General features: G+C 69.7%; 44 protein-coding genes and 2 pseudogenes (1 of these 46 only partly in view). 31 read left to right on the top strand and 15 right to left on the bottom strand.

Annotated features, from left to right (window positions below; translation table 11 throughout):
• Nucleotides 1–366, bottom strand: partial view of a transglutaminase-like domain-containing protein gene (locus LPU43_RS24530; protein WP_229402880.1) — the 5' end (the start) only. 576 nt of this gene lie to the left of the window's left edge; the window shows 366 of its 942 coding nt (coding positions 1–366); the start codon lies at nucleotides 364–366; its stop codon lies off the left edge, out of view.
• Nucleotides 367–460: 94 nt separating this feature from the next.
• On the opposite strand from LPU43_RS24530, the gene LPU43_RS24535 reads away from it, so the two are divergent.
• The 8 genes from LPU43_RS24535 to LPU43_RS24570 all read left to right on the top strand — a co-directional run bounded on the left by LPU43_RS24535 (nucleotide 461) and on the right by LPU43_RS24570 (nucleotide 8,917).
• Nucleotides 461–706 carry an acyl carrier protein gene (locus LPU43_RS24535; protein WP_229402881.1) on the top strand — a complete coding sequence of 82 codons (246 nt, stop codon included), beginning with the start codon at nucleotides 461–463 and terminating at the stop codon, nucleotides 704–706.
• A 26-nt stretch (nucleotides 707–732) separates the two neighbouring features.
• A complete protein-coding gene (locus LPU43_RS24540; protein ID WP_229402882.1) occupies nucleotides 733–1,536 on the top strand; it encodes an acyl-CoA reductase in 804 nt (267 codons plus the stop codon).
• A gap of 5 nt (nucleotides 1,537–1,541) precedes the next feature.
• The gene (locus LPU43_RS24545; RefSeq protein WP_229402942.1) at nucleotides 1,542–4,040 is read left to right on the top strand and encodes a penicillin acylase family protein; all 2,499 of its coding nucleotides are present in this window, start codon (nucleotides 1,542–1,544) and stop codon (nucleotides 4,038–4,040) included.
• A gap of 38 nt (nucleotides 4,041–4,078) precedes the next feature.
• Nucleotides 4,079–5,653, top strand: coding sequence for an acyl-CoA ligase (AMP-forming), exosortase A system-associated (locus LPU43_RS24550; protein WP_229402883.1), 1,575 nt, complete (start codon nucleotides 4,079–4,081; stop codon nucleotides 5,651–5,653).
• A 41-nt stretch (nucleotides 5,654–5,694) separates the two neighbouring features.
• Nucleotides 5,695–6,876: a pyridoxal-dependent decarboxylase, exosortase A system-associated gene (locus LPU43_RS24555; RefSeq protein WP_229402884.1), complete on the top strand. Its 1,182-nt coding sequence runs from the start codon at nucleotides 5,695–5,697 to the stop codon at nucleotides 6,874–6,876.
• Between the two features lie 24 nt (nucleotides 6,877–6,900).
• The gene (locus LPU43_RS24560; RefSeq protein WP_229402885.1) at nucleotides 6,901–7,170 is read left to right on the top strand and encodes an acyl carrier protein; all 270 of its coding nucleotides are present in this window, start codon (nucleotides 6,901–6,903) and stop codon (nucleotides 7,168–7,170) included.
• Between the two features lie 68 nt (nucleotides 7,171–7,238).
• On the top strand, nucleotides 7,239–7,853 hold the full coding sequence (locus LPU43_RS24565) for an adenosylcobinamide amidohydrolase (RefSeq protein WP_229402886.1): 615 nt from the start codon (nucleotides 7,239–7,241) through the stop codon (nucleotides 7,851–7,853).
• Between the two features lie 86 nt (nucleotides 7,854–7,939).
• Nucleotides 7,940–8,917: a cobalamin biosynthesis protein gene (locus LPU43_RS24570; protein WP_229402887.1), complete on the top strand. Its 978-nt coding sequence runs from the start codon at nucleotides 7,940–7,942 to the stop codon at nucleotides 8,915–8,917.
• Nucleotides 8,918–8,992: 75 nt separating this feature from the next.
• On the opposite strand, the gene LPU43_RS24575 is transcribed toward LPU43_RS24570, so the two are convergent.
• The 5 genes from LPU43_RS24575 to LPU43_RS29075 form a co-directional block, all read right to left on the bottom strand.
• Nucleotides 8,993–10,030 (bottom strand): MupA/Atu3671 family FMN-dependent luciferase-like monooxygenase, encoded by a 1,038-nt coding sequence (locus LPU43_RS24575; protein ID WP_229402888.1) that lies wholly within the window; start codon nucleotides 10,028–10,030, stop codon nucleotides 8,993–8,995.
• Nucleotides 10,031–10,116: 86 nt separating this feature from the next.
• Nucleotides 10,117–10,869 carry a precorrin 6A synthase gene (locus LPU43_RS24580; protein ID WP_229402889.1) on the bottom strand — a complete coding sequence of 251 codons (753 nt, stop codon included), beginning with the start codon at nucleotides 10,867–10,869 and terminating at the stop codon, nucleotides 10,117–10,119.
• 45 nt (nucleotides 10,870–10,914) lie between these two features.
• Nucleotides 10,915–11,628 (bottom strand): cobalt-precorrin-4/precorrin-4 C(11)-methyltransferase, encoded by a 714-nt coding sequence (locus tag LPU43_RS24585; protein ID WP_229402890.1) that lies wholly within the window; start codon nucleotides 11,626–11,628, stop codon nucleotides 10,915–10,917.
• Nucleotides 11,625–12,479, bottom strand: a complete 855-nt coding sequence (gene cbiT / locus LPU43_RS24590; protein ID WP_229402891.1) for a precorrin-6Y C5,15-methyltransferase (decarboxylating) subunit CbiT — start codon at nucleotides 12,477–12,479, stop codon at nucleotides 11,625–11,627. The genes LPU43_RS24585 and cbiT overlap by 4 nt, the downstream gene beginning before the upstream one ends.
• A 930-nt stretch (nucleotides 12,480–13,409) precedes the next feature.
• Complete coding sequence (locus tag LPU43_RS29075; protein WP_229402892.1) at nucleotides 13,410–13,622, bottom strand: hypothetical protein; 213 nt, start codon at nucleotides 13,620–13,622, stop codon at nucleotides 13,410–13,412.
• Between LPU43_RS29075 and LPU43_RS28820 the strand changes: the two genes are divergently transcribed.
• On the top strand, nucleotides 13,587–13,925 hold the full coding sequence (locus LPU43_RS28820; RefSeq protein WP_505846230.1) for an SCO2322-related protein: 339 nt from the start codon (nucleotides 13,587–13,589) through the stop codon (nucleotides 13,923–13,925). The genes LPU43_RS29075 and LPU43_RS28820 overlap by 36 nt on opposite strands.
• Nucleotides 13,926–14,148: 223 nt before the next feature.
• Here the strand turns inward: LPU43_RS28820 and LPU43_RS24605 are convergent, their stop codons facing one another.
• Nucleotides 14,149–14,631 carry a transposase gene (locus tag LPU43_RS24605; RefSeq protein WP_373321812.1) on the bottom strand — a complete coding sequence of 161 codons (483 nt, stop codon included), beginning with the start codon at nucleotides 14,629–14,631 and terminating at the stop codon, nucleotides 14,149–14,151.
• Nucleotides 14,632–14,700: 69 nt separating this feature from the next.
• Here LPU43_RS24605 and LPU43_RS24610 point away from each other — a divergent pair, with 69 nt between their 5' ends.
• A complete protein-coding gene (locus tag LPU43_RS24610; protein ID WP_013283497.1) occupies nucleotides 14,701–15,012 on the top strand; it encodes a transposase in 312 nt (103 codons plus the stop codon).
• Nucleotides 15,009–15,719, top strand: coding sequence for an IS3 family transposase (locus tag LPU43_RS24615; RefSeq protein WP_229402893.1), 711 nt, complete (start codon nucleotides 15,009–15,011; stop codon nucleotides 15,717–15,719). Before LPU43_RS24610 ends, LPU43_RS24615 begins: the two co-directional genes overlap by 4 nt.
• On the opposite strand, the gene LPU43_RS24620 is transcribed toward LPU43_RS24615, so the two are convergent.
• A complete protein-coding gene (locus tag LPU43_RS24620; RefSeq protein WP_444543575.1) occupies nucleotides 15,616–16,920 on the bottom strand; it encodes an IS30 family transposase in 1,305 nt (434 codons plus the stop codon). The two genes, LPU43_RS24615 and LPU43_RS24620, sit on opposite strands and share 104 nt — an antisense overlap.
• Here LPU43_RS24620 and LPU43_RS24625 point away from each other — a divergent pair.
• The 7 genes and pseudogenes from LPU43_RS24625 (at nucleotide 16,814) to LPU43_RS24655 (ending at nucleotide 20,578) form a co-directional block, all read left to right on the top strand.
• Nucleotides 16,814–17,389, top strand: coding sequence for an IS3 family transposase (locus tag LPU43_RS24625; RefSeq protein WP_229402895.1), 576 nt, complete (start codon nucleotides 16,814–16,816; stop codon nucleotides 17,387–17,389). The genes LPU43_RS24620 and LPU43_RS24625 overlap by 107 nt on opposite strands.
• A gap of 222 nt (nucleotides 17,390–17,611) precedes the next feature.
• Nucleotides 17,612–17,974, top strand: a pseudogene (locus LPU43_RS24630) (ATP-binding cassette domain-containing protein); the annotation flags it as partial.
• A 52-nt stretch (nucleotides 17,975–18,026) separates the two neighbouring features.
• Nucleotides 18,027–18,539 (top strand): sugar ABC transporter ATP-binding protein, encoded by a 513-nt coding sequence (locus LPU43_RS24635; RefSeq protein WP_229402896.1) that lies wholly within the window; start codon nucleotides 18,027–18,029, stop codon nucleotides 18,537–18,539.
• Between the two features lie 69 nt (nucleotides 18,540–18,608).
• Entirely contained in the window at nucleotides 18,609–18,962 is a 354-nt protein-coding gene (locus LPU43_RS24640; RefSeq protein WP_229402897.1) for an L-rhamnose mutarotase, read from the top strand.
• A gap of 133 nt (nucleotides 18,963–19,095) precedes the next feature.
• Nucleotides 19,096–19,281 carry a hypothetical protein gene (locus tag LPU43_RS24645; RefSeq protein WP_229402898.1) on the top strand — a complete coding sequence of 62 codons (186 nt, stop codon included), beginning with the start codon at nucleotides 19,096–19,098 and terminating at the stop codon, nucleotides 19,279–19,281.
• A gap of 37 nt (nucleotides 19,282–19,318) precedes the next feature.
• Nucleotides 19,319–19,555, top strand: a complete 237-nt coding sequence (locus LPU43_RS24650) for a class II aldolase/adducin family protein (RefSeq protein ID WP_229402899.1) — start codon at nucleotides 19,319–19,321, stop codon at nucleotides 19,553–19,555.
• A gap of 145 nt (nucleotides 19,556–19,700) precedes the next feature.
• A protein-coding gene (locus LPU43_RS24655) for an IS5 family transposase (RefSeq protein WP_229402943.1) occupies nucleotides 19,701–20,578 on the top strand; the annotation gives its coding sequence in 2 pieces (ribosomal slippage) (nucleotides 19,701–20,094 and nucleotides 20,094–20,578; 879 coding nt in all).
• A gap of 114 nt (nucleotides 20,579–20,692) precedes the next feature.
• Here the strand turns inward: LPU43_RS24655 and LPU43_RS24660 are convergent.
• Entirely contained in the window at nucleotides 20,693–21,679 is a 987-nt protein-coding gene (locus LPU43_RS24660; protein ID WP_229402900.1) for an N-acetylglucosamine kinase, read from the bottom strand.
• A gap of 97 nt (nucleotides 21,680–21,776) precedes the next feature.
• On the opposite strand from LPU43_RS24660, the gene LPU43_RS24665 reads away from it, so the two are divergent.
• The 6 genes from LPU43_RS24665 (at nucleotide 21,777) to LPU43_RS24690 (ending at nucleotide 30,507) form a co-directional block, all read left to right on the top strand.
• The gene (locus tag LPU43_RS24665; protein ID WP_255686619.1) at nucleotides 21,777–22,736 is read left to right on the top strand and encodes a MurR/RpiR family transcriptional regulator; all 960 of its coding nucleotides are present in this window, start codon (nucleotides 21,777–21,779) and stop codon (nucleotides 22,734–22,736) included.
• Nucleotides 22,733–23,491 carry a sugar isomerase domain-containing protein gene (locus LPU43_RS24670; protein ID WP_229402902.1) on the top strand — a complete coding sequence of 253 codons (759 nt, stop codon included), beginning with the start codon at nucleotides 22,733–22,735 and terminating at the stop codon, nucleotides 23,489–23,491. The genes LPU43_RS24665 and LPU43_RS24670 overlap by 4 nt, the downstream gene beginning before the upstream one ends.
• 91 nt (nucleotides 23,492–23,582) lie before the next feature.
• The gene (gene ngcE / locus LPU43_RS24675; RefSeq protein ID WP_229402903.1) at nucleotides 23,583–24,995 is read left to right on the top strand and encodes an N-acetylglucosamine/diacetylchitobiose ABC transporter substrate-binding protein; all 1,413 of its coding nucleotides are present in this window, start codon (nucleotides 23,583–23,585) and stop codon (nucleotides 24,993–24,995) included.
• 5 nt (nucleotides 24,996–25,000) lie between these two features.
• The gene (locus tag LPU43_RS24680) at nucleotides 25,001–25,984 is read left to right on the top strand and encodes a carbohydrate ABC transporter permease (protein ID WP_229402904.1); all 984 of its coding nucleotides are present in this window, start codon (nucleotides 25,001–25,003) and stop codon (nucleotides 25,982–25,984) included.
• Nucleotides 25,981–26,889: a carbohydrate ABC transporter permease gene (locus LPU43_RS24685; RefSeq protein WP_229402905.1), complete on the top strand. Its 909-nt coding sequence runs from the start codon at nucleotides 25,981–25,983 to the stop codon at nucleotides 26,887–26,889. The genes LPU43_RS24680 and LPU43_RS24685 overlap by 4 nt, the downstream gene beginning before the upstream one ends.
• 81 nt (nucleotides 26,890–26,970) lie before the next feature.
• The gene (locus tag LPU43_RS24690; protein ID WP_229402906.1) at nucleotides 26,971–30,507 is read left to right on the top strand and encodes a discoidin domain-containing protein; all 3,537 of its coding nucleotides are present in this window, start codon (nucleotides 26,971–26,973) and stop codon (nucleotides 30,505–30,507) included.
• A 257-nt stretch (nucleotides 30,508–30,764) separates the two neighbouring features.
• Here LPU43_RS24690 and LPU43_RS24695 read toward each other — a convergent pair whose 3' ends face one another.
• Complete coding sequence (locus LPU43_RS24695; protein WP_229402907.1) at nucleotides 30,765–31,799, bottom strand: LacI family DNA-binding transcriptional regulator; 1,035 nt, start codon at nucleotides 31,797–31,799, stop codon at nucleotides 30,765–30,767.
• 76 nt (nucleotides 31,800–31,875) lie between these two features.
• On the opposite strand from LPU43_RS24695, the gene rhaI reads away from it, so the two are divergent.
• From rhaI to LPU43_RS24725, 6 genes are all read left to right on the top strand, one after another.
• Entirely contained in the window at nucleotides 31,876–33,039 is a 1,164-nt protein-coding gene (gene rhaI, locus LPU43_RS24700) for an L-rhamnose isomerase (RefSeq protein ID WP_229402908.1), read from the top strand.
• A 1-nt stretch (nucleotide 33,040) separates the two neighbouring features.
• On the top strand, nucleotides 33,041–35,065 hold the full coding sequence (locus tag LPU43_RS24705) for a bifunctional aldolase/short-chain dehydrogenase (protein WP_229402909.1): 2,025 nt from the start codon (nucleotides 33,041–33,043) through the stop codon (nucleotides 35,063–35,065).
• Complete coding sequence (locus LPU43_RS24710; RefSeq protein ID WP_229402910.1) at nucleotides 35,062–36,471, top strand: rhamnulokinase; 1,410 nt, start codon at nucleotides 35,062–35,064, stop codon at nucleotides 36,469–36,471. Before LPU43_RS24705 ends, LPU43_RS24710 begins: the two co-directional genes overlap by 4 nt.
• 1 nt (nucleotide 36,472) lies before the next feature.
• Nucleotides 36,473–37,201, top strand: coding sequence for a (Fe-S)-binding protein (locus LPU43_RS24715; protein ID WP_229402911.1), 729 nt, complete (start codon nucleotides 36,473–36,475; stop codon nucleotides 37,199–37,201).
• 82 nt (nucleotides 37,202–37,283) lie between these two features.
• Nucleotides 37,284–38,711, top strand: coding sequence for a LutB/LldF family L-lactate oxidation iron-sulfur protein (locus LPU43_RS24720; protein ID WP_229402944.1), 1,428 nt, complete (start codon nucleotides 37,284–37,286; stop codon nucleotides 38,709–38,711).
• Nucleotides 38,693–39,364, top strand: a complete 672-nt coding sequence (locus LPU43_RS24725; protein WP_306416168.1) for a LutC/YkgG family protein — start codon at nucleotides 38,693–38,695, stop codon at nucleotides 39,362–39,364. The genes LPU43_RS24720 and LPU43_RS24725 overlap by 19 nt, the downstream gene beginning before the upstream one ends.
• On the opposite strand, the pseudogene LPU43_RS28825 reads toward LPU43_RS24725, so the two are convergent.
• The 3 genes and pseudogenes from LPU43_RS28825 to LPU43_RS24735 form a co-directional block, all read right to left on the bottom strand.
• Nucleotides 39,341–39,598: pseudogene (locus LPU43_RS28825) on the bottom strand (hypothetical protein); the annotation flags it as partial. The gene LPU43_RS24725 and the pseudogene LPU43_RS28825 overlap by 24 nt on opposite strands.
• 212 nt (nucleotides 39,599–39,810) lie before the next feature.
• Nucleotides 39,811–40,650 (bottom strand): alpha/beta fold hydrolase, encoded by an 840-nt coding sequence (locus tag LPU43_RS24730; RefSeq protein WP_229402912.1) that lies wholly within the window; start codon nucleotides 40,648–40,650, stop codon nucleotides 39,811–39,813.
• Nucleotides 40,651–41,332: 682 nt separating this feature from the next.
• Nucleotides 41,333–42,160: a M55 family metallopeptidase gene (locus tag LPU43_RS24735; RefSeq protein WP_229402913.1), complete on the bottom strand. Its 828-nt coding sequence runs from the start codon at nucleotides 42,158–42,160 to the stop codon at nucleotides 41,333–41,335.
• Between the two features lie 246 nt (nucleotides 42,161–42,406).
• Between LPU43_RS24735 and LPU43_RS28990 the strand changes: the two genes are divergently transcribed.
• The gene (locus LPU43_RS28990; RefSeq protein WP_373321810.1) at nucleotides 42,407–42,535 is read left to right on the top strand and encodes a hypothetical protein; all 129 of its coding nucleotides are present in this window, start codon (nucleotides 42,407–42,409) and stop codon (nucleotides 42,533–42,535) included.
• A 267-nt stretch (nucleotides 42,536–42,802) separates the two neighbouring features.
• Here LPU43_RS28990 and LPU43_RS24745 read toward each other — a convergent pair whose 3' ends face one another.
• The gene (locus tag LPU43_RS24745; RefSeq protein WP_229402914.1) at nucleotides 42,803–44,227 is read right to left on the bottom strand and encodes a hypothetical protein; all 1,425 of its coding nucleotides are present in this window, start codon (nucleotides 44,225–44,227) and stop codon (nucleotides 42,803–42,805) included.
• Between the two features lie 737 nt (nucleotides 44,228–44,964).
• The coding region (locus LPU43_RS24755; RefSeq protein ID WP_229402915.1) for a hypothetical protein at nucleotides 44,965–45,490 on the bottom strand (526 nt) is incomplete at its 5' end.

Consider the following 45,490-nt stretch of genomic DNA (forward strand, 5'->3'; position numbering starts at 1 on the left):
CGTCGGGCAGCTACCGGACAGGTTCAACCCGTAGCGGGTTTCACGCCCCGGCGCCAGCTTGGTCAGCGACTTGGCCCACCAGCGCATCGCCATCCGAGTGGGTGAACGCAGCGCGAACGTCAGCCCCACGTTGGCCAGATCCAGGTGGTCGAAGAGGATGTCGGCACCGGTCTTCCGGTGCGGCAGACCGTGGGCCAGCAGCTGGCCCAGGAACTTCGGCCCGATCCGGTGGATCCGTGCGGCCTCCGCTCGACCCTCCAGGTATCGCCGAGCATGCTCGGGCACGAGACGGATCCGGTCGACCGTCTCGCGCACGAGCTCCGACGGGTGTTCCGAGTCGAGAATGTGGGCCTCCATAGCCGGCATCGACTGTCGTACGATTGTACCGGCCGTCGGGTGACGGGCGGCGGATCGATCTCGGGTGCGCGGCCGGTGACTGACTCTGCGGGGGACGGGGGTGGTGGAGTTGCGGACCCGGGAACGCTTGACGTCGGTGTTCCGGTCGGCTCTGGATCTGGACGACAACGTGTCCGTGGAGTCGTTGCGGCACCGCGATCATCCGAACTGGAACTCCGTGGGTCACCTCGCGCTGGTCGTCGCGATCGAGGACGAGTTCGACGTCGAGTTCGACACCGATCAGCTGATCGGCATGGATACTTTCCACACCGCCCTGCGCACGCTTGCTGGGCTGGGAGTCGCGGACTGAACGGGCCCCTGTCCGACGTCATCGCGATGATCTCGTACGACCGCGACCGCGACCGCGACCGCGACCGCGACGGCACGGTGACGGCGGCCCTGAGCGAGGCCTGCGATCTCCGGCTGCTGTGGGGCGGTGACGACGCGGTCACCGAGCTGCGTGGGTTCCCGCTGCGTCCGGCGGCCCGTGATCTGACCTTCCCGCGCCGCTCGTCGCTGGCCGTGATCTCCGCCGCCGGATGGCTGGCGGCGTCGCCGACCGCCCGGCGAGCCGTCGCCGACGGCCTGTACGCCGACGCGTACCCCTTCGACCAGGCCGGGTGCGGCTCTCCGAGCACCATATTCTGGATCGGTGGGCCGGACGAGGTGGGTGCCGCCCGGGAGGAGCTGATCGCACTGCTGCGTTCGGTGCTGCAGGCTCGACCTCCCGTAGTGCCCCCCGAGATGGCCGTGCAGAGGCGTGTGGCCGCGTACGGCCTCGCGATCGAGGGAATCGCCACCCAGGTGACATTCGAGGGGAATGCGGCCGTCCCCATCGACCTGTGGTCCGATGCCGAGCCGCTGCGGCGGTGGCTCGGCGCCGGTAGCTTCGTCCACACCCGGCTGAACCGGCTGGCTGACCTGTTGCCGCTCGTCCGGCGCAGTGACCAGACCCTGACCGACCTCGGGTTCGACCCGGTCGAACTGCTCGACTTCGCCCGTCGGTGTGGTCGGCACGGTGTCGACCGCACCGTGCCGGTCGGCCGATCTCGTGATTTCGGGGCAACCTGGGACGGCTACGACCTGTTGCGGGAGTTCACCCGCGTGCTCTCCGTCGATCAGGGGGTGTCCGGAGCGTGACCCAGATGGGAAGGATCGCGCCGACCGGCGCGTCGCGGCCGGTACGGATTCCAAGGCGCCGGACCCTGGCCGGCGGCGGGCGGCGCACGACGACTGTGGTGCTCGCCGCCGTGCTGTTTGCCGTGACCGGTGTCGTCGCTCCGGAGGCCGGCGGGGGGCCGGTGTCCGACGGCGACTACCGGGCGACGGTGCGACGCACCGCGCACGGGGTGCCGCATGTGCTCGCTGCCGATCTGGGCGGAGCGGGGTTCGGGCAGGGTTGGGCGTACGCCGAGGATCGGTTCTGCGATCTGAACGACCAGGTGGTGAAAGTTCGCGGGGAACGCGCCCGGTGGTTCGGTCCGGGACACGAGGGCCTCAACATTGCCACGGACGTCGCGTACCGAACGTTGGGGCTGGTGGACCGCGCCCGGGAACAGCGGCGCCGGCTCACGGGGGACGCGGGGGAACTGCTGGCGGGCTACGTGGCCGGATACAACGCGTTCCTCGCTCAGACGGGCAGCGCCGGCCTGCCTGGCTGGTGCGCCGGGCAGCCGTGGGTGGGACCGGTGACCGAGACCGACATCCTGGCCTATCAACGGGACCTGGCGATTTCCGCCAGTGGGCAGGGACTGCTTGTACCGATCGCGGTCGCCCGGCCACCGGACGCAGCGGAGCAACCGCTGCCGGTCGGTTCCGCCGCGCTCGCCGGGCTGGTGCGGAACCTGCTCACCCAGCCGTGGGGCGACAGCAGCCGGGGCAGCAACGCCTGGGCCATCGGGGCGGACCGTTCCGCGTCCGGCGGCGGACTGATGATGATGAACCCGCACTTCCCGTGGGAGGGAGAGTTGCGGCTGTGGGAGTCGCACCTGACCGTGCCGGGGCGGTGGAACGTCTACGGCGCGAGCCTGGGCGGACTGCCGGGCGTGCAGCTCGGCTTCAACGAGCGGGTGTCCTGGGCGCACACCGTGGCCGCCGGCAGCCGCCACACGCTCTACTCGGTGGATCTCGTGCCCGGCGAACCCACCACCTACCTGATCGACGGCCGCCCGGAAAAGATGGCCGCGCGTTCGCTGCGGGTGGAGGTCGACTGGGGGGACGGCCGTCCGCGTCCGCTCTCGTACACCGCGTGGTCGACCCGGTACGGACCGGTACTCGATCTCAGCATGGTGGATCCGGCGTTGGCGTGGACCGGCACCCGGGCGGTGACGTACCGGGACGCCAACATCGACAACGACCGGCTCCTGGAGCAGTGGTTGGCGATCAGCCGGGCCACGGACGTGGCCGGCGTACGCGACGCGGTACGTCGTCACCAGGGCGTGCCCTGGTTGAACACGCTTGCGGCGGACCGCAACGGCGATGCGTGGTACGCCGATTCGTCGGCGACGCCGAACCTGTCGCCCGCCACGACGGCCGCATGGTCGCGCAGTCCGGTCGGGCTGCTCGATGGCAGCGTCTCCGCCAACGGCTGGTTGGTCCGGGAGGGTGCGCGGTCTCCCGGGCTGGTGCCGTTCGCGGCGCAGCCCCAGGCCACGTCGCGCGACTACCTGCTGAACGCCAACGACAGCCACTGGTTCGTCGCGCGGGACCGCCTGCTGACCGGCTTCTCGCCGCTGCAGGGCCCCGAGGGGCACCCGCTCAGTGCCCGTACCCGACAGAATCTGCGGCTGGTCGACGCCACCGACGCGCGCGGCCGGCCTCACCGGCTCGACGCCCCGGCCCTGGAACGGGCCGTCCTGTCGGGGTCGTCGCTCACCGCTGACGCGCTGGCCGACACCGTGATCACCGCCTGCCGGTCGCGGGGGAGCCGCCCGGTGCAGGTCGACGGCACCGCCGTCGACCTGCGAGTGGCCTGCGCCGCCCTCGGCCGGTGGGACCGTCGGTTCGATGTCGACAGCCGGGGCGCGGTGTTGTGGCGGGAGACAATTCGCTGCGTGCTCGCCGCTCATCCCACCGCATTGCACCGGACCGGTCCGCTGTTCCGTACCGACTTCGACCCCGCCGATCCCGGGCGAGCGCCGCGTGAGCCACCCAGCGACACTGCGCCGCTCCTAGCGGGGCTTGCCTGCGGGACGCTGCGGCTACAGCAGGCGGGGTTCGCCGCCGACGTCCCCCTCGGCCAGGCGCAGTACGTGGTAAAGGCGGGCCGACGGCTGCCGGTGCCGGGCGGCCCCGCCGAGGTCGGCATCGCGAACGTGGTAGGAAACAGCGCCCTGCCCGGCTCCACACTGGAGCCGGGCACCCCCGGCGGGCTGCGGATGGCCGGCAGTGACCTGACCTCGCGCGGCTACCCGGTGAACATCGGCACGAGCTTCGTCATGGTCGTCGCGTTCACCGATGACGGGCCACGTGCCCGTGCGCTGCTGACGTTCGGCCAGTCGGCGGATCCACGGTCCCCGTACTTCGCCGACCAGACTGCGCTCTTCGCGGAAGCCCGCCTGCGGGAGGTGCGGTTCACCGACGCCGACGTGGCCGCGGACCCGACGCTGCGATCCGTGACGGTGACCGGACCAAGGCCGCGTTGATCAGGCGGCAACGCTTCGCCCCACTAGGAGGAATCGCCATGCACCCGCCGCCCGTCCAACTGCACCACCTGGTGGCCGACATGGCGCGGCGCCAGCCGCACGCCCCGGCCGTCACGGCGGGTGGCACGAGCCTGCGGTACGCGGAGCTGTGGGACGAGGTCGTGACGGTGGCCCGTGGGCTGCGGGAGGCCGGGGTGTCGCGGGGCGACCGGGTGGCGGTCTACCTGGACAAACGGCTCGAAACGGTGGTCGGCAGCTTCGCCGTCCCGGCGGCTGCCGGCGTTCTCGTGCCGATCAATCCGCTCCTGCGGCCGGCCCAGGTAAGGCACATCCTGGCCGACTGCGGCGTTCGCGTCCTGATCACCTCAGCACAGCGGCTCGGGCAACTCGGTGAGGTCATGACGATGCTCGCTGCACCACCCGAGGTGGTGCTCGTCAACGATCCAGCCGCACCGGCCCCGGCGGCGGGCCCGTCGCGGCCTTGGCCGAAGGTAGCCCCGCAGGGAAATAGCGGCTTCGAGGATCCTGCGGTCGTGGAGCAGGACATGGCGGCGATCTTCTATACCTCGGGCAGCAGCGGTCAGCCCAAGGGTGTCGTCGTGTCCCACCGCAATTTGCTGGCCGGGGCCCAGAGTGTCAACGCCTACCTGGGCAACGGCCCGCAGGACACCCTCCTGGCCGTCCTGCCGCTCAGCTTCGACGCCGGCTTCAGCCAGCTGACCAGCGCGTTCGCCGTCGGCGCCCAGGTGGTGCTGCTTGACTATCACTTTCCGGCGGATGTGGTCAGCCTCTGCGTCCGGCACCGGGTCACCGGGATCACCGGCGTGCCACCGCTGTGGGTGCAACTCGCCCGGCACCGCTGGCCAGCCGGTGCCGGGCAGAGCCTGCGCTACTTCGCGACCACTGGCGGCCGGTTGAGTCAGTCGACCCTTGACCGGCTGCGGACCCTCTTCCCGGACGCCCGGCCCTTCCTGATGTACGGGCTTACCGAGGCGTTCCGGTCGACCTATCTCGAACCGTCCGAGGTGGGCCGCAGGCCCGACTCGATCGGTAAGGCCGTGCCCAACGCCGAAGTGATGGTCGTCCGGCCGGACGGCTCGCCGTGCCGGCCGGGGGAGGAGGGCGAACTGGTGCATCGGGGGGCGACGGTGGCGCTCGGCTACTGGAACGACCCGGTCGGCACCGCCCGGCGGTTCCGGCCCGCACCGGGTTCGCCGGGCGGCTTGTCCGCCGCACCGGCGGTCTGGTCCGGTGATCGCGTGGTCAGCGACGACGACGGCTTCCTCTACTTCGTGGGCCGCGCCGACGACATGATCAAGGTGTCTGGGTACCGGATCAGCCCGACCGAGGTCGAGGATGCGGTGCTGGCGACCGGCTTGGTGGGTGAGGCCGTGGCGCTCGGTGTCGACACACCCGACGGTGACCAGTCGATCGCGCTGGTCGTCACGACCGCGACCGGTTCGGCGGTGGACCGGGCGGCCCTGTTGGCGATGCTCCGGCGTCGGATGCCACGCTATATGCTGCCACGGCAGATCATCACGCGAGCCGAAATACCCCGCTCGCACAACGGCAAGTACGATCGGCGCACGCTGCGAAAGGAATTGGGCGGGTGATTCGGCATTCCGCCGCCGCCGCGTTCGGCCGTCACCGGGGCATGTTGGCGGTCGGTGGCGTCGACGTGGCACGCCTTGCAGAGCGGGTGGGGACGACTCCGTTCTTCGCCTACGACCGAAGTCTTCTCGACGCGCGGATCGCGCGGCTGCGCAGCAGCCTGCCGCCCGACGTCGAGCTCAGCTACGCGGTGAAGGCCAACCCCATGCCGGCCGTCGTCCAGCACCTGAGCCACCTCGTCGACTCGTTCGACGTCGCCTCGGTCGGGGAACTGCGGACCGCGCTGGACACGCCCCTGCGGCCCGATCGGATCACCTTCGCCGGGCCGGGCAAGACCGATCCTGCATTGACCCAGGCGGTTGCCGCCGACGTCACCGTCGTGCTGGAGTCAGAGAACGAGGTTCCGCGACTGGCCGCCATCGGTGACCGGCTCGGCCTCCGGCCGCGGGTCGCGGTCCGGGTCAACCCCGACTTCGAGGTGAAGGGAACGGGTGTCCGGCTGGGCGGCGGGTCCCAGCAGTTCGGGGTCGACGCGGAACGGGTGCCCGCACTGATCCGCCGAATTACCGAGACGGGAATCGAACTCCTGGGTCTGCACGTCTTCGCCGGCTCCCAGACGCTGCACAGCGAGCGGCTCTGCGAGGTGCAGCGCCGGACGGTGGACCTGCTGTTGCGTCTGGCCGACGATATCCCGGTGCCGGTTCGCTACCTCAACCTCGGTGGGGGATTCGGCATCCCGTACGTCGACCGCGACGCGCCGCTCGATCTCGACGCCGTGGCGGCCAACCTGTCGGAGTTACTGGCCACGCGGTTGCGATCCCGGCTGCCGGAGGCTCGGGTGGCGTTGGAGCTTGGGCGCTACATCGTGGGGGAGTGCGGCGTCTACGTGACGCGGGTGGTGGACCGCAAGGTGTCGCGGGGGACGACCCTGCTGGTGACCGACGGCGGGTTGCACCACCAGCTCGCCGCGTCGGGCAACTTCGGGCAGGTGATCCGCCGGAACTTTCCGCTGGCCGTGGCCAACCGCATCGACTCCGCACCGACCGAGACGGTCGATGTGGTCGGCTGCCTGTGTACGACGCTGGACGTGCTGGGCCGGGGTGTACGGCTGCCGCATACGGGCCCGGGCGACCTGATCGTGCTCTTTCAGGCCGGTGCGTACGGCCTGACCGCCAGCCCCACTGCCTTCCTCAGCCACCCGCCGCCCGCCGAGATTCTGCTGTAGCCGCCCCACCAACCGGAGGAATCCGTGGAAATCGCTGGCGTGCCGACCTTCGAGGCCGTGAAGGACGTGGTCGTCACCACCCTGGACCTGCAGGAGTCCGCTGAGCGGCTCGGTCCCGCCACCCGCCTGCTCGGTAGCCTGCCGGAGCTCGACTCGATGGCCGTCGTCGAGCTCATTTCGGCGTTGGAAAGTCGCTTCGACCTCGTCTTCGACGACGAGGAGATCACCGCGGAGGTCTTCCACACTCTGGGCGCCCTCGTCGAGTTTATGACTGTCAAGTGCGTCGGCCGATGAGCCGAGGGAATCGTCCGGAGGCGGTCTCCGAGGCCCCGCTGGCCGCACCGGCCGGTGTCGTATCGAGGGTGGAGCTGCTCGACCACCCGGTTTTGGCCTGGCGTTGCCGCCAGCCGTGGCTGAGTGTCTCCTCCGGTCCGCACGGCGGTGGCATCGGGCATCGCCGGTGGGTTCTGAACGCCACGGTGGAGCCCGGCTACGACCGCGAGGACCCGGACCATCATGTCAGCGAGCTGGCCGGTTTGCTGGGGCTGCCCGGCCAGGGAACAGGTCTGCTCACCGCCGTCGACGTGCGGCACGTGGTCACTGTGGTCGACGAGGACGTCCAGGTCAGCGTAACCACCGGCGTGGGCAGGCCAGTATGGGCGGCTGACCGGGCCGAGGCAGAGGAGTCATACGTACCAGGGACGATTAACGTGGTCTGCTGGTTGCCTTGGCGGCTGTCAGAGAGCACGCTGGTGCGTGGTGTGACGGTGGTCGCCGAGGCAAAAGCCGCAGCTCTGATGGGTGCGGGGATTGCCGGCACGGGCACCTGCACCGATGCCATGGTGCTCTCCTGCCGCCCGGACGGTCCGGCACCGCCGGATTTCGGGCGGTTGTGGACGGAAGCCCTTGCATGGGCGGTCCGGCGGGCGGTGGCGGCGGGGCTCCGGGTGCCCGACCCAACAAAGTGGCCGATGTGATCGCGGTCGTGGGTGTCGCGCCGGTGTAGCACCGGGCTGCGGCCGCCGGGCATTGCCGGTGACCAAGCTCGATATACAGTGTGCCGATGGTGATCAAAACAGGAGCCGTTGTCGATGCGGCCGGCATGCTGGCGGGCTACGCCATGGACGGCTTTCTCGGCGATCCACGGCGCTACCACCCGGTCGCGGGCTTCGGCACTGCGGTGAACGCGTGGGAACGTCTCGTCTACGCGCCGGACATCTACCGTGGCGCGATGTTCGCCGGCGTCGCGGTGGCCGCGCCGACGGTGCTGGCCGCGATGGCGGCCCGGGCCGTGGCCGGCCGACCGCTCTCCCGGTTCGTGCTGACAGCCGTCACGACGTGGACCGTGCTGGGCGGACGGTCGCTCCGACATGCGGGACGCCACATGGCTGGCGCCCTGGAGACGGGTGATCTGACGGCGGCCCGCGAGCGGTTGGGACACATCTGTCGGCGCGACCCGCGAGACTGCCTGCCGCCCGAGCTGGCGCGAGCGACGATCGAATCGGTGTCGGAGAACACCTCCGACGCGGTGGTCGCGCCGCTGTTCTGGGGCGCAACCGCAGGAGTGCCCGGCATGGTGGCCTATCGGGCGACCAACACGTTGGACGCCATGGTGGGGCACAGAACCGCCCGGTACCGGCGGTTCGGTACGGCCGCCGCCCGCCTCGATGACCTGGCGAACCTGTTGCCGTCCCGACTCACGGCGGTCCTCACCGCTGCCGGCGCCACCGCGGTCGGCGGGAACGTCGTCCGGACCTGGCGGGTGTGGCGCGAGTACGGCGATCGGCACCCGTCGCCCAACTCCGGGCAGTGCGAGGCGGCCTTCGCCGGTGCGCTGGACATCCGTCTGGGAGGTAAGGACGTCGACCTGGGTGCGCGGATCGTGCGCCCCGCGCTGGGCGACGGCAGGGAGCCGGAGGCGACGGACGTCCGGCGCGCGGCCCGCTTGAACGCCGTGGTGGGTGCCAGTGCGCTCGGACTGGTCATCGGCCTGCGTCTGGTTTTCGCGCGACGGTCGGATGCCCGTCCGCGGGGGCGGTAGGCCGCCCGTCGGCCCGGCCGCATCGACGACAGCGTTCGGTCAGCGCGCCGGGTGGGCGCAGCCGGGCCCGCTGGTTCACGGCGCCGCCGGCCTCCTGCCCTGCACCTCCCGGCGCACCGTGTCGAGGTACGGCAGAGCGGCCAGCACCGTGGCGTCGTCCACGCCGAAGTCGGTGAGCGAGGCGATCTCGGTAACTCCGATGTCGGCGAGCCGTTCGACGAAGTCGACGCACTTCTGCACCGAGCCGAACAGCGCCGCCGTCCCGAAGTATCGTTCGAACGCGAAGACGGACAGGCGGTCCAGGTCGATCGAGGCGAGTTCGGGCCACTGGCCGCGCCACAGGTTGACAGAGGAGCGCAGGTACCTGAGGAACGGCTCCCGGATGACAGCCCGAGCGGCCTGGTCGGACGCCTCCACGAACGTGTGCAGCATCAGGGTGACCGTCCCGCCTCGCGGGTCGTGCCCATGTGCTTGGCGGGCCTGCCTGTACGCTTCGATCCTGACTGCCAGCTCGTCCACCCGCTGTACCAACAGCGCGGTGAGCACGTTCAACCCGTGCGCGCCGGCCAACCGGAAGGTCTCCACCGAGGATGTGCAGGTCAACCACAGCTTGAGCTCCGGCTGCACGGGTCGAGGATAGGTGCGGAACTCGACCTCCTGCCCGTCACCGTTGCGGCGCACCAAAGCGGTGCCGGCCCAGAGGTCGCGGAGTACGGGAACGTTGTCGATCACAAATTGTCGGCGTTCGGCGAAGCGGTCGGGCGCGAGTACGAAGTCGTCGGCGTTCCAACCGGTCGCGAGCGCCATGTCCACCCGTCCGCGGGACAGGTTGTCCACGAAGGCCCAGTCCTCCACGACGGTGACCGGATCCCGCAGCGGCAGGACGACGCTGCCCGCGCGGAGGCGGATGCGGCGGGTGGCGACCGCCAGCGCCGCTGCGGCCAGGGCCGGATTCGGGTATGAGCCACCGAATGGGTGGAAGTGCCGCTCCGGCACCCACAACGCGGTGAAGTCGTGCTCGTCGGCGAAGCGCGCCGTCTGGAGGAGCAGGTCGTACTCCCGCGGCGGGTCGGTGGCCTCCCGGTTGGCGAAGTACAACAGGCTGAAGTCCATCTCACCCTCGTTCCCAGTACGCGGCTGGTCGTCCGACGGCGAACGGACGCTGTGGCCCGACGCGTCTCGCGGCGGAGGCGAGCGTCTCACCCGGCGCGGCGCCGTAGCAGGTAGGTGTCCATGATCCAACCCTTGCGATCCCGGGCCGCCTGTCGTTCGTGCACGATCTGTGGCGCGACCTCGGCCAGCGGCCCGGAGACGAGGATCTCGTCCGGCCTACCGAGGTAGGCGCCCCAGAAGATGTCCAGGTCCTGATCGGTTTGCCGGGTGAACCTACAGTGCGCGTCTAGCATCACTACGATGTCGTCGATGTCGTGCGGCAGGCCGGTGGCGATGCGTCGAGCGGTGGTGACCAGGAAGGGCCGGCCCACCCGGTTTAGGCCGATCCGGTGTCGAGCGGCCAGCGTGGCGATGCTGCTGACACCGGGGATTACCCGGTAATCGATGGCGCCCCCCGGGAGCGGATCTCCTCGACGACGGCGATCGTGCTGTCGTGCGCGGGGTCGCCCCACATCAGGAACGCCCCGCATCCGCCGTTGGCGAGGTGCTCGGCGATGGCGGACTCCAACAGGTCGGCGCGTTCCCGCCGCCAGTCGTTTTACGGCTGTCACGTGTCCGTCGGTGGTGCGGTCGTGCTCTGGGTCCCGGATCTCCACCAGCCGGTGGTCGGCGCGGTCGAACCGGGCCAGCAGATCCTGTCGCAGCGCGAGGAGATCGTGCTTCTCGGTGCCCTTGTCGAGCAGGAAGAACACGTCCGCCTGCCGGAGCGCGTCGGTGGCGGCGAGGGTCAGCTGGCCGGGGTCACCCGCTCCGATGCCGATGACGAGGATGGTCCGCACAGGGAGTCAGTCTGCCTCACCTCCGGGATGCTTCGCAGTCCGGTCCTAGCGTGGGGAGTAGAGGTAACTGTCAGGAAAGGAGTCGGCGGCCAGCACCGCACCCACGATGATGACCGCGGTGCGGCGTACATCCGCCGCTGCCACCTGATCGGCGATGTCGGCCAGGCCGCGCAGCACGACCTCGTCGGCTCGGCTGGCGTTGGCGGCCACCGCGACCGAGCAGTCCGCCCCGTAGTGCTCGGCCAACGTCGCCGCCAACTGCCGGTTCGGGCCACCGCCAGGTGCAGCACCGGGGCGGCGCGGCTGCGTCCGAGCACCGCGAGATCCTCGCCGGGGGGGCATCGGTGTGGAGCGCGCCTGGGCGCGGGTGAGGATCACCGGCTGGCCGATCGTCGGTGCGATCAGCTCCCGGCCCAACGTCGCGGCGGCGGCGTACGCGGGTACCCCGGGCACGATCTTGTACGGCACGCTTGCCATGTCCAGCCGCCGGGTCTGTTCGGCGACGGCGCTGAACAAGGCCGGGTCACCGGAACAGAGCCGGGCGACATCGTGCCCGTCGGCGCGTGCGGCGACGATCTCGTCCAGGGTGAGGTCGGCGGTGTCGACCCGTCGTGCGTCGTCCAGGCAGCAGGCGAGCAGTTCCGCGGGGACCAGGCTGCCGGCGTAGAGACAGGCCTGTGCCCGGCTGAGGATGCGCTGTCCGCGCACGGTGATGAGATCTGCCGCGCCCGGGCCGGCACCGATGAAGTACACGGTCATGGCCGGGTCACCGCCCACTGCACCAGTGGTCGGGCCGGCTGCCAGCCGGTGAAGGCACCCAGCGGCGCCGCCCGGTCGACGGCCAGACGGGTCAGGTCACCACCGTGACGGGCGGCCTGGTCGACCAGTTCCTGTTCGCCCTCCGGCGTGACGGCGTGGGCGACGGGCCGGCCACCGGGACGGAGCGCGCCCCACACGGCGGCGAAGAGGTCCGGGGCGGTCAGGCCACCACCGACGAAGACCGCATCCGGTGCGGGCAGCCCGGCGAGGGCGTCCGGTGCGGCGCCGCGCACGATCCGGAGCTGCGGCACGCCAAGGGTGCGGGCGTTCCGGTCGACGCGGCCGGGTCGGCCCTCGATCGCGATCGCGGAGGTTATCGGATCGGCACGTAGCCATTCGATGCCGACGCTGCGGCAGCCGGCGCCGACGTCCCACAGCCGCTCGCCGCGGATTGGGGCCAGCCGGGACAGGGCCATCGCTCGCGTCTCCCGTTTGGTCAGGGCGCCGTCGTGGTCGTACGCGTCGTCGGGCAGCCCGGGCATCGGCGACAGCACCCGGCTGTCGGGCGCCGCGACGACCCGGACCGCGACCACGTTGAGCGGCCAGCCCGGCTGGGCACTCCACTTCTGCGCGATGCCGCCGGTCCGTCGTTCGCTCGTCCCGCCGAGCGAGGTGAGGACGGTCACCTCGCTGGGGCCGTACCCGGCGGCGGTGAGCGTCCGGGCCAGCTCGGCGGGGTGTCCGCGTCGATGCACCAGCAGCAGCCGGCCCGGGGCCAGGTCGCGTCGGATGCGGTCGAGGTCCCGGGCGACCGTGCTGTGCACGGTGACCTGTTCGACCGGCCAGCCCATGCGGGCGCAGGCCAGTACGATCGATGACGGGTGACTCACTGCGCCGCCATTGCACGTGGCTCCGCTCGAACGATCTGGGCACCGACATGCGACGGCACGCCCGTCCCGACCCGGGTTTACCACCTGGCCGTTCCGAGTAAGAACCATCGATGCAGCACGGGCCTGCAGGTTGCCATCGACGCCCACACTCGCCTCGTGGTGGCCCTTGGCGATCCGCAACTGGCATTTGCAACGACACCATCGTCTACCGAACCAGCGGCATCGACCAGAAGTTGGCCAGACGGCCGGTTATGGCCTGCGGCACCTACCGCGGCAATCCTGAGGTGATCATCCCGTACCGCAAGCCCGCCGACAACAGTGAGCTGCCCGGGTGGAAGGCCAGCTCAAATACAGCGTACCATCTGAGCTCAGGCGAACGCACCCTGGGTGGGTCGAGTTCTTCAAAATCCTCCGCGACCATCGCCAGGCTGCCAGCGCATTGACCGACGCGACTTCCTGCATCGCGCATCTCCGTAACATCTTCCTCGCTGGCCGAAACCGCCAGCCCAGTGGGGCAGCACCTTCAGGGAGTCGCGAGACCTCCTCTAGTCGGCGAGTGGCGCACGGCGCTGCGGGCCAACAGGAAATGGCGCGCCGCCGGCTCTAAAAACCGACCCTAGGCGGGCATTATGGCAAGGAACCGTATTGACATCCGTCGTCGCAATCAATCAGACTGTCACGGCGATGGCACAGTGCGTACGCGTAAGGAGGGGCGCGGTCGCGGTAAGCCGTCAGGGTGCACACCAGAACCGACGGCAAGCCCGGAATCCGTCGTGCGCGCGAGACCCACTCCATTTCATCGTGGCCCGACCGGGTCGGAGCCCCGACCGCGTGAATATGTGGCCGGGCCCTCATCACTGCGGGCCAGAAAGGCGCCTCCTCGTGGCCATGTTACCTATCCGCCTTCAAAAAACCGGAGAGCTCATGTCCCGTCACGCGTTCCACGCGCGTCGCCGCGTCGCCGGCTTGCTCGCTGCGGTTGTCGCCGCCGTCGTCGTCACCGCTGCCGAACCCGCCCCGCAGGCCGCGCACGCCGCCGCGTGTACCGGCACGTCCGGAGTCACCGTCGTGGTTGACTTCGCCGCTCTCGGTGGCGGGGTCCAAGTCGCCTGCGCTCTCGGCGACCCCACTAGCGGAATCGCGGCCCTGCAGTCTGCCGATTTCACCGTCACCGGCACTGCAGAGTGGGGGCTGGATTTCATCTGCCGGATCAACGGCGAGCCCACTGCCGCGACCGAGTCGTGCGTCAACCCGCCGGCTACGGCCTACTGGTCATACTGGCAGGCGACCAGCGGTGGATCCTGGTCCTACAGTTCGTCTGGGCCTAACAGCCACGACCCGGCACCGGGCACCGTCGAAGGGTGGTCCTTCGGCGCCAGCGCCCCACCCAGCATTACCGCACCGTAATCCTGCATGTGTCCGCGGTCCATCGGGTGTCGCCGACCGCTCTGGCGTCGACCGACAGGGCGGGGCGGTGCCGAGGGGTGCAGGGCTGCGCCACCGATCGCAAGGCCAAAACGTGGAGAGGCGCCGGCTTGCGATATCTCCAGCGCCTCTCCACGGTGTCTCACAGCCGTCTCACGGACGACCCGGGAAGGCCCGATAGGGGCCGACGTTCCCTGGATCGCCACTAGGTTCTGTCTTGCGGATCTTGGTTGTCGGGGATGGCGCGTAGCCAGTCGAGGGTTTCGACCAGGTCGAGGGTGGCTCGGAAGTTGGCGGCCAACTTGTCGTATCGGGTGGCGAGTCCGCGCCAGTGTTTGCGCCGGTTGAAGCCGCGTTCGACCTGGTTACGGCGCCGGTAGGCGACCGGGTCGAATGTCGGGGGTCTGCCGCCGCGTCGTCCTTTCCGCTTCCGGTTGGCGATCTGGTCGTTGGGCTCGGGGATGACCGTGGTGATGCCCTTGTCCCGCAGGGCGGTCCGGTTCGCGCGAGAGGAGTACGCCTTGTCACCGGTGAGCGAGTCCGGTCGCTGGCGGGGCCGGCCCACACCACCGGGTCGGGGCACCCGGACCTGGCCCAGTAGCGGAATCAACTGGCGGGTGTCGGCTGCCTGACCAGGGGTGATCAGGGTGGCCAGGGAACGACCATGCCCATCGGCCAGAGTGTGGATCTTGAGCTACCCCCGCTTTTATGGAGCTTCTTGACCATGGTCTGATGGCCGTGGGGGAGGAAGTCGTTCGTGGCAGCACCGAAGAAGTACCCCGATGAGCTGCGTCAGCGCGCTGTGCGTTTGTATCGCGAGTCGGACCCGAAGCCGGTGATCCGGCGTCTGGCCGAGCAGCTTGGTGTGCATCACGAGGCGCTCAGGAACTGGATCCGCCAGGCCGAGGCAGACGCCGACGAGCGTCACGACCGGCCGACCAGCGAGATGGCGGAGGAGAACCGGCGGCTGCGTAGGGAGGTCGCCGAGTTGCGGCGGGCGAACGAGATCCTGAAAGCGGCGAGTGCGTATTTCGCGGCGGAGCTCGACCCGACCCGGCGACGGTCATGAGGTTCATCCATGAACACCGTGACCAGTTCGCGGTCGCGCTCCTGCTACGGGTCCTCAACATCGGCGCGTCGACCTACTACGCCTGGGTGAAGCAGGCCGAGCAGCCCTGCGACCGTGACGTGGTCGACCTGGGTCTGATCTCCAACATTCACGAGATCTGGGAGACCTCCGGGCGCACCTACGGCGCGGACCGGGTCCACCGGCAGCTGCGCCGCGACGGCATCGGTGTGGGCCGTAAGCGGGTCGAGCGGTTGATGGCGGCCCAGGGCTGGCAGGGTGCGTTCCTGCGTCGAGGCTGGCGCGGCGGCTCCACGAAGCAGGATCCCCGGCACACGCCGGCGCCGGATCTGGTCAACCGGCAGTTCACCGCGTCCGGGCCGAACCGGTTGTGGGTCGCCGACGCCACCCGCATTCCCTGCGGCGAGGGCGTGTTCTGGCTCGCCGCGGTCCGCGACGTGTTCTCCCGCCGGATCGTCGGGTGGAAGACGTCTGACCGCTGCGACACCGACCTGATTCTTGCCGCCCTCGAATACGGCATCTGGTCCCGCGACGTCCGCGACGGCCAACTGATCCACCACTCGGACAGGGGGTCGAACCCCGGACTCAACCGGTCGAAGCAACACCGACTTGTTCGATCAAGGTTAGCTGCTCGTTCAGCGCTTCAGCGGGCGTCTTCCAGCCAAGGGTCTTGCGTGGCCTGCTGTTGAGAGTGGCAGCGACAGCTTCGATCTCGTCCGCGCTCCACCGCGATAGGTCAGTGCCCTTGGGGAAGTACTGGCGTAACAGCCCGTTCGTGTTCTCGTTCGTGCCGCGCTGCCATGGGCTGTGGGGATCGGCGAAGTAGACGGCAATGCCAGTGTCGATCTTCAACTGGACGTGCTGGGCGAGTTCCTTGCCGCGATCCCAGGTCAGCGAACGGCGCAACTGGTCGGGAATCGTGGTCATCCGGGCGGTAAGGGCTTCCCGCATGGCCTCGGCGCCGCAGCCGGCCAGCGCAGGGCCGTTCTTCACGCGTGGCTCGACGCCGTAGCCGTCCATCCGCGGCAGGTGCAGCAGCATCGTGAACCGCGTCGTCCGTTCCACGAGCGTGCCGATCGCGGATCGGTCCGTTCCGATGATCAGGTCACCCTCCCAGTGCCCCGGGATTGCCCGGTCGGCGGCTTCGGCGGGCCGCTGGCTGATCATCACCTCGGGCGTCACATGCCCGCCTGGACGCTGCCGGGCACGGGACCTGGGAACCCGCAGCGCTCGCCCGGTGCGCAGGCAGGCGACCAGCTCGCGCTTGAGCGCACCGCGGCTCTGAACGTAGAGCGCCTGGTAGATCGCCTCGTGCGAGATGCGCATGGACTCATCTTCCGGGAAGTCAAGCGTCAGCCGATGAGAGATCTGCTCCGGGCTCCACGCCGTCGCCCACCGCCGGTCCTGACGCCGTGGCTTGTTGCGCCCCTTCCACCGTGGCGCGGCCGGCCCCTGTGCCAGGACACCGTCCGGACGTCGGATCTCTCCCGCGAGCCGTTCCTGCACGTACTCGCGCAGCCTCTCGTTGACCACGAGCTTTGCCGCCTTCGGCCTCCTGGCCATCAGCTCGGCCTTCCACTGCGCGATCGACGCCCGGTAGTCGAGCTTTCCGCCACGGGTGGCCGCGTTGCGCCGCAGCTCCCGGGAGATCGTCGCCGGGTCACGCCCCAGCGTGCGCGCGATCTCCCGAACCCCAGCACCCCGCGCCCTCAGCAGCGCGATCTCCTCCCGCTCGACGAATGACAGGTACCTGCCTGACGGCGGGGCGAGACTGATCGAGGGCATGCCGCCACGTTCCCGGAACCAGCGAGACCCGACGGGGCCCGACACGCCGCACGCGACAGCAGCATCCTCGCTCGTCAACCCCTCAGCAATTCGCGCCCAGAACACCCGCTCGACATCCCGCCGGATCGGCGGCCTGCCCGGCGACCTCATCGCCGGGCGGCCCGTCAACGTCGTCATCCACCCCGCTGGCCTGCCCATCAACACCTCCACAATCGAGGCGTTGCGACGACCAGTTGAATCCGCCAACTACACGTCCTTCCGCTTCGCCGAACGCTTACAGGACAACGGGATCCTGCCGTCGATGGGCTCCGTCGGCGACAGCTACGACAACGCCCTGATGGAGAACTTCTGGTCCACCCTGAAGATCGAACTCGTCTACCGCACGAGCTGGCGGACCCGCGACGAGGCCGAGAACGCGATCTTCGCCTACATCGACGGCTGGTACAACACCCGCCGCATCCAGAAGGAACTGGGCGACCTCAGCCCGAACGAGTACGAGACCGCCTGGCACAGCCGCCAGACCGAGCCAGCCGAACCACCTATCGCCGCCCCTGCACCAGCCGGCAGCAGGTAACCACCGCTCCATCAAAGCGGGGGGAACTCACAAAGCGCTACTAAACGTTCCTCCAGGCGGGCGGTACCGCGCGGGCCGAGTCGCACGGTCGTCGGAGCGGTGCCGGACCCGCCTCGCGGGTCTGCTCAAGCGGCGGGCGAGAAATCACCGCGAACCTCTTGACGGTCGCGAATGTCTGCCCCTACGGTCCATGCACGAGAATGAAACGATTCAGGAGGTCGGATGGACCCCGGCGCACCGGGCGCGGAGGGCGCTCCGCTGCTGGTGCTGGACGGCGTGACGAGGTTCTTCGGGGCCGTCGCCGCGCTGCGCGGGGTGCGCCTGGCGCTGCACTCCGGTGAGGCCCACGCCCTCGTCGGGGAGAACGGGGCGGGCAAGTCGACCCTGGTGAAGGTCCTGGCCGGGGCGCACGCCCCGCACTCCGGACGGATGACCCTCGACGGCCGCCCGCTGGAGCTGCGCGGCCCCGCCGACGCTCGGGCCGCCGGTATCGCCGCCCTCTACCAGGAGCCGACCCTGTTCCCGGACCTCTCGGTCGCGGAGAACATCTTCATGGGCCGGCAACCCCTGCGCGGCCTGCGCCGCGTCGACACGTGGGCGATGAACCGCAACGCAGAGCAGCTGTTCCAGCGGCTGGGTGTCCGGATCGGCCCGCGTCGGCCCGCCCCGCGGGCTCTCGATCGCCGACCAGCAGCTCGTCGAGATCGCCAAGGCGCTCTCCTTCGACGCCCGCGTCCTGATCATGGACGAGCCGACCGCCGCGCTCTCCGGGGGCGAGGTGGAGCGGCTCTTCGGCGTCGCCCGGTCGCTCTGCGAACGCGGCGCGGCGATGCTGTTCATCTCGCACCGCTTCGACGAGGTGTTCGACCTCTGCCAGCGCATCACCGTGCTGCGCGACGGGGCCTGGGTCTCCAGCGACAGCGCCGCCGCCCTCACCGTCGACGACGTGGTGCGGCGGATGGTCGGCCGGGACGTCTCCTCGCTCTATCCGAAACAGGACGCACCCCTGCGCGACACCCTGCTGGAGGTACGGGGGGCTCAGCCGGGCCGGCGTCTTCTCCGACGTGTCCTTCTCGGCAAGGACGGCGTGGTCGTCCTCGGCCCGCCCACCGTCTTCGCCAAGAGCAACATCGACCAGTTCCAGTTCTGACCGCCCCACCCGGCGGTGTCGGCGCCCGTCGCGCCGGCGCCGCCCGGGAGTGACATCGACAGGAGAAACATGCCCCGCGTCTGCTTCACCCTGCAGGTCGATCCCGCCCGTCTCGACGAGTACCGGGCCCGGCACGCGCGCGTCTGGCCGGAGATGCTCGCCGCCCTGGCCGAGAGCGGATGGCGCGACTACTCACTCTTCCTCCGTGCGGACGGCCTGCTCGTGGGGTTCCTGGTGACCGACGACTTCGCGGCGGCACAGGCCGCCATGCAGGATCGCGACGTCAACGCCCGCTGGCAGGCGGAGATGGCGCCGTTCTTCCTCGACCTCGACCAAGGCGCGGCCGACCGTGCCATGCGGCCACTGGACGAGGTCTTCAACCTCGAGGCGCAGCTCGCCGCCCAGGAGGGAGAAACACCATGACCCAGCCCGACGCGCCGAGGAACGAGGGAGTGCAGCAGGCGCTGCGCGGGTTAGGACGACAGCCGGGCCCGCGCAGGACCGCCTCGCCGCCGCACTGCGGGAGGTGCACGGCCGACTCGGTCCGAATCAGCGGATGCTGCTGGAGTACAAGCCCTTCGAGCCCGCCTTCTATACCACGGACGTGCGGCCGCTCCCCGCCGAGCTGCGCGAGGAGTCGGGCCTGGACCCCGACCCGATCGCCGCGTACGCCCGATCCGGCTACTTCGAGCGCATCCGCGCCGGACGCGCCGGCGGGCAGCAGACCGGCTGGGGCGCCTGAGCGCCACCCGAGAACGCACCCAGGAGACGTGAGGACGATGCATCCCGAGGTACAGGAACTCATCGCGCGCAGCAACCGGCTCGGCGCCGACACGAGCACCACCAACTATGCCGGCGGCCACACCTCCGCCAGGGGCGAGGCCACCGATCCGGTGACCGGTGGCCCCGTCGAGCTGCTCTGGGTCAAGGGCTCGGGCGGCGACCTGGGCGCGCTGACCGAGGCCGGCCTGGCCGTGCTCCGGCTCGACCGCCTCCGGGCCCTCGTCGACGTCTAGGGCGTGTGTCGAAGTCGGTGCCAGGGCTTGAGCTGTTGGGTGAGGATCTTGGCGTGTCGGTGTTCGGGATGTAGCGAGGTCTCCGGTATCTGGTTCAGCGACCAAGCAGAACCCGAACACCGGAGACCTCGTGGACACCCTAGCGGTGACGAGGCGGCACGACCTGACCGACGCACAGTGGGTGGCGCTGGAGCCGCTACTGCCTGCGGGGCGTAGGCCGGGTCGGCCGTTGACATGGACGAAACGGCAGCTCATTGATGGGATCCGGTGGCGGACACGGGTTGGTGCACCGTGGCGGGACGTTCCGGATTGCTACGGATCCTGGGCTGCGGTCTACGGGTTGTTTCGGCGTTGGCAGCGTGATGGGACCTGGGCGAAGATCCTGACCGCCTTGCAGGCTCTGGCTGACGCGGCCGGACGTGTCGTCTGGGACGTGTCGGTGGACTCCACGGTCGCCCGAGTGCACCAGCACGCCGCCGGGGCGCGTAAAAGGGGGATCTGCAGGCCGAGCCGCCGGGCGGGGTCACGGTCGAACCGGCTGATCACGCGTTGGGTCGGTCGCGGGGTGGCCTGACCACGAAGCTGCACCTGGCCTGCGAGCAGGGGCAGAAGCCGTTGTCGATCGTGTTGACCGCTGGGCAGCGGGGGGACAGCCCGCAGTTCATGGTGGTGCTCGACGGGATCCGGGTGCCCCGCCTCGGCGGCGGCCGGCCCCGAACCCGCCCGGACCGGGTCTTGGCCGACAAGGCGTACACGTCGAAGGCCAACCGCCGCTACCTGCGCCGACGTGGCATCGCCGCGACGATCCCCTCGAAGGCCGACCAAGACGCCAACCGACGCAAGAAGGGGTCGAAGGGCGGCCGACCACCGGCCTTCGACCCCGAGCGGTACAAGCAGCGTCACGCCGTGGAGTGCGGCATCAACCGACTCAAGGGCAACCGGGCCGTAGCGACCCGCTTCGACAAACTCGCCGTCCGCTACCAAGCCACCGTTCACATCGCCGCGATCAACGAATGGCTGTAACCGACTTCGACACAGGCCCTAGCCGGGCGTCGAGCGGGAGGACGAGATGGTCGCCGCGTTCGACTACTGCCTGCACGGGCGGGGTGGGGCCGCGCCGTCGATCGACAGTGCACGTCAGCGCAGCGTCGCGAGTGTCGTCGTGAGCCGGTCGAAGACGACCTCGTCGACGGTCGCTCCGGCCTGCCGGAGGGCGAGCACGGCCGCGCCGACCACTCCGTCGGGGACGACGCGTACCTCCGCGGTGGTGCCGTCCCGGGCGTACCGGGCCGCGATCCGGTCGGCCAGCGTGCGGTGCCGGGTCAGGATGCCGCCGCCGAGTGTGATCACGCCGCTCAGGCCGGGGGCGACCACCGCGTTGAGGGTACGCAGCAGCGCGTCGGCGGCGTCGCGGACGATCGCGTCGGCGATCTCGTCGCCGGCGGCCTCGAAGGCCAGGTGCGCGAACTGGGCGAGCTGCACCGGGCGGATCGCGTAGAGGGTGTCCAGCGCGTACGAGACGATGGCCGGGCGACCGTCGGGATCCGGAGCGTGGCCACCGGCCTGGCCGAGCTGGTCCAGGAGTAGTCCGGTGAGCGCGGTGGCCGGGCCGCGGCGGTCGAGCTCGGTCAGCGCCGCCCGGACCACCCGGTGCCCTATGTAGAAGCCGGAGCCGTCGTCGCCGAGCAGCCAGCCGAGCCCGTCGGCGGTGGCGATCGTCCGCCCCCGCTCGACCCTGATGGCCGCCGCGCCTGTGCCGGCGACGAGCGCGTAGCCGGCCTCCCGGTAGGTGCCGGAGAAGAAGGTGGCCAGCAGGTCCGATTCGAAGACGGGGGTGGCGGTGATGCCGAGTGCCTTCAGTGGTGCGGTGAACGCCTCGACGTCCATCTGCGGGCTCGCGCCGGCCATGGCGAACACGACCCCGCCGATCTCCTCGCCTGGCACGCCGGCGGCGGCCAACGCGTCCGCGGCACTGGCCGCCACCGAGGCGGCCGCGTGTTGGGCCCCGGCGGAGGTCGGGTTTCCGCTGCCGGTTCGGGCGTAACCGAGACATCGACCCTCGACGGTGACGACGATGCTACGGGTCGAGGTGCCACCGGCATCGACGGCGAGCAGGTCAGGCATCGTTACCAACCCGTGACCTGTGGGCCGTTGCCCCCGCCGAGACTCTGCAATTAGTTTTCACAAACCAAATCTAACAGTGATAGGACTTTTCATCATCATGTCTTCGGCTGAGGTACCCCCGGCGCAAACGACTGCCGAGTTCGGCGTCAACAGTCGCATCCGGGCGCAGCTGTCACACATGACGCAGTCCATGGCCAAGATCGGTCAGCTCCTCCTGGAGAACCCCGAGCTGCCGCTCCAGTTGTCGATCACCGAGCTCGCGGAACGCGCGGGCACCTCGGCGGCGACGGTGACCCGCTTCTGCCGGCTGATCGGCTACGGCGGCTATCTGCAACTGCGGGTCAGCTCGGCGGCCGACCTTGGGCGGTCGAGCGCGCAGGACACCTGGGAGCAGGTGATCGGGCAGACCTTCCACCCGCGGCAGGACCCTGCCAAGGTGTTGCGGACGCTGCTCAACGCGCACGTCGGCGCGTTGCAGGCCACCGCCGATCTGGCCGACCTCGCTCTGCTGCAACGGGTCGCCGCCGCCATCGCCACCAGCCAGCACGTGGACATCTACGGCATCGGCGGCAGTGGGCTCGTCGCTGCCGGCATGCATGAGCGCCTGTACCGCATCGGGATCAACGCGCATGCGTGGACCGAGGTGCATCTCGGCCTCACCAGCGGCGCGCTGCTGGGGGAGGGCGCCGTGGCGATCGGCGTCTCCAACAGTGGCCGCACCAGCGAGACCGTGGAGATGCTGGGGTTCGCCGCCGCACAGAACGCGTTCACCGTGGCGCTGACGAGCGATCCCAGTTCGCCGCTCGCCGCGGTCGCCGACGTGCACATCCAGAGCTACGCGCCCGGCGAATACCTCCAGCCCGGGGACTTCGCCGCACAACACGCCCAGCTGTTCGTGTTCGACCTGCTCTACCTGATGGTCGCGCAACAGAACTTCGAACGCACCACGACCACGCTCGCCCGGACCGCTGCCGCCATCGCCAACCATCGCGAAACTCAGTCCCGGCCGCCGCGTGCCGCGACCGCCTCCCCGACGAACGGAACGCCTTCCTCATGACGCCCCTCTTCAGTGACTACTTCACGCAGGTCTCCAGCCGCCTCCGCGCCATCGACGAGGACGCCCGTTCGGGCGGCCTGGACGGGGCGATCGAGTTGATCGTCAACGCGATCGAGAACGACGGTGTGCTGCACGCCTTCGGCACCGGTCACTCCGAGGCCTTCGCGATGGAGATCGCCGGCCGGGCCGGCGGGCTCATCCCGAGCCACCCCATCGCGCTGCGGGACCTGGTCCTGTTCGGTGCCCGCAGCGACGCCTCCATCCTCGTCGGTGCCGAGTTGGAACGCGACAACAGCATCGTGGACGAACTCTACGACCTGTACGAGATGCGCCCGGCCGACGTGTTCCTCATCGCCTCCAACTCGGGCGTGAACGGCTCGATCGTCGGGCTCGCCCTGCGCGCCAAGGCCGAAGGGCATCCGGTGATCGCCGTGACCAGCCTCGAACACTCCAACGCGGTCGTCCCCAAGCATCCCAGTGGGAAGCGGCTCTCGGACGTCGCCGACATCGTCCTGGACAACCGTGCTCCGTACGGGGACGCCACCCTCGACCTCGGTGACGGGCTCGGGGTGGGGCCGGTCTCGTCGATCACCGCCGCCTACCTCGCGCAGCTGCTGACCATCGGCGCGGCGGAGCGCATCCGGACGGCCGGGCAGGTGCCGCCGCTGTACATCTCGGCCAACATTCCCGGCGGCGATGAGCACAACGGCGCCCTGGAACGACGCTACGGGGCACGCATCAAGCCCGTCGCGTGATCCCGGGCAACCGCGGCGACGCCCGAGCCGCGGGGGACCGCCACGGCCACAGAAATCGCAGGCAGCAAGGCCCATCGAAAGGTAGCCACCCATGTCCTCTGAATTGAAACCATTCAATCGCCGGCTGTTCCTGCGGGGTGCGCTGGCGACGTCGCTGGTCCCCGTCGCCGGTGTGCTGGCCGCGTGCGCCTCGCCGGGCGGCGACGAGCCCAAGGGCACGTCAACCAACGGCGCCAAGAGCGCCGAGAACCCGTTCGGACTGGCCGCCAACACCGAGGTCGACGCGGTCATCTTCAACGGCGGCTACGGCTACGACTACGTCACGTTCGCGGGCGGCCTGGCCGAGGCGAAGCACAGCGGCACCAAGATCAAGGTCCAGCCGTCGACGGAGATCGCCCAGGAACTCCAGCCCCGGTTCGTCGGCGGCAACCCGCCTGACCTGATCAACAACGGCGGTGCGGGCAAGATCTCGCTGAGCACGATCGTCGACCAGCTGGAGACCCTCGACGACGTCCTCGACGCGACCAACTACGGCGGTACGAAGATCGCGGACAGCCTCTACCCGGGGGTCAAGCTGCCCGGCACGTTCAACGGGAAGTTCGTCGCGCTGAACTACGTGATGACCGTCTTCTCGCTCTGGCACTCGGCCTCGCTGTTCGAGGAGAACGGCTGGACCCCGCCGAAGACCTGGGCCGAGGCGAAGGACCTCGGCGCCAAGGCGAAGGCGAAGGGCAAGTACCTGTTCGTCTTCGGCAAGGAGGCGGCCAACTACTACCAGTGGACGATGGTCGACTCGGCGATCAAGGAGGGCGGGCACGAGGTACGCCTGGCCCTGGAGAACCTGGCGCCGAAGGCGTGGTCGCACCCGGCGGTCCAGGGCGTTCTCAAGGAGATCCACGACATCGTGCGGGCCGGCTACATCGTTCCCGGTGGCGCGGGCACCCAGTTCACCGCCGCGCAGGCGAAGTGGAGCAACGACCAGCAGGCCCTGCTGTACAGCTCGGGTGGCTGGATCGAGAACGAGATGAAGAAGGCCACCAAGGCGGGCTTCCGGATGACCGGTGTGCCGGTGCCGACCCTGTCGACGAGCCCGGCGCTGCCGTTCGAGGCGCTGCGCGCCGCGGCCGGCGAACCGTTCATCGTGCCGGCCAAGGGCAAGAGCCCGGCGGGTGGCAAGGAGGTGCTGCGCGCGATGCTCTCCAACGAGGCCGCCGCCAACTTCTCGAAGACCCGGCTGGCGCCGACGATCGTCAAGGGGACCGTACCGGCCGACGGGTACGGCTCGACCGCGCTGGTCTCGCAGACCAAGATGCTCGAGGCCGCCGGCCAGCACATCTTCGACTTCGTCTCCGAGGGTTACTACGGGATGGGCGCCGACCAACTCGTCCTGTGGAACTCGTTCCTCGCCGGCGACCTCGACGTCGCCGCGATGACCAAGGGCCTGCAGTCCGTGAGCGACAAGATCGCGAACGACTCGTCCATCCAGAAGATCAAGGTTAGCTGAATGCGATGACAGGTACGACGATGCTGGGCGGCCGGCGTGCCGCCAAGCGCCGCGGCAGGCTCACCTTCGACCGGGTGAGCTTCATGGCGGTGTTCCTGGTGCTTCCCCTGGCCATCTTCGCGATCTTCGTGATCTCGCCGTTCGTCCAGGCGCTGTACTACGCGATGACGGACTGGACCGGCTTCTCGCCGGACATGCGCTTCATCGGTCTGGAGAACTTCGTCAAGCTCTTCGGCGACGACGTCTTCCTGCGTGCTCTGCTGAACAACGTGGTGCTCGCGATCGTCGTGCCCATCGTGACCATCGTGCTGGCCCTGGCGATCGCCAGCATGGTGACCGTCGGTGGCCCGAGTACGGGAACCGTGCGGGGCCTTCGCGGGTCCGGCTTCTACCGGATCGTCTCGTTCTTCCCGTACACGGTGCCCGCCATCGCCATCGGGCTGATCTGGGCCCAGGTGTACGACCCGTCGAGAGGGCTGCTCAACGGCCTTCTCGCCGGGGTCGGCCTCGACGGGTTCGCGGACTTCCCGTGGCTCGGCAGGGCCACCACCGCGTTGCCGGCGTCGATTTTCGTCATCGTCTGGGGCTTCGTCGGCTTCTACACCGTGCTGTTCGTCGCGGCGATCAAAGGCATCCCGGCGGAGACGTACGAGGCCGCACGCCTGGACGGCGCCGGTCGCTTACGCACCGTCTTCTCCATCACCATCCCGCAGATCCGGGACAGCGTACGGACCGCGTACGTCTACCTCGGCATCATCGCCCTCGACGCGTTCATCTACATGCAGGCGTTGAACCCCACCGGCGGGCCCGAGTACTCGACGCTGACCATGAGCCAGCAGTTGTACATGGTGGCCTTCCGTAAGGGGCAGTTCGGGTACGCGACCGCCATGGGCGTGGTACTCGCGGTGGTGACACTGATGTTCGCCGCGATCGTGTTCCTGGCCGACCGCCTGACCGGCGGACGTGCCGACGGGAAGGAGCGGACATGACTGCGCTCGCCACCGGGAAGGCGCGACCGGCCACCCCGGCCACCCCCGTCCCGCTTCGACGTCGCCGGAGAACCAGCCGTGGCGACATCGCCGTCGCGGCGACCTCACACACCCTCCTCGTCGCCTGGGCCGTCATCGTCATTGTCCCGTTCCTGTGGACGGTCATGTCGTCGTTCAAGTCGACCGGTGAGATTCTGGCGTCGCCGTTCTCGCTGCCCAGCGAGTGGAGCTTCCGCAACTACACGGCCGCCTGGACGGGCGCCGGAATCGGCGGCTACTTCCTGAACACGGTCATCGTGGTGGGCGCCGCGCTGTTCATCGTCATGTTGCTCGGCGCGATGTGCTCGTACGTGTTGGCGCGGTTTCGCTTCCCGGGCAACCGGCTGATCTACAACGCGCTGATCACCTCGATGACGTTCCCGCTGTTCCTCGCGATCGTGCCGCTCTTCTTCATCCTGCGGAACTTCGGGCTGCTGAACACCCTGCCGGGCCTGATCCTGACCTACGTCGCGTTCGCCCTTCCGTTCACCGTCTTCTTCCTGCACTCGTTCTTCAAGGCGCTGCCGGACGAGATCCACGAGGCGGCGCAGATCGACGGCGCGGGGGAGTGGAGCACGTTCTTCCGGGTGATGCTGCCCATGGCGAAACCCGGTCTGGCCTCGGTGGCCATCTTCAACTTCCTCGGGCTGTGGAACCAGTTCCTACTGCCCATCGTCCTCAACACCGATCGTGACAACTACGTGCTGACGCAGGGCATGGCGGTGTTCGCGTCGAGGGCCGGCTACGCGGTCGACTTCGGCGCCCTGTTCGCGGCGGTCGTGATGACCGTCCTTCCCGTACTCGTCATCTATGTGATCTTCCAGCGCCGGCTTGAGGGCTCGGTCTCACAAGGCACCTTCCGCTAGCCCGCGCTCACCCTCCGCACCTAGCCAACCCCTTCACGCCTGTCGTCAGGCGTGTCACGTCCACAGGAAATGAGGACAGTCTTGCGCGCGCCTCTCCGCCGCATGATGGCCGCTGGGCTCATCGTCGCGGCGACGACAACCTGGGGGCTGGTCAACGCCCCCACCCACGCATCGGCGGCCCCGTCGGCGTCGAACATTCCTGCCGACCCGTACGACGTCGCCGGCTACGCCCCGGACGGCACGACCAACGTGGCCGCGAGCGCCAGGGTGGCGTCCTCGTCCAGCTACGAGATGGCCAACGAGTCCTGGGCCATGTCGCTGCTCAACAACGGGGTGGCGGGCAAGGCCGATGGCTGGAGCACCAACCCGTACGACAAGGTGCAGAACCCCGCCACGGCGGCCTGGGTGAGCTACGACCTCGGGGCGTCACACGACATCGACCGCGTCGTCGTGTTCCCGAGGGACAAGAGCTTCCCCGCCGACTACCGCATCGAGGTGTCGGCCGACGGCAACGAGTACCGCAGCGTCTTCACCAGCACCGGCAACGCGGCCGGCCGCACCGCGCCCCAGGTCGTCGACCTGGCCGACGTGGAGGGCCGCTTCCTGCGGCTGTACGTCACCCGCCGCAACGGCGTCCCGACCGGTGACGGTTACCTGGTACAGCTCTCCGAACTGGCCGTCTTCGGCGGGCTCAACGAGACGATCCTGTCCATCGAGAAGCCCGCGCTGCTGCTGGAGACCGGGACCGTCGAGCGGCTACCCCACCGGGCGGTCGCGCCCAGCGGGACCCCGAAGCTCGTCTGGACCTCCTCCGACGTGGGTGTGGCCACCGTCGACGGCTCGGGCGTGGTGACCGCCGTGGCACCGGGCAAGACGGTGATCACGATGGCCGCGCCGCAGCTGGGGAAGTCCACGTCCATCCCGGTCGAGGTCCGGAACGAGGTGGAACGGGTCGAGGACAAATTCGTGATCTCGGCCTTCTGGCCGCCCACCACGGAATACGTGAACGAGACCCAGTACAGCTACCTGGGCGACGCGGGGATCGATCTGGTGCTCGCGACCCAGCTGCACACCTCCAAGGAGATCAACCTGGAGATGGCGCGGCTGGCGCACAAGAACGGCTTCCAGATCATGGTCCAGGACGGCCGCATCGGGCCCGGCATGGTCAACATGACCGACGAGCAGATCCGGAAGGAGGTGCTGGGATACACCAACGTCCCAGGCGTCGGTGGGTTCTTCATCGTGGACGAGCCGTACGACCCGACCCCGTTCGCCCGGGTGTTCAACACCATCAAGGAGGTCGCGCCCGAGTACGACGCCCACCTGAACTTCCAGCCGAGCTCGGTGTACGGGTCCGAGGCCGAGTTCGCGCGGGTGACGCAGGGGTGGCTCGACCGGGTCGGTGACCGCGGTTACCTGATGTACGACCGGTACCCCTTCGGCTGGACCGAGAACAGCCTCGACTACACCGGCTTCCTGAACAACATGAACACGGTGCGGAAGGTCGGGCTGGCCAACAACGTCAAGACGGCGCAGTACCTGCAGGCCGTCGGGGTTCCTGGCAACTTCCGGCGGATGAACCCGACCGAGATCCGCTACGAGGCCAACATGGCTCTCGCGTACGGGTACAAGAACCTCTCGTACTTCACCTGGTGGACGCCGACCAACCGCGGCGAGGTCTTCACCGACGCCATCATCACCGCGGACGGGAAGAAGACCGACCTGTTCGAGCCGGTGAAGCAGCTCAACAGCGAGATCCACGCCCTCGGGCCCACCCTGATGAGACTGGACGCCAAGGAGGTCTACCTCAACGGTCAGACCTGGGGCCAGGAAGCGGTGCCGGCGGACTTCCTGGTGCGCGCGCAGTCGAACGACGACCTCACCTTCTCGTACATGCGTGACCGCGAGAACGGCCGCAACTACGTGATGGTCGTCAACAACAGCTTCACCCAGGCGAAGGACGTCTCGCTGCGCTTCGGCACCGGGATCGGCTCGCTCGAGGAGATCAGCCGGCAGACCGGCAAGCCGGTCGGCGTCGCGCTGGACAACGGGGCCCTGAACCGTAGGTTCGACAAGGGCGAGGCCGTCCTCTACATGCTCCCCGCCGGCTACGACTACGACGCCCGTCCGACTCCGGTGAACGTCAACATCGCCGAGCGCAAGCCGGTCACCGCCGACAGCACCCAGAGCGGGGGCGACTGGTCGCCGACCAGCGTCACCGACGGGCAGCGCTTCGCCCAGGGCGCCGTGAACGGGTGGAGCACGCCGACCACCGAGGCCTCCCGGAAGGCGAACCTCACGGTCGACCTCGGCAGGGAACAGGATCTGAACCGGATCGACCTCTACCCGGCGGGCACCGCCATCGACTACGGCGGCACCTTCCCACGGGACTTCACCCTCCAGGTGTCGTCGGACGGCGAGTCGTGGCGGACGGTCAGGACCGTCAGCGGTCAGGGCCGCGCCGCCGGTCCGCTCAGCTACAGCTTCGACGCCACCAAGGGCCGCTACGTGCGGATCGCCGTGCAGGAGATGAACCGGTGGGGCGGCCGCTACGCCGCGGCGTTGGCCGAGCTGGAGGTGTACCACGACGACGGCGGCACCGCGGCGCCCGAGTCCCCGCCGGCCACGCCCGCGCCACCGCCGTACGTCGAGGGCCAGAACATCGCCAAGAACAAGACGGTGGTCGTGTCCTCCACCACCCCCGACAGCACCTACGAGCAGTGGGGCTACGCCTCCAAGTTCCTGGTCGACGGGCGGACGGACAACGGCTGGACCAGTAACATCCGGCGACACACGACCCCCAACGCGCAGGAGTGGGCCGTCGTCGGGCTTCGCGCCGACTACGACGTGAGCGAGGTGAAGGTCCACGCGATCGGCGCCTTCCCGGTCGACTACAAGGTGCAGCTCTCGTCGGACGGCGGCGACTGGACCACCATCGCCGACGTGAAGGGTGACGACGGCAGCACCGCGAAGCCGCGGGTGTTCACCCTGGACAAGCCCGTGCGCGCCGCCTTCGTCCGGATCGTCAGCAGCAAGCTGCGCATGGGCGGCCACGCGGCCGACGGCTACCTCATGCAGGTGGCGGAGATCGAAGCCTTCGGCACGCCGGCCAGCGACCGGCAGGCACTGCGGCAGCGGATCGCCGAGGCCGAGGGCAAGTCGGAACCGCAGTACACGGCCGAGAGCTGGGCGGGCCTCACCGAGGCACTCGCGAAGGCCAGGACGGTCGCCGCGGCCGCACACCCCTACCAGTACGAGGTGGACAAGGCCGAGCGGGCGCTGGCCACCGCCCTGGAGGCGCTGGTCCGTCATCCCAACTGGGAACGCGCCGTCGAGTACCGCAAGGGTGCCCGCGTGATCCACAACGACCGGGCGTACGAGGCCCAGTGGTCGACGCGCGCCGAGGTGCCGGGCGTCTCCCCGCGGGGCGCCTGGGCCGAGGTGGGGGTTCCGGTGCAGACCCCCGAGGGCAGGTACGCCTCGTGGACGACCTCGTGGATCTACACCAGCGGCGACATCGTGGCCCACGACGGCCACCTGTGGAAGGCGCAGTGGTGGACTCGCAACCAGGAGCCCGGTGACCGGAACGGGCCCTGGCTCGACCTCGGGAGCTACTGACAGGTCAGTGCGGGCCGGGGCGCGGTCGTTCACGACCGCGCCCCGGCCTTCTGGTCATCGGCGCGAACGCGGAAACCGCAGTAGGGCGAGTTTCCACCCCGAGAAGTGGTGACCCTTTGTGCTCATATGCTCATGCTCGCAGCAGGACATCGTCGTCGAGCCGAAGCTGGTCATTCGCGAGTCCAGCATGGCTCAGCGTCGAGGTTCTGCGCGCCTACGGTGCGGCGACCGGGACGGCCTGGGCCGCCGTAGACGGATCATGATCTCGTCAGGCCGGTGGAGGCGCGGGCGACCAGAGCCGGTGCGAACATCGCCTGCTCGTGCCGGTGCTGCGGGTTGGTGGCCTCGTCGAGCGCCAGCCGGGCCGCGGTCCGCCCGAGTTCCTGGCGGGGCTGGCGAACCGAGGTCAGCGGGACGGCCGCGGCGGCCGCGAAGTCGATGTCGTCGTAGCCGACGATGGCGAGCTCGCCCGGCACGTGTACGCCCGCGCCTACCGCGTGTTGCAGCAGGCCGAGCGCGAGCAGGTCATTGGCGCAGAAGGCGGCGCCGGGCCGCCGCCGCGCCGGTAGCCCAGCGAGACGCTCGCCGGCGGCGCGGCCCTCGGCGACGGTCAGTGCACCGGTGGGCAGGTGGAGCAGATCGTCGGTGGGGCGACCGAGTTCCGCCCACACCTCGCGGGCGCCGCGCAGCCGGTCGCGGACCTGGCCGACTGACTCCGGGCCGCCCACGAAGGCCACCCGCTGGTGTCCACGTTCGAGCAGGTGTTCGACAGCGATCCGACCGCCGAGCACGTCGTCTACGGCGACTGAGCACTGGTCGCGGGTGTCACCCGCGCGGTCGACCAGCACGATCGGGGTGCCGCGACGGGCGGCCTCGGCCAGGTGCGGGGCGCCCGGGTCGACCGGGGTGAGCAGGATGCCCTGGACCCGCTGCTGGAGCAGCCGGTCGAGGTGTTTGGCCTCGCGTTCGATGCCGCCGCCGGAGTTGCAGACGAACACCGAGAGGTCGGCGTCCTCGGCAGCGGACTCGATGCCGGCGGCGACGTCGTGGAAGAACGGGTTGCCGCCATCGAGCATCACGTAGGCCAGCGCGCGGCTGGTGCCGGCGCGTAGCTGGCGGGCCGACTCGTTGCGGACGAAGCCGAGCTCGGCCATCGCGCGCTCGACGCGCTCGCGGGTGCTCGTGCTGACCACGGACGGGCGGTTGAGCACGTTGGAGACCGTGCCCAGCGAGACGCCTGCGGCGGCGGCGACCTCCTTGACCGATGGGGCACGGCCGTTGCGTGCAGTCACGATGTTCCTTTCGCTTGAAACGTCACATCGGATGGTAAGGGTTGACGCGGCAGGTGCTCGCCCCTAGTTTGGGCGCATGGCTGATGAAACGTTTCACAGCGCGCTGCGCGACCAGCGCATCGAGACGCCGTCGTGGGCGTACGCGAACTCCGGCACCCGTTTCAAGGTGTTCGCGCAGCCAGGCGTGCCCCGGGACCCGTACGAGAAGATCGCCGACGCCGCGGTCGTGCACCGGCTGACCGGGATCGCGCCCACCGTGGCCCTGCACATCCCGTGGGACCGGGTGGACAACTACGCCGCGCTGTCGACGTACGCGACAGAGCAGGGCGTCGCGCTCGGCGCGATCAACTCGAACGTCTTCCAGGACGACGACTACAAGCTCGGCAGCGTCACCAACCCGGACCCGGCGGTGCGCCGCAAGGCCACCGACCACCTCCTCGAGTGCGTCGACATCATGGACGCCACCGGCTCGCGGGACCTGAAGCTGTGGTTCTCCGACGGCACCAACTACCCGGGTCAGGACGACATCCGGTCCCGGCAGGACCGGCTCGCCGAGGCGCTGCGGGAGGTCTACGACCGGCTCGGCGACGACCAACGGATGCTGCTGGAGTACAAGCTGTTCGAGCCGGCCCTCTACACCACCGACGTGCCGGACTGGGGCACCGCGTACGCGCACTGCCTGGAGCTCGGCCCGAAGGCGCAGGTCGTGATCGACACCGGCCACCACGCGCCGGGCACCAACATCGAGTTCATCGTGGCGTTCCTGCTACGGCGGGGAAAGCTCGGCGCGTTCGACTTCAACTCGCGCTTCTACGCCGACGACGACCTGATGGTGGGCGCCGCCGACCCGTTCCAGCTCTTCCGGATCATGTACGAGATCGTCCGCGGCGACGCGCTGAAGCCCGAGGCCGGGATCGCGTTCATGCTCGACCAGTGCCACAACATCGAGACCAAGATCCCGGCGATCATCCGCTCGGTGCTCAACGTCCAGGAGGCCACCGCCAAGGCCCTGCTGGTCGACCGGGAAGCGCTGGCCGACGTACAGAACCAGGGTGACGTGCTGGCCGCCAACGCGGTGCTGATGGACGCCTTCAACACCGACGTGCGCCCGCTGCTCGCCGACTTCCGCGCGGCCGAGGGCCTTGACCCTGACCCGGTCGCCGCCTACCACCGCAGCGGCTATTTCGACAAGATCCGTACCGAGCGCGCCGGCGGCGTCCAGGCCGGCTGGGGAGCCTGACATGTCGACCGTTCACGAACTGATCGCCCGTTCCCACCGACTCGGCGCGGACCCGCGCAACACCAACTACGCCGGCGGCAACACCTCTGCCAAAGGCAGCGCCGTCGATCCGGTCACCGGTGAGCCGGTCGACCTGCTCTGGGTCAAGGGCTCCGGCGGCGACCTCGGCACCCTGACCGAATCGGGTCTCGCGGTGCTGCGCCTGGACCGACTGCGCGCCCTGACCGGCGTCTACCCCGGCGTCGACCACGAGGACGAGATGGTCGCCGCGTTCGACTACTGCCTGCACGGCCGCGGTGGCGCCGCCCCGTCGATCGACGCCGCGATGCACGGCTTGGTCGACGCCGCGCACGTCGACCACCTGCACCCGGACGCCGGCATAGCGATCGCGACCGCCGCCGACGGCCCGGCGTTGACCAAGGAGATCTTCGGCGACCGGGTGGTCTGGGTGCCGTGGCGGCGTCCGGGCTTCCAGCTCGGCCTGGACATCGCCGCCGTGCAGAAGGCACACCCGCAGGCGATCGGCGTGGTCCTCGGCGGTCACGGCATCACCGCGTGGGGTGCCACCAGCGAGCAGTGCGAGGCGCACTCCACCGAGATCATCGAAACCGCCGCGGCCTACCTGTCCGCGCACGGCCGCAGCGCGCCCTTCGGCGAGCTGCTGCACCAGCCGCTGACCGCAGAGGTACGCCGGGAGCGCGCCGCCGCCCTGTTCCCGGTGCTGCGCGGCCTCGCCTCCACCGACCGTGCCCAGGTCGGCCACTACACCGACAGCGACGTCGTCCTCGACTTCGTCGGCCGCGAACGGATGCCCGAACTCGCTGCGCTCGGCACCTCCTGCCCCGACCACTTCCTGCGCACCAAGGTCAAGCCACTCGTCGTGGACACCGCCCCCGACGCGCCAGTCGACGAGGTCGTGGCCCGGATCAAAGAGCTGCACGCCGCCTACCGCGACGACTACCGCGCCTACTACGAGCGGCATGCGTCGCCGGACAGCCCGGCGATGCGCGGCGCGGACCCGGCGATCGTCCTGGTCCCCGGCGTGGGCATGTTCTCGTTCGGCACGAACAAGCAGACCGCTCGGGTGGCGGGCGAGTTCTACGTCAACGCGATCAACGTGATACACGGCGCCGAGTCCGTCTCCACCTACGCGCCGATCGACGAGGCGGAGAAGTTCCGCATCGAGTACTGGGCCCTGGAAGAGGCCAAATTGGCCCGGATGCCCAAGCCCAAGCCGTTGGCCGCCCGGATCGCGCTGGTCACCGGCGCCGGCTCCGGCATCGGCCGGGCGATCGCGCTGCGCCTGGCCGCCGAGGGCGCCTGCGTGGTGGTCGCCGACCGGGACACCTCGTCGGCCGAGGCGGTGGCCCGCGAGATCGGCGGCCCGGATCAGGCGATCGCGGTCACCGCCGATGTCACCTCCGCCGCGGCCGTCGCGGCCGCGGTCCGCGACGCGGTGCTCGCCTTCGGCGGCGTCGACCTGGTGGTCAACAACGCCGGGCTGTCGCTGTCCAAGTCGCTGCTGGAGACCACCGATCAGGACTGGGACCTGCAACACGACGTGATGGCCAAGGGCGCGTTCCTGGTCTCCCGGGAGACCGCCCGGGTACTGCTCGCCCAGGGCATGGGCGGCGACATCATCTACATCTCCAGCAAGAACTCGGTCTTCGCCGGCCCCAACAACGTCGCCTACGGCGCGGCCAAGGCCGACCAGGCCCACCAGGTACGGCTGCTCGCCGCCGAGCTCGGCCCGCACGGCGTTCGCGTCAACGGCATCAACCCCGACGGTGTGGTGCGCGGCTCGGGCATCTTCGCCGGCGGGTGGGGTGCCGACCGGGCCGCCGTCTACGGCGTGCCGGAGGAGAAGCTCGGCGAGTTCTACGCCCAGCGCACCCTGCTCAAGCGCGAGGTGCTGCCCGAACACATCGCCAACGCGGTGTTCGCCCTCACCGGCGGCGAGCTGACGCACACCACCGGCCTGCACATCCCGGTCGACGCTGGCGTCGCTGCGGCCTTCCTGCGATGACCGGTACGTTCGCCGCGGTCGACCTCGGCGCGTCCAGCGGGCGCGTCATGGTCGGCCGCGCCGGGCCGGGCCGGCTGAAACTCACCGAGGCGCACCGGTTCGCCAACGAGCCGGTACGCGCCGGCGGCACCCTGCACTGGGACATCCTGGCCCTCTTCAAGGGCGTCCTGCACGGCCTGCGCGCGGCCGGTCCGGTGAACAGCCTCGGCATCGACACCTGGGCCGTCGACTACGGTCTGCTCGACGCCTCCGGGGCACTGCTGGGCAACCCGGTGCACTACCGCGACGCGCGGACCGACGGCGTCCTCGGCCCGGTCACCGAGCAGCTCGGCAAAGAGCGGCTCTACGACACCACCGGGCTGCAACAGCTGCCGTTCAACACCCTCTACCAGCTCGCCGCAGCCGCCGGCACCCCGCAGCTCGCGGCCGCCCGACGGCTGCTGATGATCCCCGACCTGCTCGCCTACTGGCTCACCGGTGAGCAGGTCACCGAGATCACCAACGCCTCCACCACCCAGCTGTTCGACGTGCGCAGACGGGTCTGGGCCACCGAGCTCATCATCGACGCCGGACTCCGGCCGGATTTGTTCGCGCCGCTGGTCGAGCCCGGTACCCGGATCGGCTCGGCGCGCGAGCTGCCGGGCACGCCGGCGGTGGTGGCGGTCGGCTCGCACGACACGGCCTCCGCAGTGGTGGCGGTTCCCGCGGCAGGTGCCGACTTCGCGTACATCTCCTGCGGCACCTGGTCGCTGGCCGGTCTCGAACTGGCCCAGCCAGTGCTGACCACGGCATCACGGGCGGCGAACTTCACCAACGAGAGCGGCATCGACGGCACCATCCGCTATCTGCGCAACGTCATGGGACTGTGGCCGCTGCAGGAATGCCTGCGCGAATGGGACAACCCCGACCTCGCCGAGCTGCTCAAGGCGGCGGGCGAGGAGCCGGCGCTCGGCCACGTCGTCGATCTGGACGACCCGGTGTTCCTGCCGCCCGGCGACATGGCAGGGCGGCTCACCCGCATCGCCGGGCTCGCCGCCGGCACCGCACCGGCCCGCATCGTCCGCTGCATCCTCGACAGCCTCGCCCTGGCCCACCGCCGCGCGCTGCGCCAGGCGCAGCAGCTGTCCGGGCATCACGCCGACGTCATCCACATCGTCGGCGGCGGAGCACGCAACGCGCTACTCTGCCAGCTCACGGCCAATGCCTGCGGCCTGCCGGTCATCGCGGGGCCGGTCGAAGCCACTGCCCTGGGTAACGTGTTGGTGCAGGCTCGCGCCGCCGGCGCGGTCGGCGGCGGCCTGACACAGCTACGCACGCTGGTGCGCGACACCCACCACCTCACCCAATACCAGCCACGCGGCGACGAAGCAGCCTGGCGGGCGGCCGAACAGCGGTTGGAGGCCTGACATGCGTGTCGCACTCTTCGCCACCTGTCTCGCCGACACCCTGTTCCCGCAGGCGGCCGAGGCGACCGTACGGCTCCTCGAACGGCTCGGCCACGAGGTGGTCTTCCCGATGGAACAGACGTGCTGCGGGCAGATGCACGTCAACACCGGCTACCAGCGGGAGGCGCTGCCACTGGTGCGCCGCTACGCCGACGTGTTCGCCCCCTACGACGTGATCGTCGCGCCGTCCGGATCGTGCGTCGGCTCGATCCGACACCAGCACGCCATGGTCGCCACGGCCGCCGGGGACACCAGGCTGGCTGCCTCTGCGGAGGAGGTCGCCGCACGTACCTACGAGCTGTCGGAGTTTCTCATCGACGTGCTCGGCGTCGAGGACGTGGGCGCCTGCTACCCGCACCAGGTCACCTACCACCCGACCTGCCACTCGCTGCGGATGCTGCGGGTGGGGGACCGGCCGCTGCGGCTGCTGCGCGCGGTGCGCGGCCTGGAGTTGATAGAGCTGCCGCATGCGCAGCAGTGCTGCGGGTTCGGCGGCACGTTCGCGCTCAAGAACGCGGACACCTCCGCGGCGATGCTCGCCGACAAGATGACGAACGTGCTGGCGACCGGCGCCCAGGTGTGCGCGGCCGGGGACGCGTCGTGTCTGATGCACATCGGCGGCGGATTGTCCCGGCTGCGTACCGGGGTGCGAACCGTGCACCTGGCCGAAATCCTGGCGTCGACGTCATGACCGACAGCACCGAGCCGGCCGCGCCGAACGACGGCCACGCGGGCGGGGTTCGGCAGGGCGGGACCATGAGCACGGAGGCGGAATCGTGACGTTTCTCGGTATGCCGGCGCGTGCGCCCCGTGGTGTCGGGCACCTGCGCGGCGACCAGCCGTTCCCGGCCGCGGCCCGCGAGGCTCTGGCGAATTCGCAGCTGCGGCGCAACGTCGGCCACGCCACCACCACGATCCGCGGCAAGTCGGCGGCGGTGATCGGCGAGCTGCCGGACTGGCAGCAGTTGCGTGAGGCGGGCTCGGCGATCAAGGCCGACGTGATGGCGCGGCTGCCCGAGTTGCTGAAGCAATTGGAGGCGCGGGTCACCGAGGCCGGGGGAGTGGTGCACTGGGCGGCGGACGCCAACGAGGCGAACGCGATCGTCACCTCGCTGGTACGGGCCACCGGCAGCGACCGGGTGATCAAGGTGAAGTCGATGGCCACCCAGGAAATCGGCCTCAACGAGGCTCTGGAGGCGGCCGGAATCGCGGCGGTGGAGACGGACCTGGCCGAGCTCATCGTGCAGCTCGGCCGGGACAAGCCGAGTCACATCCTGGTTCCGGCGATCCACCGCAACCGCGCGGAGATCCGGGAGATCTTCCTGCGGGCGATGCCCGGCGTCGACCCGGCGCTGACCGACGAGCCGCGGGTGCTGGCCGCAGCCGCGCGGCGCTACCTGCGCGAGACGTTCCTGTCCACCAAGGTGGCCGTGAGCGGGGCGAACTTCGCGATCGCCGAGACCGGAACCCTGGCGGTGGTCGAGTCCGAGGGCAACGGGCGGATGTGCCTGACCCTGCCGGACACACTGATCACCGTGATGGGTATCGAGAAGGTTCTCCCGACCTGGCAGGACCTGGAGGTGTTCCTGCAACTGCTGCCGCGCTCGTCGACCGGGGAGCGGATGAACCCGTACACCACGATGTGGACCGGGGTGACGCCCGGCGACGGGCCGCAGGAGTTCCACCTGGTGTTGCTGGACAACGGGCGTAGCGCGGTGCTGGCGGATTCCGTCGGGCGGCAGGCACTGCACTGCATCCGCTGCTCCGCCTGCCTGAACGTGTGCCCGGTGTACGAACGTACCGGCGGGCACGCGTACGGGTCGGTCTATCCGGGGCCGATCGGCGCGGTGCTGTCGCCGCAGTTGACCGGGATCGAGGACAATGCGTCGTTGCCGTACGCGTCGTCGCTGTGCGGGGCCTGCTTCGACGCCTGCCCGGTCAAGATCAATATTCCGGAGCTGCTGGTGCACCTGCGCAATCAGGCCCCGCACCCGGCAGCAGAACGGGCGGCGATGGCCGCGGCCGCGTACACCATGGACCACCCGAAGCTGTATGCGGCCGCGCAGCGCGCCGCGAAGCTGGCTCGCATCGCGGGTCGTCGCGGCCAGGGTCTGCCGCGGCCGCTTTCCGGCTGGACCGCCGCTCGGGACCTGCCCGAATTGCCCAAGGAGACGTTCCGCCAGTGGTGGGCCAAGCGATGAACAACCACTCCACACCCGCACCGCTGCGCCCAGAGGACGACTCAGGAGCCGGAAGTAGCCGGGATCTCGTGCTCGGCCGCCTGCGCGCCGCCCTCGGCGACCAGCGCCCAGCGCCGGCGGAGGTGCCCCGGGCCTATCAGGGACCGGCCGGCGCGGGCGATGCGCACCGGCTCGCCGAGAACCTGGCCGACTACCACGCCACCGTGCACCACTGCTCCACGGGTGGCATCGCCGCCGTCATCGACCGGCTGCTCGCCGGGCGTGCCGCCGTCGTGCCACCCGGCCTGCCGGAAGGCTGGCTGCCACCCGGAGCGACGGTGCTGCGCGACGACGGGCACCTCACCCACGCCCAGATCGCCGCCAAGGACGTGGTGATCACCGCGGCGGCGGTCGCGATCGCCGCCACCGGAACCATCGTCCTGGACGCCTCGCTCGACCAGGGCCGTCGAGTGCTCACCCTGCTCCCGGACGTGCACGTCTGTATCGTCCACACCGACCAGGTGGTTGCCTCGGTACCGGACGCGATCGCCCGGCTCGAACCGGGGCGGCCACTCACCTGGATCAGCGGTCCCTCGGCCACCAGCGACATCGAACTCGACCGGGTCGAGGGCGTGCACGGCCCTCGCACGCTACACGTCCTGCTCGTCACCTAGTGCCTTGACCACGAAGGTTGAGGGTGTTGGTGAGGCTGCGCGGGTGGCGGGTCGGCCCCAGCGTCGTTGTCGTTCGCTGCGGATGCGGGCGCGTTCGCGGCGTTGGGCGGCCAGGACGTCGGGGTGGCGGGCGTTGGCGTTGCGCCACCGCAGGTAGGCCTGCAGCCGCCGGGTCAGGACGGTGTGGTTCGGGTGGTTCGAGCCGGTGATGACGAAGGTGCGTAGCGGCCCGCAAAGCGACCGCGCAGGCCCGGCCCCGGCCTGCTGGCGACCTCCGGCCGGCATTGGCCGGGCCGCCCGGCCACGCTTGGAGACGACCAGGACTCGAAGACCTCGGAGTCCGCCCCGAACCCCGACCCTCCTCAGAGATCCGCCAGCGAGGCCAGGTCCGCAAGATGACCACGGACGGCGAGGGAGTGGTGAGAGATACCGAGAGGCGTCCGCTGCTAGAGCGCGAGCATCGCCGCCGCGACCTCCTCGGCGGCCGCATCGGGGATCGCCGTCGCGGCCCGTTCGAGCACGAGCAGCCGCGCACCGGGGATCTCGCGCGCGAGCGCTTCGCCGTTGCCGACAGGGAAGAACGGGTCGCGGCGACCATGCACCACAAGCGACGGGATCGCGAGCTCGGACAGGCGCTCGCGCCAGCGCGGCTTGCAGTCGAGCTTGGCGAACACCATGCCCAGGTGGTTGGCCATCTGCACCGCGGGCTCCATGCCCGGCGTGCGGTCCCATCTGCGCTCGGCGGTCGCGCGCGCGGCGACGGGGTCGTCACCGAGGATCTCCGCGCCTGCGGCGGCAAACTCGGCCACCGCGGCGCGGTCGGACCAATCGGGCATCGAACGCGAGAACAGCCGGGTCATCGTCGCCGCGTCGTGGTCAGGCAGGTCGTCGTCGACCGGGCCTGGGGCGACGGGCCGCGTTCCGGCGAGGGTGAGCGCCGAGAACGCGTCCGGGTGGTCGAGCGCAGCGACCTGGGCGACCATCCCGCCAACGCCGATGCCCGCCAGGTGCGCAGGCCGGTCGTCGAGTTCGCGGGCGAGTGCCGCGGCGTCGGCTGCAAGGTCGCGCAGCGTATACGCCGGAGCCTCGGGATCGACGGTGGTCGACGCGCCGGAATCGCGCAGGTCGTACCGCACAACGTGGCGCCCGCCGCGCGCGAGCGCCTCGCAGAGTGCGTCGGGCCAGGAGAGCATGGTCGTGCCGCCCGCGAGCAGAACGAGCGGCGCCGCCGTGTCGCCGAAGTGTTCGACCCCGAGCGTGACGCCGTCCGCCTCGACCGTCGTCATCACGCCTCCGTCATCGCGATGACGCCGCCGGACGTGCGGAACGAGTGGACCGTCGGATACATCATGAACCTCCAGGGCGGCGTGGTGGACCTGTGACGCGGGGACGGCGGCACAAGCTACACGTCCCCGCCGTTGGTATGCGTCGCGTTGAACGTACGCGACTGGGGTTGGCTCTCAGAGATGGACAACTGGCCGGGCGGAAGGCCGCGTCCGCGGAAGTGGTGTACGACTCGCCCGTGATGGGCGTGTTGCGTAGAGAGATGAGTGGCTGGAGTACTACCGTGTGCTGCGCTCGCCGAGCGTGTCAGCGCCTGGGGACCAGGTGGGGACCACACGGTGTGCGCGCTGGTGACCGACGTGCCGTCAACTGCACGGTCTGATCTTGGGAACGGCGTGCGTGACGTGCGTGGACGTGTGGCGAAGCGTCCTGGGGGTCAAGGGGTCGTCGGTTCGAATCCGGCCGTCCCGACGCAGCTCAGAGGGCATATCTCATCGATGGATATGCCCTCGTCTGCATTCTGGGGGCCAGGATCGGTCAAGTTTGCGGCGGCTAGCGCATTTTGACCAGTCGTTAAGGCTGCTCGCAAAGCGGGCTGCGCAGGCAGGGCGCAGGCCTACTGGCGACCTGCGGCCGGCGGCGGCCGGACCGGCTGGCGACGCGGACAGAAGGTTGCTTCACGAGCTAGCCGGGTTTGATGGTGGCGAGTTGGACAAGCAGCTGAACCAGCCGATAAGCGTCGGCGAAGTCAGCGGCGTGGAAGGCGACCGTTCGGCCACCGCCGACGCGGGTCACACCCGGCACCAGAACGGCGAGGTCGACCATGTAAGGGCCGTACAGGTCGACCTCAACGTCCAGAGGCCCGGCAATCTTTGGCGGGGGGATCGATGCTCGCAGGGTGATCGCATCGGCGGCGGCGCGGCGTAGCCGCTCCCGTGCCTCCTGCGGATGCACGGTCACGGCGGCGGCCTGACCCAGGGCGTGCTTGACGGCGACGGTGACCGCCGAGGGCGCCAGCTCACTGAATTCCGCGCAGGCGGTGTCGTCTCCGCTGAGCAGAACGACGGGCGTGTCCAGGTGCCCCGCCATGGCGGCGTTGAGGCCGATCTCGCCCAGCGACCGTCCGGCTACCCGCACGTCGAGGATGTCACCGCTCATCGTGTGCGCCAGCACGGCCGGCCCAGCGCCGGCCCGAGCGTGGTAGCCGATGAACATGGCGGCATCCGTGTCCTCGTCCAGCCCCGTGAGCATGCCAAGCGAGCGGGGTTTGCCTCGCGCTAGGTGAGCGCGCCGGTCGAGGTCCTCCGGCAGGATGTTCCGGAACGGTCCGTGTGCGTCGGCGACCCACACGACGGCGTCGGGTTCGGCATCGAAAACACCGGCAATCACTGCGTTCGCATCGGCTGTCATCAACGCCCGGCCCCGCTCATAGTCGTAACGATCCGGATTCGTCTCGGTGGGATGCACGATCCCCGAGATCCCTTCCATGTCTACAGAGATCAAGACCTTCATGGATGTAGGACCTTACGCGTTCCTGGCACAATGGTCGATCTCGCACCACGCGAGCGCGAAGGCCGGGTGCCAGAAGACGAATGCCGCGTGCCGTGACCGCCAGCGTGTCAGCGACCGGGGACCAAGCGGGAACCACACGGCCTGCGCGATGGGTCCGGCGCAGACACCATGGACCGCGCTTGGCTCGGGATGCTTGAACGGGCCGCAGCCCGGGGCGAGGCGCCGGCGGCGCCCACCCATCACCGGGTGGCGACGACACCGATAATGCTGCTACGCGCCGAGTACGCGATGCGCGGTATCCCCTCGGTCCCCGACGAGGTGCTAGTCGAGATCGTGGACGAGGTGTTCCTACCCCTGGTACGCGGCCTCGGCTGACTCGGCATCGACCGGATCGGCACGGCGACGGACGGATCGGATGTCGCCAAGGTCGCGCTGATACCCAGCGATACGAACTCCGCACCGGACAGACGGCGCTGGAACAGCATCTGACGCCAGAACCCGTCGGCAAAGTCGATCGGCCGGACCGTCGACGCAACTACGCTGGGACTTGACGCGGTCAGGCGGGTGGCACGGTGGGCGCCGCGCCCGGTGCGGGCGGGGCGATTGCCCGCCGGCCCGCACCGGGTCCGGATCAGCGGAGGGTCAGGTGTCGTAGCGGCAGTTGCCGCCGGTGTTCGCCGTGCAGTTGTTGAGCTGGAAACTGTCGATGTTGATTGCGTAGTTGCCGGTGGTCGACTGGTTGGGCACGGCCAGGGTGACGCGCACGGAGGTCGCGTTCGCCGGAGCGGTGGCGGTCAGCCGGTATTCCAGCCAGTTGCTGGCGAGCGTCGACGCGGTGCCGGAACTTGTCGACAGCAGGGTGCCGCCGGAGTTGTACCAGGCGAGCTGGAGCTGTGTGGTCACCGCGGCGTTGGCCCGCAGCCTGGTGAAGAGTTTGTACGTGTTGCCGGCGGTCACCGCCGGCCGGTTGGTCAGCGAGATCGACGAGCTGCTGAAGGGGCCGGTGTAGGTGTTGTACTGCGCCGACCGACGCCCGTCGAAGTAGGTGCAGGAGATCCCCGAGGTGCCGCAGGAGGGGGTGACCTGGTGCCAGCCGCTGGACGAGGTCAACGTCGACGTGCTGCTGCCTGGCGTGGCCGCCTCGAATGTCCGCTGCTCGGCCGTGAGCGAGTCGTTGTTGGCGCCGACGTCGCAGCAGGTGGGTGCGGTCAGCATCGGGTGGTTCGCGATGTTCCCCGTGGCCGTGGAGGGGTGCGGGTCGATATAGAAGCTGGCCGACAGCTCACTCGGGTCGTAGTAGTTGCGGAAGCCCGGGTCGAGGTTCCAGTGGTCCACCCAGTTGTACATGATCTCGGGGTAGTACGGCGCTCCCGTCTCCGTCATCCAGGCGTGCGGAGCACCGAGCACGTGCGCCAGCTCGTGCCCCGCCACGCCGGTGGTCCACGATTCGGTCACCGCCGAGCAGTGCCCGCCGGAGGAGCCGTAACCACCGCCGGTGGGACACAGGTAGGCGTCGGAGTTCGAGGCGAAGTCGGTGAAGACGAGATAGATGCGGTTGCTGTCGTCGTATCCGGCAGAGATCAGGTCACTGCGGACGGTGGCCGCGCTGGTGTTCGGGTTGGCCCCGGCGTCGATCTTCTCGGGAACGACCAGCGAGCGGGCGTAGCCGGCGTACGTGCTGGTGTCGTACCCGGTGCGGCAGCTCAGCTTGACGTGCTGGTCGTAGTTGCTCGACTGGTCCAGCGCCCAGTCGACGCGGTCGACCACCTTGGCGATGTACTCGACGTTGGCCTCGTAGTTGTTGCCGTTGCCGTCGTGCCAGGCGTAGATGACCTGGAGGGCGGGGCTGGCCCCGGTCGGCGCGGACGGGTTGGCCACTGTCGACTGGCACCCGCGTACGGGCACGTCGGGGAGGGCTGGCTGCGCGTACGGCTGAGTGGGTTCGGCGCCGGGCCCCCACGCGTAGGCGGCGGTGGGTGTGACCACGGCGAGGGCGGTCGCGAGCAGGGTCGCGGCGGCGGCGGTGAGGGCGTGTGCCCGACGTGCCCGGAGGTGGAGCCTTGGCAAAGGGTTCTCCTCGGTCGGCAGGTGCGCGCTCCCAGATCGAGAACGCCTACCCATCTAAGCCGATTAGAGTGATGTGCATCAATACCTGCCGTGAAAGTTCACGGAGGAGTCGCCTTTGCGACTGGCCATGCTCCAGGTGTCGACGAAATGCTGGCCGGACGGCTGTCATGGCCGACGGCCGCCTACCGCGGCAACCCCGAGGTGATCATTCGGTACCGCAAACCTCCCCCGACGGCAGCGAACTGCCCGACTGGAAGAAGGAACTGAACAGGCAGCACCGCAAGGTCCGGGCGCGGGGTCGAGCACGCCCTGGCCCGCATGAAGACATTCACGACCCTGCGCGATCGCCGGCGCGCCGCCAGCGCATTGGCCGACCCCGCTTCCGGCATCGCCCACCTCCACCACACCATCCTGCTCGGGTGACATCAGTACCGTTGAACGGCAACGCCATCACCGAGTTGCGAGACATCTTTCAGAAGGTGGGACAGGCGATTCTAATCCAGCCGTCTCGATAAGGGGCAAGGCATGATCAGCGGAAACCGTGCCATGGTTTTGATCATATTCGCGCCTCTCGATGCTGCGGGAGGGTGCCGGAAGGGGGTTCACCCGGCGACCGGCTGAGAAACAGCAGCGCTATCAGCTGCCCGCCAGAGCCACCCGGATCGCTGACGCCACTCCCCGGATCATCCCTGCGGCAGGGGAAGTGATTCATGCCCGAGCCGCGGATCCCGGGCGGTTCACCCGAGGACGTGCCGGATCTCCTCGATGGTGGCGGTGGACCCCCGCCGCAGCGCCACGTACCCGGGGTCGTGTCGGGCCATTTCGTCGTAGATGGACCGGAGCTGGTCCAGCGCCTCGACGGCGGCACCGCCGGGCGTGCCACTGCGGAGGGTGGTCAGGTGCCGGCGTTCGGCGTCCAGCAGGGCGGCGAACCGGTTGCCGGCCGGTGCGGTGGGTCGGATCTCCGCCACGGCGACCAGTTCCACCAGCGCCCGGGACTTGGCCCGCTGCACCACGGCGTACGCCTCACCGACCGCGTCCCGGGCCAGCAGGCAGCGCACCAGCCCCTGGTAGACGCCCTGTTTGCCGCGCACATAGCTGATCCGGGAGCGGTCGTCGTGCGGCCGTTCCCGCCGGCTCGCCTCGATCAGGTCCACCGCTTCGGCGTAGAACGGCTCGGCCGAGGCCAGCTCGCCCTGCGCGGCGTGCAGGTCGGCCAGGCTGTGCGCGGAGGCGGCGGCGGAATCGAAGTACCCGGCCGGG

The sequence above is a fragment of the Micromonospora okii genome (assembly GCF_020884795.1).
Taxonomy (GTDB): Bacteria; Actinomycetota; Actinomycetes; order Mycobacteriales; family Micromonosporaceae; genus Micromonospora; species Micromonospora okii.

Excerpts from the sequence above, each read along its gene's own strand:
- LPU43_RS24540 (WP_229402882.1), top strand. The coding sequence starts at position 733 with ATGATCTCGTACGACCGCGACCGCGACCGCGACCGCGACCGCGACGGC.
- LPU43_RS24545 (WP_229402942.1), top strand. The coding sequence starts at position 1,542 with ATGGGAAGGATCGCGCCGACCGGCGCGTCGCGGCCGGTACGGATTCCA.
- LPU43_RS24550 (WP_229402883.1), top strand. The coding sequence starts at position 4,079 with ATGCACCCGCCGCCCGTCCAACTGCACCACCTGGTGGCCGACATGGCG.
- LPU43_RS24555 (WP_229402884.1), top strand. The coding sequence starts at position 5,695 with ATGTTGGCGGTCGGTGGCGTCGACGTGGCACGCCTTGCAGAGCGGGTG.
- LPU43_RS24570 (WP_229402887.1), top strand. The coding sequence starts at position 7,940 with ATGGTGATCAAAACAGGAGCCGTTGTCGATGCGGCCGGCATGCTGGCG.
- LPU43_RS24575 (WP_229402888.1), bottom strand. The coding sequence starts at position 10,030 with ATGGACTTCAGCCTGTTGTACTTCGCCAACCGGGAGGCCACCGACCCG.
- LPU43_RS24585 (WP_229402890.1), bottom strand. The coding sequence starts at position 11,628 with ATGACCGTGTACTTCATCGGTGCCGGCCCGGGCGCGGCAGATCTCATC.
- cbiT (WP_229402891.1), bottom strand. The coding sequence starts at position 12,479 with ATGGGCTGGCCGGTCGAACAGGTCACCGTGCACAGCACGGTCGCCCGG.
- LPU43_RS24615 (WP_229402893.1), top strand. The coding sequence starts at position 15,009 with ATGAGGTTCATCCATGAACACCGTGACCAGTTCGCGGTCGCGCTCCTG.
- LPU43_RS24625 (WP_229402895.1), top strand. The coding sequence starts at position 16,814 with ATGCCGCCACGTTCCCGGAACCAGCGAGACCCGACGGGGCCCGACACG.
- LPU43_RS24640 (WP_229402897.1), top strand. The coding sequence starts at position 18,609 with ATGCCCCGCGTCTGCTTCACCCTGCAGGTCGATCCCGCCCGTCTCGAC.
- LPU43_RS24645 (WP_229402898.1), top strand. The coding sequence starts at position 19,096 with ATGCTGCTGGAGTACAAGCCCTTCGAGCCCGCCTTCTATACCACGGAC.
- LPU43_RS24650 (WP_229402899.1), top strand. The coding sequence starts at position 19,319 with ATGCATCCCGAGGTACAGGAACTCATCGCGCGCAGCAACCGGCTCGGC.
- LPU43_RS24660 (WP_229402900.1), bottom strand. The coding sequence starts at position 21,679 with ATGCCTGACCTGCTCGCCGTCGATGCCGGTGGCACCTCGACCCGTAGC.
- LPU43_RS24665 (WP_255686619.1), top strand. The coding sequence starts at position 21,777 with ATGTCTTCGGCTGAGGTACCCCCGGCGCAAACGACTGCCGAGTTCGGC.
- LPU43_RS24670 (WP_229402902.1), top strand. The coding sequence starts at position 22,733 with ATGACGCCCCTCTTCAGTGACTACTTCACGCAGGTCTCCAGCCGCCTC.
- ngcE (WP_229402903.1), top strand. The coding sequence starts at position 23,583 with ATGTCCTCTGAATTGAAACCATTCAATCGCCGGCTGTTCCTGCGGGGT.
- LPU43_RS24680 (WP_229402904.1), top strand. The coding sequence starts at position 25,001 with ATGACAGGTACGACGATGCTGGGCGGCCGGCGTGCCGCCAAGCGCCGC.
- LPU43_RS24685 (WP_229402905.1), top strand. The coding sequence starts at position 25,981 with ATGACTGCGCTCGCCACCGGGAAGGCGCGACCGGCCACCCCGGCCACC.
- rhaI (WP_229402908.1), top strand. The coding sequence starts at position 31,876 with ATGGCTGATGAAACGTTTCACAGCGCGCTGCGCGACCAGCGCATCGAG.
- LPU43_RS24705 (WP_229402909.1), top strand. The coding sequence starts at position 33,041 with ATGTCGACCGTTCACGAACTGATCGCCCGTTCCCACCGACTCGGCGCG.
- LPU43_RS24710 (WP_229402910.1), top strand. The coding sequence starts at position 35,062 with ATGACCGGTACGTTCGCCGCGGTCGACCTCGGCGCGTCCAGCGGGCGC.
- LPU43_RS24715 (WP_229402911.1), top strand. The coding sequence starts at position 36,473 with ATGCGTGTCGCACTCTTCGCCACCTGTCTCGCCGACACCCTGTTCCCG.
- LPU43_RS24730 (WP_229402912.1), bottom strand. The coding sequence starts at position 40,650 with ATGACGACGGTCGAGGCGGACGGCGTCACGCTCGGGGTCGAACACTTC.
- LPU43_RS24735 (WP_229402913.1), bottom strand. The coding sequence starts at position 42,160 with ATGAAGGTCTTGATCTCTGTAGACATGGAAGGGATCTCGGGGATCGTG.